The organism is Paramesorhizobium leguminum, from assembly GCF_003217235.1.
Classification (GTDB): domain Bacteria; phylum Pseudomonadota; class Alphaproteobacteria; order Rhizobiales; family Rhizobiaceae; genus Paramesorhizobium; species Paramesorhizobium leguminum.
The window spans coordinates 1-57671 of the sequence record NZ_QJTF01000020.1 but is presented as its reverse complement, the minus strand read 5'-3'; the positions used below and the strand labels follow the sequence as shown (position 1 = coordinate 57671).

Annotated in this window: 46 protein-coding genes, 2 tRNA genes and 2 pseudogenes (1 of these 50 running past the window's edge); 36 read left to right on the top strand and 14 right to left on the bottom strand. The window is 59.4% G+C overall.

What is annotated here, in order from left to right:
• The 3 genes from betC to C7477_RS15095 form a co-directional block, all read right to left on the bottom strand.
• Nucleotides 1-71: the beginning of a choline-sulfatase gene (gene betC / locus C7477_RS15105; RefSeq protein ID WP_110753649.1), read on the bottom strand. The gene continues 1444 nt to the left of window position 1, outside the view; only the first 71 of its 1515 coding nucleotides appear in the window; its start codon is at nt 69-71; its stop codon lies off the left edge, out of view.
• Nucleotides 72-197: 126 nt separating this feature from the next.
• Nucleotides 198-1145, bottom strand: a complete 948-nt coding sequence (gene choX / locus C7477_RS15100) for a choline ABC transporter substrate-binding protein (protein ID WP_110753647.1) — start codon at nt 1143-1145, stop codon at nt 198-200.
• 349 nt (nt 1146-1494) lie between these two features.
• Nucleotides 1495-1571 (bottom strand) — tRNA-Pro (locus C7477_RS15095).
• A gap of 208 nt (nt 1572-1779) precedes the next feature.
• Here C7477_RS15095 and infA point away from each other — a divergent pair.
• The 4 genes from infA to C7477_RS15075 all read left to right on the top strand — a co-directional run bounded on the left by infA (nt 1780) and on the right by C7477_RS15075 (nt 4240).
• A complete protein-coding gene (gene infA, locus C7477_RS15090; RefSeq protein WP_002965531.1) occupies nt 1780-1998 on the top strand; it encodes a translation initiation factor IF-1 in 219 nt (72 codons plus the stop codon).
• Between the two features lie 58 nt (nt 1999-2056).
• The gene (locus C7477_RS15085) at nt 2057-2683 is read left to right on the top strand and encodes a Maf-like protein (protein ID WP_110753645.1); all 627 of its coding nucleotides are present in this window, start codon (nt 2057-2059) and stop codon (nt 2681-2683) included.
• Nucleotides 2684-2766: 83 nt separating this feature from the next.
• Nucleotides 2767-2991 (top strand): DNA gyrase inhibitor YacG, encoded by a 225-nt coding sequence (gene yacG / locus C7477_RS15080; protein WP_110753643.1) that lies wholly within the window; start codon nt 2767-2769, stop codon nt 2989-2991.
• Between the two features lie 124 nt (nt 2992-3115).
• A complete protein-coding gene (locus tag C7477_RS15075) occupies nt 3116-4240 on the top strand; it encodes a Gfo/Idh/MocA family protein (RefSeq protein WP_110753674.1) in 1125 nt (374 codons plus the stop codon).
• Here the strand turns inward: C7477_RS15075 and C7477_RS15070 are convergent.
• Nucleotides 4212-5288, bottom strand: coding sequence for a Gfo/Idh/MocA family protein (locus C7477_RS15070; protein ID WP_245411857.1), 1077 nt, complete (start codon nt 5286-5288; stop codon nt 4212-4214). The genes C7477_RS15075 and C7477_RS15070 overlap by 29 nt on opposite strands.
• A 276-nt stretch (nt 5289-5564) precedes the next feature.
• Between C7477_RS15070 and C7477_RS15065 the strand changes: the two genes are divergently transcribed.
• Both C7477_RS15065 and C7477_RS15060 read left to right on the top strand, forming a co-directional pair.
• Nucleotides 5565-5640, top strand: a tRNA-Phe gene (locus C7477_RS15065).
• A 117-nt stretch (nt 5641-5757) separates the two neighbouring features.
• Nucleotides 5758-6132, top strand: coding sequence for a low affinity iron permease family protein (locus C7477_RS15060; protein ID WP_110753672.1), 375 nt, complete (start codon nt 5758-5760; stop codon nt 6130-6132).
• A gap of 1 nt (nt 6133) precedes the next feature.
• On the opposite strand, the gene C7477_RS15055 is transcribed toward C7477_RS15060, so the two are convergent.
• Complete coding sequence (locus tag C7477_RS15055) at nt 6134-6322, bottom strand: entericidin domain-containing protein (RefSeq protein WP_110753639.1); 189 nt, start codon at nt 6320-6322, stop codon at nt 6134-6136.
• A gap of 185 nt (nt 6323-6507) precedes the next feature.
• Between C7477_RS15055 and C7477_RS15050 the strand changes: the two genes are divergently transcribed.
• Nucleotides 6508-6912, top strand: a complete 405-nt coding sequence (locus C7477_RS15050; protein WP_110753637.1) for a DUF6766 family protein — start codon at nt 6508-6510, stop codon at nt 6910-6912.
• Between the two features lie 3 nt (nt 6913-6915).
• Here C7477_RS15050 and C7477_RS15045 read toward each other — a convergent pair whose 3' ends face one another.
• The 5 genes from C7477_RS15045 to C7477_RS15025 all read right to left on the bottom strand — a co-directional run bounded on the left by C7477_RS15045 (nt 6916) and on the right by C7477_RS15025 (nt 12497).
• The gene (locus C7477_RS15045; protein ID WP_110753635.1) at nt 6916-7635 is read right to left on the bottom strand and encodes a glutathione S-transferase; all 720 of its coding nucleotides are present in this window, start codon (nt 7633-7635) and stop codon (nt 6916-6918) included.
• A 49-nt stretch (nt 7636-7684) separates the two neighbouring features.
• Nucleotides 7685-8773 (bottom strand): ABC transporter ATP-binding protein, encoded by a 1089-nt coding sequence (locus C7477_RS15040; protein ID WP_110753633.1) that lies wholly within the window; start codon nt 8771-8773, stop codon nt 7685-7687.
• Nucleotides 8774-8810: 37 nt separating this feature from the next.
• Nucleotides 8811-9956: a carbohydrate ABC transporter permease gene (locus C7477_RS15035; protein WP_110753670.1), complete on the bottom strand. Its 1146-nt coding sequence runs from the start codon at nt 9954-9956 to the stop codon at nt 8811-8813.
• Nucleotides 9957-9960: 4 nt separating this feature from the next.
• On the bottom strand, nt 9961-10971 hold the full coding sequence (locus C7477_RS15030; RefSeq protein ID WP_110753631.1) for a carbohydrate ABC transporter permease: 1011 nt from the start codon (nt 10969-10971) through the stop codon (nt 9961-9963).
• 167 nt (nt 10972-11138) lie between these two features.
• The gene (locus tag C7477_RS15025; RefSeq protein ID WP_110753629.1) at nt 11139-12497 is read right to left on the bottom strand and encodes an ABC transporter substrate-binding protein; all 1359 of its coding nucleotides are present in this window, start codon (nt 12495-12497) and stop codon (nt 11139-11141) included.
• Between the two features lie 322 nt (nt 12498-12819).
• Here C7477_RS15025 and C7477_RS15020 point away from each other — a divergent pair, with 322 nt between their 5' ends.
• The 12 genes from C7477_RS15020 to C7477_RS14955 all read left to right on the top strand — a co-directional run bounded on the left by C7477_RS15020 (nt 12820) and on the right by C7477_RS14955 (nt 32701).
• Complete coding sequence (locus tag C7477_RS15020) at nt 12820-14061, top strand: ABC transporter substrate-binding protein (RefSeq protein ID WP_110753627.1); 1242 nt, start codon at nt 12820-12822, stop codon at nt 14059-14061.
• Nucleotides 14062-14338: 277 nt separating this feature from the next.
• Nucleotides 14339-15220, top strand: a complete 882-nt coding sequence (locus C7477_RS15010) for a carbohydrate ABC transporter permease (protein ID WP_110753625.1) — start codon at nt 14339-14341, stop codon at nt 15218-15220.
• Between the two features lie 11 nt (nt 15221-15231).
• Nucleotides 15232-16152: a carbohydrate ABC transporter permease gene (locus tag C7477_RS15005; RefSeq protein WP_110753623.1), complete on the top strand. Its 921-nt coding sequence runs from the start codon at nt 15232-15234 to the stop codon at nt 16150-16152.
• Nucleotides 16153-16157: 5 nt separating this feature from the next.
• Nucleotides 16158-17258 (top strand): ABC transporter ATP-binding protein, encoded by a 1101-nt coding sequence (locus C7477_RS15000; protein WP_110753666.1) that lies wholly within the window; start codon nt 16158-16160, stop codon nt 17256-17258.
• A gap of 198 nt (nt 17259-17456) precedes the next feature.
• Nucleotides 17457-19949 carry a beta-mannosidase gene (locus tag C7477_RS14990; RefSeq protein WP_110753620.1) on the top strand — a complete coding sequence of 831 codons (2493 nt, stop codon included), beginning with the start codon at nt 17457-17459 and terminating at the stop codon, nt 19947-19949.
• Entirely contained in the window at nt 19946-20704 is a 759-nt protein-coding gene (locus C7477_RS14985; protein ID WP_110753618.1) for a sugar phosphate isomerase/epimerase family protein, read from the top strand. The genes C7477_RS14990 and C7477_RS14985 overlap by 4 nt, the downstream gene beginning before the upstream one ends.
• Before the next feature lie 98 nt (nt 20705-20802).
• On the top strand, nt 20803-21942 hold the full coding sequence (locus C7477_RS14980; RefSeq protein ID WP_110753617.1) for a Gfo/Idh/MocA family protein: 1140 nt from the start codon (nt 20803-20805) through the stop codon (nt 21940-21942).
• 1573 nt (nt 21943-23515) lie between these two features.
• Nucleotides 23516-25984: an autotransporter family protein gene (locus C7477_RS14975; RefSeq protein ID WP_181418438.1), complete on the top strand. Its 2469-nt coding sequence runs from the start codon at nt 23516-23518 to the stop codon at nt 25982-25984.
• A gap of 113 nt (nt 25985-26097) precedes the next feature.
• Nucleotides 26098-27429, top strand: coding sequence for a UDP-glucose dehydrogenase family protein (locus C7477_RS14970; protein ID WP_110753613.1), 1332 nt, complete (start codon nt 26098-26100; stop codon nt 27427-27429).
• Between the two features lie 2 nt (nt 27430-27431).
• The gene (locus tag C7477_RS14965; protein WP_110753611.1) at nt 27432-28856 is read left to right on the top strand and encodes a phosphomannomutase; all 1425 of its coding nucleotides are present in this window, start codon (nt 27432-27434) and stop codon (nt 28854-28856) included.
• Nucleotides 28857-28956: 100 nt separating this feature from the next.
• On the top strand, nt 28957-30375 hold the full coding sequence (locus tag C7477_RS14960; RefSeq protein ID WP_110753609.1) for a mannose-1-phosphate guanylyltransferase/mannose-6-phosphate isomerase: 1419 nt from the start codon (nt 28957-28959) through the stop codon (nt 30373-30375).
• 352 nt (nt 30376-30727) lie between these two features.
• Nucleotides 30728-32701, top strand: a complete 1974-nt coding sequence (locus C7477_RS14955; RefSeq protein WP_110753607.1) for a polysaccharide biosynthesis protein — start codon at nt 30728-30730, stop codon at nt 32699-32701.
• 292 nt (nt 32702-32993) lie between these two features.
• On the opposite strand, the gene C7477_RS14950 is transcribed toward C7477_RS14955, so the two are convergent.
• Nucleotides 32994-33545, bottom strand: a complete 552-nt coding sequence (locus tag C7477_RS14950; RefSeq protein ID WP_110753605.1) for a MarR family winged helix-turn-helix transcriptional regulator — start codon at nt 33543-33545, stop codon at nt 32994-32996.
• Nucleotides 33546-33710: 165 nt separating this feature from the next.
• On the opposite strand from C7477_RS14950, the gene C7477_RS14945 reads away from it, so the two are divergent.
• A complete protein-coding gene (locus C7477_RS14945; RefSeq protein ID WP_110753603.1) occupies nt 33711-34046 on the top strand; it encodes a cupin domain-containing protein in 336 nt (111 codons plus the stop codon).
• A gap of 39 nt (nt 34047-34085) precedes the next feature.
• Complete coding sequence (locus C7477_RS14940) at nt 34086-34499, top strand: VOC family protein (protein ID WP_110753601.1); 414 nt, start codon at nt 34086-34088, stop codon at nt 34497-34499.
• A gap of 177 nt (nt 34500-34676) precedes the next feature.
• On the opposite strand, the gene C7477_RS14935 is transcribed toward C7477_RS14940, so the two are convergent.
• The gene (locus C7477_RS14935) at nt 34677-35657 is read right to left on the bottom strand and encodes a LacI family transcriptional regulator (RefSeq protein WP_245411855.1); all 981 of its coding nucleotides are present in this window, start codon (nt 35655-35657) and stop codon (nt 34677-34679) included.
• A 628-nt stretch (nt 35658-36285) separates the two neighbouring features.
• On the opposite strand from C7477_RS14935, the gene chvE reads away from it, so the two are divergent.
• The 12 genes and pseudogenes from chvE to C7477_RS19010 all read left to right on the top strand — a co-directional run.
• Entirely contained in the window at nt 36286-37302 is a 1017-nt protein-coding gene (chvE, locus tag C7477_RS14930; protein WP_281032550.1) for a multiple monosaccharide ABC transporter substrate-binding protein, read from the top strand.
• A gap of 109 nt (nt 37303-37411) precedes the next feature.
• Nucleotides 37412-38938 (top strand): multiple monosaccharide ABC transporter ATP-binding protein, encoded by a 1527-nt coding sequence (mmsA, locus tag C7477_RS14925; RefSeq protein ID WP_110753595.1) that lies wholly within the window; start codon nt 37412-37414, stop codon nt 38936-38938.
• Between the two features lie 5 nt (nt 38939-38943).
• Nucleotides 38944-40137, top strand: coding sequence for a multiple monosaccharide ABC transporter permease (gene mmsB / locus C7477_RS14920; protein ID WP_110753593.1), 1194 nt, complete (start codon nt 38944-38946; stop codon nt 40135-40137).
• 153 nt (nt 40138-40290) lie between these two features.
• Nucleotides 40291-40986 carry a fumarylacetoacetate hydrolase family protein gene (locus C7477_RS14915; protein ID WP_110753591.1) on the top strand — a complete coding sequence of 232 codons (696 nt, stop codon included), beginning with the start codon at nt 40291-40293 and terminating at the stop codon, nt 40984-40986.
• Nucleotides 40987-41045: 59 nt separating this feature from the next.
• Nucleotides 41046-42059, top strand: a complete 1014-nt coding sequence (locus C7477_RS14910) for an alpha/beta hydrolase (protein WP_110753664.1) — start codon at nt 41046-41048, stop codon at nt 42057-42059.
• 73 nt (nt 42060-42132) lie between these two features.
• On the top strand, nt 42133-42723 hold the full coding sequence (locus C7477_RS14905; RefSeq protein ID WP_110753663.1) for an ANTAR domain-containing response regulator: 591 nt from the start codon (nt 42133-42135) through the stop codon (nt 42721-42723).
• Nucleotides 42724-42921: 198 nt separating this feature from the next.
• Nucleotides 42922-44196, top strand: a complete 1275-nt coding sequence (locus C7477_RS14900) for a CmpA/NrtA family ABC transporter substrate-binding protein (protein ID WP_245411854.1) — start codon at nt 42922-42924, stop codon at nt 44194-44196.
• 623 nt (nt 44197-44819) lie between these two features.
• Nucleotides 44820-46061 (top strand): MFS transporter, encoded by a 1242-nt coding sequence (locus C7477_RS14890; RefSeq protein ID WP_110753587.1) that lies wholly within the window; start codon nt 44820-44822, stop codon nt 46059-46061.
• Between the two features lie 18 nt (nt 46062-46079).
• The gene (gene nirB / locus C7477_RS14885; RefSeq protein ID WP_110753585.1) at nt 46080-48521 is read left to right on the top strand and encodes a nitrite reductase large subunit NirB; all 2442 of its coding nucleotides are present in this window, start codon (nt 46080-46082) and stop codon (nt 48519-48521) included.
• 70 nt (nt 48522-48591) lie between these two features.
• Complete coding sequence (nirD, locus tag C7477_RS14880; RefSeq protein ID WP_110753661.1) at nt 48592-48930, top strand: nitrite reductase small subunit NirD; 339 nt, start codon at nt 48592-48594, stop codon at nt 48928-48930.
• Nucleotides 48930-49124, top strand: a pseudogene (locus C7477_RS19540) (hypothetical protein); the annotation flags it as partial. The gene nirD and the pseudogene C7477_RS19540, both read left to right, overlap by 1 nt.
• A 162-nt stretch (nt 49125-49286) precedes the next feature.
• Nucleotides 49287-51854, top strand: a pseudogene (locus C7477_RS19010) (nitrate reductase); the annotation flags it as partial.
• A 164-nt stretch (nt 51855-52018) separates the two neighbouring features.
• Here the strand turns inward: C7477_RS19010 and C7477_RS14865 are convergent.
• On the bottom strand, nt 52019-54013 hold the full coding sequence (locus C7477_RS14865; RefSeq protein WP_110753583.1) for a PhoX family protein: 1995 nt from the start codon (nt 54011-54013) through the stop codon (nt 52019-52021).
• A gap of 570 nt (nt 54014-54583) precedes the next feature.
• Here C7477_RS14865 and C7477_RS14860 point away from each other — a divergent pair.
• Complete coding sequence (locus tag C7477_RS14860; RefSeq protein WP_110753581.1) at nt 54584-55609, top strand: glycoside hydrolase family 25 protein; 1026 nt, start codon at nt 54584-54586, stop codon at nt 55607-55609.
• Nucleotides 55610-55658: 49 nt separating this feature from the next.
• Here C7477_RS14860 and C7477_RS14855 read toward each other — a convergent pair whose 3' ends face one another.
• On the bottom strand, nt 55659-55934 hold the full coding sequence (locus C7477_RS14855) for a hypothetical protein (RefSeq protein ID WP_110753579.1): 276 nt from the start codon (nt 55932-55934) through the stop codon (nt 55659-55661).
• 428 nt (nt 55935-56362) lie between these two features.
• Between C7477_RS14855 and C7477_RS14850 the strand changes: the two genes are divergently transcribed.
• Together C7477_RS14850 and C7477_RS14845 are read left to right on the top strand one after the other, a co-directional pair.
• Nucleotides 56363-56980 carry a LysE family translocator gene (locus C7477_RS14850; protein ID WP_110753577.1) on the top strand — a complete coding sequence of 206 codons (618 nt, stop codon included), beginning with the start codon at nt 56363-56365 and terminating at the stop codon, nt 56978-56980.
• Between the two features lie 106 nt (nt 56981-57086).
• Complete coding sequence (locus tag C7477_RS14845; protein WP_110753575.1) at nt 57087-57521, top strand: cupin domain-containing protein; 435 nt, start codon at nt 57087-57089, stop codon at nt 57519-57521.
• Nucleotides 57522-57671 lie beyond the last annotated feature (150 nt).

Below are 57671 nucleotides of genomic sequence, written 5' to 3'. Positions count from 1 at the left end.
GCGGGACCGTCAGGGAACAGGGTTCCGTTGAACTGGTCAGCCATGAGAATGAGGATATTCGGACGCGCCACGCGTATGCTTCCTTGCAGTTATATTAGAGCGGCATGCAATTAAGTTGGATCGGGCATCCCGCTCTAATTCTTTGTTTTAGCCGCATGATCTCATCCGAAAAGTCTGCAACTTTTCGGGATCATGCTCTAGAGGCCAAGCGCCGTTTTCGCCGCTTCCGCGCCGGGCTTGCCGTCCAGCGTCGTAACGCCCGCGAGCCAGCCGTCAAGGGCTTTCGGGTTGGCTTTAAGCCACGTCGTTGCCGCCGCCTTGGCGTCGCCGCCTTCGAGAATCGCACCCATCAGGTTGTTTTCCATGCTTATGTCGAACTTGAGGTTCTTGAAGAGCGTGGCGGCATTGGGGCATTGCGCGCTCCAGCCGGTGCGAGCCAGCGTATAGACTTCCGCTCCGCCGTAGTTCGGACCGAAATAATCGTCACCGCCCGAAAGATATTCGATGGAAAATTTCTCGTTCATCGGATGCGGTGCCCAGGCGAGGAAGACGACGCCGGTCTTGCTTTTGCCGGCGCGTTCGACATGCGCGAGCATCGCCTGCTCGCCGGATTCGACAAGCTGCCAGCCCGTCAGGCCGAACTTTTCCGAGGCGATGATCTTGCGGATGTTTTCATTGGCCGGCGCGCCGGGCTCGATGCCATATATCTTCTTGTCGAATTCATCCGCATGCTTCGCCAGATCGGCAATGTCCTTCACCCCCTCCACGTAGGACGGAACCGCGAGCGTGAACTTCGCGCCTTCCAGGTTCTTCGCCAGCACGTCGACTGCCTTCGCCGCGTTCAGATCGTCAATGAACGATTTTTGCGCCGGCATCCAATTGCCGAGAAAAACGTCGATCTCACCGCTCTTCATGGCCTGATAGCCAATCGGGACGGACAGGGTCTTGATGTCGGCCTCGTAACCCAGCGCGCCGAGCAGAACGGAGGCGATACCGTTCGTGGCCGCAATGTCTGTCCAGCCGGGAGCACTCATGCGGATTGTCTTGCAGGCAGCCTCATCCGCCGCCTGCGCGGCGGTTGAGAAAGCAGCCATGCCAAGGAAAAGGCCAATGGCGATCCGGCCCACGCGAGAAAGTGTTTTCATTTCCAGTTCCCCTCTTGTTCGAGCAGTTTATATATACCCACAGTCAACGTCATCGAGCCGATTTCGAGAACGGCATCCAGATGCATTCGAGCGGTTCTATGTTATCCTGCACAGCGCCGCGCGCAATGCCAAGCGTGGCTACCGGAAGAGGCTTTGGCGAACAAATCCGATCATGCGCGACACATGCCGCGCCATAAAATTTCAATCGTGCGTCAGGCCATTCCGGCTGTCAGATTCGCCTTACGCGTCATTAATACAGCAGCCAAAAAGACCAATCTTGTAGCGTCATTCTGTGGGGAAATCGGTGGGCGGGATATCCGCGGGGCGTGGAAGCACCCCTTGATTTCATTGGTCGGAGTGAGAGGATTCGAACCTCCGACCCCCTCGTCCCGAACGAGGTGCGCTACCAGGCTGCGCTACACTCCGTGACCAACGATGGCGGCTTATAACGCTGCAGTATTCTGGCTGCAAGACGTTTCGCCAAAAAAACCTGCCGGACAATAATTTGCAATCTCTGCATTGCAGCTGATAATTTTACGCCCGTTGTTCACAAATGAACTTTAATCATATAGGTTCCGCGCAATTCAGGCCGCCGGCAATGCGGCGGACAAAGAGATAGAGAAACAGGAAGCGTATGGCGAAAGAAGAAGTCCTCGAATTTCCCGGTGTCGTTACGGAGCTGTTGCCCAACGCGATGTTTCGGGTGAAGCTCGAAAATGAACATGAAATCATTGCCCACACCGCTGGCCGCATGCGCAAGAATCGCATTCGTGTTCTGGCGGGCGATAAGGTGCTCGTCGAGATGACACCTTACGATTTGACCAAGGGACGCATCACCTACCGTTTCAAATAATCCGTTTTCGGCTTGTTTAGGCTTGTTGTTTAGGCTTGGGCCTCGAAGGAATGCATTCATGAGCGCTGAGCAAAAGCTTGTTCTTGCTTCCGGTTCTCCGCGCCGGATCGAGCTTTTGGGACAGGCGGGCATCGAGCCGGATACTCTCTATCCGGCTGACATCGACGAAACGCCGTTGCGTGCCGAGCAACCTCGCTCGCTGGCGCGCCGGTTGTCGCGCGTCAAGGCGGAAGTGGCCGCGGAGAATATCCGCGGTGACGTGCGGTTCGCGGATGCTTATGTGCTGGGCGCCGATACCGTCGTCGCGGTCGGGCGTCGCATTCTGCCAAAGACCGAGTTCCAGGACGAGGCGCGGGAATGCCTGCGCCTGCTTTCCGGCCGTTCGCACAAGGTTTTTACCGGGGTTTGCCTTATCACGCCGAAAGGCCGTGTGCGGCAGACGCTGGTGGAAAGCCGTGTGCGCTTCGAGCGGCTGACCCGCGAACAACTCGATAGCTATCTTGCATCGGGCGAATGGCGTGGCAAAGCGGGCGGTTACGCCATCCAGGGCTTTGCCGGAAGCTTCGTCGTCAAGCTCGTCGGCTCATATACGAATGTCGTGGGACTCCCGCTTCATGAGACGGTCAGCCTTTTGACCGGCGAAGGCTACAAGGTTTATAATACCTGGACGACCGGCAAACACTGAGCATGATCTCAAGAAGTTACAGATCTTTGGGATAAGGTCATGTCTTTGGGATAAGGTCATGGGGCTGAAATAAAGTTTTCACAATGAGCAGCAAGAAAGACATATCGGCAGCTCCGGGGGCGAAGGTGACGCCCTTGCGCCCGACACGGCCCTGTCCGGAATGCGGCAAGCCTTCGAGCCGCGAGGACTACCCGTTCTGCTCGCCGCGCTGCCGTAGCATCGATCTCAACCGCTGGCTTTCAGGCGCTTATGTCATTCCCGCTGTCGAATCGGCCGATGACAGCGATGATATGGAAGGCGATGAATAGCGCATTCATATCCATGCTCTAGATTTCAACCTTGCGGAGTACGGCGGTGGTGGAAAAATCCCCTGAAGGGGACGATATCAGGAAGATCGCCATTATCGGCACAGGGTTTGTTGCCGATTATTACATGACAACCCTGCCGAACCATCCGTCGCTCAAGCTCGCCGGGGCTTATGACCGCGACCCTGATAGGCTAAAGCAGTTCTGCGCATTTTATGATGTTCGCGCCTATGCCGACATCGATGATATCCTTGCCGATCCGGAAGTGACTGTTGTCGTCAACCTGACGACGCCGGAAAGCCATTACGAAATTTCAAAGCGGGCGCTTGCAGTTGGCAAGCATGTCTATTGTGAAAAGCCGCTGGCGATGCATTTCGAGGAAGCACGTGAACTGGTAGCACTTGCAGCCGAGCGAGGCCTGACCCTTTGCGCCGCGCCCGCCAACGCACTGAGCGATGCCGGCAGACTGGTGAGGAAAGTCCTGAGCGAGCGGGTGATCGGCGCGCCGCTGCTCGTTTACGTGCAGATGGAGGATGGCCCCGCCTTCAGGGGAAAATGGCAGACATGGCGGTCCCGGTCCGGCGCGCCTTGGCCCGGACTGCACGAGCTTGAAATCGGCTGTACGCTGGAACATGCGGGCTATGCGCTTTCCTGGCTGGTTTCGCTGTTCGGCCCGGCGGAAAGCCTTACCGGATTTTCCGGCGTTACCTTCCCGGACAAGGGACCGGGTACGCAGGGGGTCACCATGGCACCGGACTTCTCGGTCGGCTGTATCAAGTTCCGCTCGGGCGTTGTCGCGCGGCTGACCTGCGGGCTTGCCGCGCCGCGTGACCGTTCCATGACGATTCTTGGGCGTGATGGGTCGCTGACCGTGCGCGACCTCTGGGACAACCGGTCCGCCGTCCATCTGGAAAGAGCAGCGGATGGCAAGCAATTGAAAATGCGCGTATCGGATTGGCTGGAAAATAAGATGCAGCACGCGTTGCCCTGGAAGCCAACGCCGGGACGGCGGCTGTCCTATGCGGGCTTCGCACCCGAAGGCGCATTGCCCGCCTTTCCCTCGCGCATCGATTTTGCTGCCGGCATAGCGGCCCAGGCGAAATCGATCGGCAGCGGTATTCCTGCTTTCTTTTCAGGCGATGTCGCCCTGCATGTAACCGAACTGGCGCTTGCGCTGAACAATGCCCACAGCCCGGCACAGCCTTATGTGCTGCGCAGCACGTTCACGCCGCCGGTTCCGCTTCCTGCGTAGGCGCGCGCGCAAGTACGATTCCGATGGCCCGCAGCACCGCGACGCTTTGACCAAGCGGCATGATGGAGGATTGCGTTTCATGGGAACGCAATGCATCCATGACCGCCATCGCCTGAAATTGCAGTCCATTGCCTTCGAAAGGATAGTGCTCGACCTGGCGCCCCAGAAGCCTTGTCAGAGGCGAGGGGAGGCGGGAAAGCAGCTTCGCCAAAGGGCCGTCACCCTCAGGCGACGGCCCGATGAGGGGCGATTCTTTCGCCGCCGGCGAATAGAGCGTCAGACGCTGCGTTTTAAGAAAAGGCGCGTCGAGCCGGAGCGCGCCGGATGTGCCTTCAATGAGAAAGTGATTCGCGCCATCGCGGTCGAAACCGCAGGAAAGTTCTGCTTCCGCCGCAGAATAGTGAAGGTTGATTTCGGTGCGCATATCGACACCGGTTTTTGCTTTGAACCAGCGGCCCGATACCTTGTCCGGTTCGCCGAGGAAGAACATTGCCAGCGATACGGGGTAGACCCCCAGGTCAAGCGCGGCGCCGCCGCCCAGCGCGCGTGAGAAGAACCGGCTTTCGGGATCGTACGCACGATAATAGGAAAGATCGGCGCTGATTTTGCGGATTTCGCCGATGGTGCCTGCTTCGAGCAGGATTTTCGCAGCCCTGACAGCCGGGAGAAACCGGGTCCACATCGCTTCCATCGCGAAGGTCTTCTGCCGTAGCGCCTCGCGCTCTATCACTTCCGCTTCGGGGTAGGAGGGGGCGAGGGGCTTTTCGGTCAGCACGGCTTTGCGCTGTCTTAGGACGCGCAAGGTTTGCGCCAGATGCAAGGAGTTAGGCGTGGCGATATAAACCGCCTGGACGCGCTGGTCCGCCAGGAAGGCGTCGAGATCGTGATAGCCCTTTTTGGCACCCGTTTCGTCGCGGAAAGCTTCGGCCTTTTCAGTATTGCGCGATAAAACAGCCTGCAATGACGCGCCGGGCGCCAAGGCCAGATCGGAGGCGAAGCGCCGCGCAATCTCGCCCGTCCCCACAATACCCCACCCGATTGTCTTCACCGCTGGCAACCCATCCGCATCCGCTCCTCGACTTTAGAAAAATGAGGGGAGAAATGCGGTGAAAATAGTATGATCTGAACAATTTTGCGGCGCTTTTCCACCGGATTTATCAGGAGATTTTTCTCATTTGGGCCAAATTTGCCGAAGTGAAAAAAGGTTTGAAAATTTCACGGTTCCCTGCTGGACAGCTCGAATTTTAGTGCTATAACCCACGCGCTTCCGGCGGATTGCCAACCCCGCCATTCTGTATCCTAAACGGGATCAGCGAAGCGCGATGCCCAGATAGCTCAGTTGGTAGAGCAGCGGATTGAAAATCCGCGTGTCCGTGGTTCGAATCCGCGTCTGGGCACCACTTCATTTTCATATGATTTTGATTCCATATCATTTTTGCGAAACCAATTCCCGCGCCAAGCATTTTCCGATTCCGATCAGGAATTGTTCGGATCGTTGGCAATTGAGGGAAATCAAGTTGGAAAAAGCGTTTGCAAAGATCGCAAATACGGTATCCGGCATCGTCGGCCAGCCGGGTTCCTTTCTTCTGTGTACTCTCATCGTCGTGCTATGGGCCGCAAGCGGGCCGTTCTTCGGATTTTCCGATACATGGCAATTGCTGGTCAACACCGGAACGACGATCGTCACCTTCTTGATGGTGTTCATTATCCAGAATACGCAGAACAGGGACGGTGCCGCGATCCAGGCCAAGCTGGATGAACTGATCCGCGTCAGCGCCGGGCACAACAGCTTCATAGGCATCGAGCACCTCCCCATATCGGAGGTGGAAGAGTTCCGCCGCAGATGCGAGGAAGCGGCAAAAAAATACCACGAAATACCGGTCGAGCGTTAGCTTACTTACGCTTGTGACGGACAGGCTTGGTGGTGGGGGTGGAAGCAGCCTGGCTTACATTCTGTCCGGCGCTCTGCGTCGCGTTCACGGCATTCGCGGTATCCTGTCCCACACCGCGAATGGTGTTGGCGCAGCCGGGAAGGGTCAGTGCAAAGGCGGCAAGAGCTATCAGGGATTTTGAGGCTTTCATCGTTTCGATCCATTCGTTGTAATAACTTTCCGTTAACGATGGTGCCGCTGAAAATGTTCCCGGAATTGCGGAAAAGACGATATCAGCGGTTGTAGTGTTCTTACGTGTCCGGCATTAAACTATTGGGAACAAAGCGGGATTTGCCAGCGTTACGCTTGAGCTATTCAAAAGTGCGAGGTTGCACGATGGCGTTGAGGCCCCTTTGGCGCAGCTATAGCTATGCTTGGATAACGCTCGGATTTTTCATTCTGACGATCATCGGGCACTGGCTGTTCGGCTGGTTTGCTTTTGTGCACGAACAACAAAGCAATGGTCAGCCGGCTACCTTCGGTCCTTATGCCATGGAGATGATGCGCGATACGCTGGAGAACTGGCAGTCGGAGTTCCTGCAGCTTCTCTGGCAGGTCGGCGGGTTGGCCTTTCTGCTTTTCCTGGGCTCACCGCAATCGAAAGAGGGCAACGATCGCCTGGAAGCGAAGGTGGATGAATTGCTCAAGCATCTCGACCCCAAACACGGCGAGACGATTATCCGCGAAATCGATGAGCGTTATTCCGGAAGGCATACGGACAGACCGCATGCGCATCGGTGAAGATCAGCCTTCATCGAGTTCCGGATAGTGGCGGAAGAGACCGGTTTCATTGAAGGCGAGCCGCCCGTCGGAAGCGAGATAGCGCTTTATGTTCGGTCGCTCCCGGACCGCGGCATGAATGGCGGCGAGGCCAGGATATTTTTTGTCGTAGCCCTTCATGGCGCGGGGAAAGCCATAAAGCAGCCCCTCGATCACCTGGAACAGGGAAAGATCGACATAGCTCAACCGGTCACCGACGATCTGCTTGTCGCCATGCGGATTCTGCTGCAGTACCCGCTCGAAATAGCCAAGGAATTTGGGCAGGCGCTCTGTCAAAAAAAGGGCCGTATATGCCTTGGCCGCGTCCTTCTGATCCTCATAATAAAGCGAGGCTGCGATGGGATGATGGGTGTTGTGGATCTCCGCCAGAAAATCGGTGATCGTCAGCTGCAGGCCGTTTGCGAAATAGCGCAGCGCCTCGTTTGCCGGGGCGAGGCCGAGCTTTGGACCGAGATAAAACAAGATGTTCGCCACGTGTGAGACGATCACATCGCCATCTTTCAGAAAAGGCGGAGCGAAGGGAATGCAGGCTTCGTCGCGGCTTTCCATAATGTTCATCATCGCCGCCATGCCGCCCGGCTCACGAACGACGTCGACATAATCGGCGCCCGCCTCTTCCAGCGCCAGCCGTATGAATTCGCCCCGCCCTTGCAGGCCATCCCAATAATAAAGCTGGTATGTCATGCGAATGTCTCCATTCTGTCGCGCAGGCGCTGATGCTTCAAATCACTACTCATCGCATCGCCTTTCCGTCCGCGTCGAAGAGGTGCAGCCTTGCCGGATCGGTGGTGAGGCGCAGCGTGTCGCCGCGCTTGAACGGCTGGTTGCCGGGAAGCTTGGCTATCAGCGGCTCAGTACTGCCTGCTACATCGGCATAGAGAAGGGTTACCTCACCCAGCGCCTCTATGATCGAGATCGTACCTTCGATGATAAACTGCGTCGCGCCGGTCGTGACCGTCAAATCCTCGGGGCGTACGCCGAAATGAACGCTTGAACCTTTTGCCGATTCCGGTGTGGGTATGGGGAGCGTTGCTTCGGCGCCCGCGGACAGGGCGACGGTGGTCTTCGCGCCGGTGACGACAATCTTCGCCGGCAGGATGTTCATCGCCGGCGAGCCGATGAACTTGGCAACGAAGAGATTGGCGGGGCGCTCGTAGAGTTCCAGCGGGGCGCCGACCTGTTCGATGCGGCCCTGACACAAAACCACGATGCGGTCGGCGAGTGTCATCGCCTCCACCTGATCGTGCGTCACATAGATCATCGTGGTGCCGGGCATCGATTCGCCGAGTTTCGCGATCTCGATGCGAGTGGCGGCGCGCAGTGCGGCGTCGAGGTTCGATAGCGGCTCGTCGAAGAGGAATACTTTCGGGTCGCGGCAGATTGCCCGGCCGATGGCGACGCGCTGGCGCTGGCCGCCGGAGAGCGCTTTCGGCAGGCGATGAAGATAATCGGTCAGTTGCAGGATATCCGCCGCCTCGCGCACCCGGCGGTCGATCTCCTGCTTCGGCTCCTTGGCGATGCGCATTCCAAAGGCCATGTTGTCGTAGACCGTCATGTGGGGATAGAGCGCGTAGGATTGGAACACCATGGCGATGCCGCGTTTCGACGGCGGAACGTCGTTGACCACCTCGCCGCCGATCTCCAGCGTGCCGCCCGAAATATCCTCAAGCCCCGCGATCATGCGCAAGAGAGTCGACTTGCCGCATCCGGAAGGGCCGACGAAGACGATGAATTCTCCATCCTCGATCTCAAGGTCTATCCCGTGGATCACCTTGACGGTGCCGTAAGACTTCTCGATGCTCTTCAGCCGGACCGCCGTCATGCGCCATTCCCTCCCATGCTTTTAATTTTTTGCATCGTCATCCGCCTTTCACCGATCCGGCCAGAAGGCCGCGAACCAGGAAGCGCTGCAGGCTGAAGAAGACGATCAGCGGAACGACGATGGTGACGAAGGCGGCGGCGGTGAGAATTTCCCAATCGCTGCCGCGCGAGCCCAGAAGATTGACGAGACGTCCTGTCAGCACGAGCTGATCATTGCCGGAACCCAGGAAGACGAGGGCGACGAGCAGATCATTCCAGGTCCACAGGAACTGGAAGATCGCGAAGGAGGCGAGCGCTGGAAACGACAACGGCAGAACGATCTTGACGAAAATGTCGAAATCGCTGGCGCCGTCGACGCGCGCGGATTCGATGATTTCCTTCGGCAGGCCTGCCATGTAGTTGCGCAGGAGGTAGATGGCGAGCGGCAGGCCGAAGCCCGTATGCGCGAGCCAGATGCCGAGATAGCCTTTCGGCGATACGCCGAACTGCGAGCCGATATCGTTATAAAATCTCAAAAGCGGGATGAGCGACATCTGCAGCGGCACGACGAGCAGCCCCACCACCAGCGCAATGAGAAGCGCGCGACCGGGAAATTTCATCCACGCCAGAGCGTAAGCCGCGAAGGCGGCGATGAGGATCGGGATGATGGTCGAGGGAATGGCCACCGTCAGCGAATTGATGAAGGAGCGGCCGAGGCCTTGGGCGCTTAGAACCTCGCGGTAATTGTCGAGCGTAAACTGCGGCGGCACCGACCGGGTGTAGAAAATGCGCTCGCCGCGTCCCTCCGGTATCGGCTGCGGCGAGGAGATGGTGAAATCGCCATTTTCGGCCACACTCATCGTGGCGCCTGTTGGCAGCGTGGCGGTCTCGCCGGCCTTGAATTCGGTGGGGGTCTGCACCGAATCGCCGAAGGCCGACACGGTGCCGGTCCCGCCGTCGAAAACATTGCCGCGGATGACATAGCGGCCATTTTCCTCAACCTGCGCTTCCGCCCCCGGCGCGCGGAAGACGGCATTTTCGCGGGAGGCTACAAGCGCGGTCCACCAGCCGGAAACCGAGATCTGGTCCTTGTCACGGAGCGATGAGATCAGAAGGCCCGCCGTCGGCAGCGTCCACAGGAGGACGAGGGCGAGGACGGTGAGATGCACGACGAAAGTAAGAGGCGAACGACGGCTCGCAGCGATCATGTCAGCGCCCCTCCATCTCTTTGGCGGCGTTGCGGATATTCCAGATCATGATCGGCACGACGAGAACCATGATGACGATGGCGATTGCCGCTCCCCGCCCGAAATCGCCGCCGCCACGGAACATCCAATCGAACATCAGGTTTGCGAGCACCTGCGTGCTCCATTGGCCGTTCGTCATCGCCAGCACGATGTCGAACACCTTGAGGACGACGATGGTGATCGTGGTCCAGACCACGGCGATGGTGCTCCATATCTGCGGCACCATGATCTTGAAGAATATCTGCAGCGGACTTGCGCCGTCGAGGACGGCGGCCTCGATGGTTTCTTCGGGGACGCCACGCAGCGCCGCTCCAAGGATGACCATGGCGAAGCCGGTCTGGATCCAGATGAGGATGACCATGAGAAAGATGTTGTTCCAGAAGGGCAGGGTGATCCACGCTTCCGGAGCGCCGCCGAAAAAGGTGACGATGGCGTTGAGAATGCCGATCTGCTGCGCGCCTTCCGGGCGGTAGTCATAGACGAATTTCCAGATCACCGACGCGCCGACGAAGGAAATCGCCATCGGCATGAAGATCAGCGACCTCGCGATATTGCCCCACCATAGCCGGTCGGTCAGCGCGGCGATGATCAGGCCGAGAAAGGTGGCGGTGGCCGGCACGATGAGGAGCCAGAGAAAATTATTGAAGATCGACTGGCGGAACTCGCCGTCGTCGATCATCCAGCGATAATTGTTAAGCCCGACGAACTGCTGGCCATCCCTGCCGTGGAGGCTGAGCCAGACCGATTCGATGACGGGATAGACGAGATATAGCGTCAGCGCGATAAGGGCAGGGGTGAGGAACAGCCAGGGCCTGACCATATTGGCGATGCGCAAATTGCGCGAGGCAATGGCGCCCGCGCGGCCTTTCGAGGGAAAAATCCGGTCGAGCAGCCAATTGCTGGCGACGAAATAGGCGACGCAGCCGATAACCCCGGCGATTATGGTGACGAGGGCGAAGAGAAGCTGCTGCATTCGGGTTCCTCCTCCCGGAAATTTTAGCGCCCTCCCTCCCCCTTGCGGGGAGGGTGGCCCGTAGGGCCGGGTGGGGGTGGTGAAGCGTAGAGCACAATCGTCTCCACCCCCATCCGCCCGCTCCGCGGGCACCTTCCCCGCAAGGGGGAAGGAGGAAGGCGCTTCCCCTACTTGATCGCGTCCCAAGCCTTCTGGATGTCCTTGGCCGAATCCTCCGCCGACTCGCCGCCGACGAAATCGACCATGCCCTTCCAGAACGCGCCGGCGCCGATCTTGCCCGGCATCATGTCCGAGGCATCGAAACGGAAGGTGGTCGCATCCAGCAGGATATGGCCCTGTTTCCTCAGGGTGTCGTTGGCGTAGGCATCGGGATTGACGGTCTTCAACGGCGTGAGGAAGCCCGATTGCGCCATCCATACCTCGTGCGCGATCGGCGTTTCCAGGAAGTCGATGAAGGCCTTGGCGGCGGGGCTGTCCTTGGTGATCATGGCGAGCGTGCCGGCGCCTTCGACGGGCTTTCCAAGCTCAGGCTTGCTGGCATAGGGCGGGAAATAGAAGAAATCCGCGTCCGTGCCGAGTTTCACATCCTTCGGGAAGAAGGAGGAAATGAACTGTGCCTGATGCATCATGTAGCATTTGGGCGGCAGCGTGAAGAGGCCCTTCGCGCCCTCCCGGAAATCCGTCGTCAGCACGCCGGAAATACCTCCGGCGACGAATTTCGGGTTTTTGGCAAACCAGCCGAACTCGCTGATGGCATTGACCACGGCGGGATCGGTGAAAGGCACCGCGTTGGTGATCCATTTGTCATAGGTTTCCGGCGGTGCGGTGCGCAGCATGATATCCTCCACCCAATCGGTGGCAGGCCAGCCGGTGGCGCCGCCCGAACCCAGCGCGATACACCAGGGCGTCCCGCCATCGGCGGCGATCTTCTCGGTCAGCGCTTTCATTTCCTCCATGGTCTGGGGGATTTTGTAGCCGGCATCCTCGAAATTTTCGGGGGAATACCAGACCAGCGATTTCAGGTCCGCCTTATACGGGAAGGCATAGAATTGCTCCTTGCCATCCTTGCCCTTGTACCGGCCGAGCTTTGCCCAGGAATCGCCGGCCGCGTAATTGTCGCGGACGAATTTTTCCGTCTTCTCGCCGAGCGGGGTAAGCAGTCCCTTCGAGGCCAGATCGGCGATGAGGCCGGGCTGGGGCAGGATGGCGACGTTTGGCGGGCTGCCCGCCTGCGTGTCGATGACGATCTGCTGCTCGTAATTTTCGGATGATGAATAGTTGAGCTTGGCGCCGGTCGCCTCTTCGAAATAGGCGGCAACGGATTTGAACAGCGTCTCGTCCTCACCGCGCCATGGGCCGAACACCGTCAGGGTCTGCCCCTTCAGATCATGGCCGGCCTTGAACGCCTCATAGCTCTTCCAGTCGAAGCGTTGATCCTCGCCGGGCTTGAACTTCAAGTCCGCAGCGTGGGCGGAAACGGCGCCTAATAGGGCTGCCGCAATTCCTAAAAGCAATGTCCTTCGCATCGAATTTCCTCCCTTCGATCGAGCTCCCATCACATTGAAGACATATTGTCCGCAACGCATTGTCAATGCAACGGCGAATGAAAGGGTTCCGAAAAGCGCTCGGGCGAGCCGGTCAATTTTGTGGCAGTGCAATAATCTGTAACGTTACAGATTTGCGAATAGCACAACACCGCAACGGTGAGCCTTCGAAAAATACATAACAATATCAATGCATGACCCAAAAAATATGCTGTAAATTCCGTTTTGCTCAGATTCAGCCCTTGCATACGCGGCTGGTTTCAATACGATAATTTGTAACGTTTCAGATTAGGGAGGATATCGGATGCGTTACGGTTTGATCGCGGCTCTGTCCGCTTCGGTTGCATTTACCACCATTTCTTTTGCGAGGGCTGCCGACCTTGAGGTCACCCATTGGTGGACTTCGGGCGGCGAAGCTGCCGCGGTGAAGACCCTTGCCGAGCAGTTCAACAAAGCGGGCGGCGACAAATGGGTCGACGGGGCCATCGGCGGCAGCGGCAGCGGCGCGCGCCCGATCATCGTCAGCCGTATCCTTGGCGGCAACCCTATGGGCGCCACGCAGCTCAATCACGGGCGTCAGGCGGAGGAGCTGGTGCAGGCCGGGCTGATGACCGACCTGACCGAGCTTGCGGAAAAAGAAGGCTGGAAGGATTTCATCCGCCCCGCAAGCCTGCTTGAATCCTGCACCTTCGAGGGCAAGCTCTATTGCGTGCCGCTCAACATCCATTCCTGGGACTGGATGTGGACCAACCCCGATGTGTTCAAGCAGGCGGGTGTCGAAGCTCCGAAGAATTGGCAAGAGTTCGTCGCCGCTGCTCCGAAGCTCAAGGAAAAAGGCATAATTCCGCTGGCGACCGGCGATGGCTGGCAGGTGAGCGGCATGTTCAACGTGCTGACCGCGTCCCTTGGCGGCAAGGACCTTTATCTGAAGGTCAACAAGGACAAGGATAGCGCAGCCTTGAACGGTCCGGAATTCAAGAAGGTGATCCAGGCCCTTGCCGATGCGCGTTCGATGGCCGATCCCGGTTATGTCGGCCGCTCGTGGAACGAAGCGACCAACATGGTAATGACCGGCAAGGCCGGTGGGCAGATCATGGGCGATTGGGCGCAGGGCGAATTCACCACCGCCGGCAAGGTCGCGGGCAAGGACTATGACTGCCTGCCGGGCCTCGGCGATCATCCGGTGGTGGAGTCCGGCGGAGACGCCATCTATTTCCCCAAGAACAAGGACCCGGAAGTCACCAAGGCGCAGCTGAAGCTCGCCAGCATGCTGGTGTCCAAGCAGACACAGGTGGCCTTCAATCTCGCCAAGGGGTCGATTCCGATCCGCGGCGATATCGATATGGCAACCGCCAGCTCCTGCATGAAGAAGGGTATCGAGCTTCTTAAAAACCCCGACAATATCATTCCTTCCGGTGATCAATTGCGCGCGCCGGACACGCAGGGGCAGATTGAGAGCCTCATGGGGGAATTCTTCTCCGGGCCAGAAATGACTGTCGACGATATGCAGAAGCGTTTCGCCGAGATCATGGAATCGGCGCATTGAGGAATGGCGACTGCGACCGGCAACGCTGGTCGCGGTTGGCGCTAGAGCATCCAATGCATATCCATTTCGCACTCACCCCCCTCTGCCCTGCCGGGCATCTCCCCCTCAAGGGGGGAGATTACGCGTCGATAGATGTCCGGCACCAATCGCAGGCCTTGCAGAATGGGGGCAGGGGGAAGTGTCAGCCAATCTCCCCCCTTGAGGGGGAGATGCCCGGCAGGGCAGAGGGGGGTGTCGATGACAGGCACTTCCTCCTAAACACGGAGGGAAACCGTCCATGACGGCGCGACGCCTGCTTTTCCGCAATCTCAACGCCAAGATCGCCGCGCTGCCGATGATTGCGACCGTGCTTGTCGTCTTTATAGGCTGCACGGTGTGGACCGTGGTTTATTCCTTCACGTCCTCGCGCTCGCTGCCGATGCTGAACTTCGTCGGCTTCGACCAGTATACGCGGCTGTTCGGCGCATCACGCTGGGACGTTTCGATAAAGAACCTTGCGATTTACGGTATCCTGTCGCTGATATTTTCCCTTGTCGTCGGCTTCATCCTCGCCGTTTTCATGGATCAGAAGATCCGTTTCGAAAACGCCTTCCGTACCATTTTTCTCTATCCCTTTGCGCTTTCCCACATCGTCACCGGCCTCGTATGGCAATGGATATTGAACCCGTTCGGCATCGAGAAGGTGGTGCGGGATCTGGGCTTCGAGAGCTTCAGCTTCGCCCTCCTCTCCAATCGCAGCATGGCGATCTATGCCATCGTCATTGCCGGGCTATGGCAGGGGACCGGCCTCGTCATGGCGCTGATGCTGGCGGGCCTGCGCAATATCGATGAGGAAATCTGGAAGGCCGCGCGGGTGGATGGAATCCCAACGTGGAAGACCTATGTCTTCGTCATCATCCCGATGATGCGCCCGGTCTTCATCACCACGCTCGTGCTGATCGCGACCGGCATCGTCAAGCTCTACGATCTCGTCGTCGCCATGACCAATGGCGGCCCGGGCATTTCCACGGAAGTTCCGGCCAAATACGTCTACGACTTCATGTTCGGCTGGGCCAATCTAGGCCAGGGCCTCGCCGCCTCGACCGTCATGCTCGCCACCGTCCTCATCATCCTCATTCCATGGGCGATGCTGGAGTTCGGTGGCCGAAAAGCTAAGTGAGGAGCCTGCAAATGGCGGAAGCAACAATAATTCATGCTGCACCGCACGCAAAAGCGGAGCCATGGGGTGCCCGGCCAAGACGTATGTTCGCGCCGGCTACCGTGATGGTTTACGGCGTGCTGATCGTAGCGGCGCTCTACTATCTCCTGCCGCTTTATGTGATGGTGATGACTTCGCTGAAGGGGATGCCGGAAATCCGCCTCGGCAACATCTTCGCGCCGCCCGTCGAAATCACCTTCGAGCCATGGGTGAAGGCATGGAGCCAGGCCTGCACCGGGCTTTATTGCGAGGGCATCAGGACCGGCTTCTGGAATTCGGTGAAGATCACCATTCCAAGCGCGATCATCTCGATTTTCATCGCCTCGGTGAATGGCTATGCGCTTTCAAACTGGAAGTTCAGGGGATCGGAAGTCTTCTTCACCATCCTGCTCTTCGGCGCGTTCATTCCCTATCAGGTGATGCTCTATCCGCTCGTGATCATCACCCGCGAGCTTGGCATCTTTGGAAGCCTGCCCGGTATTGTCCTCATCCATACCATTTTCGGCATGCCGATCCTGACCTTGCTCTTCCGCAATTATTTCGCCTCGCTGCCGCCTGAGCTTTTCAAGGCCGCGCGGGTGGATGGGGCCGGGTTCTGGCGGATTTTCCTGCAGATCATGCTGCCGATGTCGCTGCCGATCTTTGTCGTCGGGATTATTCTTCAAGTAACCGGCATCTGGAACGACTTCCTGTTCGGCGTGATCTTCGCCGGAACCCAGAATTTCCCCATGACCGTTCAGCTTAACAACGTCGTGAATTCGGTTCAGGGCGTCAAGGAATACAATGTCAACATGGCCGCGACGATCCTCACCGGCGCGGTGCCGCTCCTCATCTATTTCTTCTCCGGCCGCTATTTCGTCCGGGGCATCGCCGCGGGAGCGGTGAAGGGATAATGCTTATGAACGTGAACACAAATGCCGGTACAAGCGTCTCGATCAAGGATTTGTCGCTGAGCTTCGGTACCGTGAATGTCCTTAAAAAGCTCGATCTCGATATCCGGGAAGGGGAGTTTCTGGTGCTTCTCGGGCCATCCGGTTGCGGCAAGTCCACGCTGCTCAACTGCATTGCCGGGCTGCTGGATATCTCCGAGGGCCAGATCAACATCAAGGGCAAGAACGTCACTTGGGAAGAGCCGAAGAATCGCGGCATCGGCATGGTGTTCCAGTCCTATGCACTTTATCCGCAGATGACGGTGGAAAAGAACCTCTCCTTCGGCCTGCGCGTCGCAGGCGTGCCGAAGCCGGAGATAACCAAGCGCATCGCACGCGCCGCCGAAATTCTGCAGATCGAACCCTTGTTGCAGCGCAAGCCATCCGCTCTTTCCGGCGGCCAGCGGCAGCGCGTGGCGATAGGGCGGGCGCTGGTGCGCGATGTCGATGTGTTTCTCTTCGACGAGCCGCTTTCGAACCTGGACGCAAAGCTGCGCTCGGAACTGCGCGTCGAGATCAAGCGGCTGCATCACAAGCTCGGCAACACCATGATCTATGTCACGCATGACCAGATCGAGGCGCTGACGCTCGCCGACCGCATCGCGGTGATGAAGGGCGGCGTCGTGCAGCAACTTGATGACCCAATGACCATCTACAACAAGCCGCGCAATCGTTTCGTCGCCGGTTTCATCGGCTCGCCGTCGATGAATTTCATTTCCGGCCAGCTTGCCGAAAAGGACGGAAAAACGGTCTTCCGGGCCAGCGATTTCGATATCGCGCTCGATCGCTACGAGGCCGACGGCGCGCTGACGCCGGGGCGCGAAGTCGTGCTCGGCGTGAGGCCGGAACATATCCGTATCGGTGGGGAAGGCGGCGACGGTCATGACGCAATTGTCGATCTCGATGAGCCAATGGGCGCCGACAGCCTTGTCTGGCTGAAGGTGGCAAGCAAACCGCTTTCGGTACGCGTGGAATCCGGCAAGCGCTATCGCCCCGGCGAGCAGGTCAAGGTGAGTTTCAACCTGAGCATGGCCTCGCTGTTTGATGCCAAGAGCGAGGAACGTATCTAGCGTTTTCTGGATGAAATGATGCATCGCCTTCTCACCCCCCTCTGCCCTGCCGGGCATCTCCCCCTCAAGGGGGGAGATTACGCCTTCATGGACGTTCGGCATCAGTCGCTGATACTGCAGGATGAGAGCCGTGGGAACTATCAGCCAATCTCCCCCCTTGAGGGGGAGATGCCCGGCAGGGCAGAGGGGGGGTAGAACATGAACGCTACGTCTCTGCTTGCGGCCAACGAAAGCATCAACCTCGCAGGCGAATGGCGCCTTTGCGATGCGGGCGAACGCCACGACGTGCCGATGGCACTCCCCGGCGATGCCATCTCCGCGCTACACGCTGCGGGTGCGATTCCCGATCCGTATTACGGTCGCAACGAATATGATCTGCGCTGGATCGCGGAAGAAGACTGGATAGCCCGCCGAACCTTCGTCCTTCCAGCGGACGCGCCGCTTGATGGCTGGCATCTGGACGTCGATTATCTCGATACGGTCGCCGCAATCAGCATCAATGGCAAAACCGTGATCGAGGCAGCCAACAGCTTCCGCCGGTTCCGCGTGGATGTCTCCCATGCGCTGCAACCGGGCGAGAACCGCATCGAGATTCTTTTCCGCTCGAACGTGAAGGCCGGGCGCGCTTGCCAAGAGGCGCAGCCGTTCTACGTGCCTTACCACGCCGGCAATTCGCCGATTCCCAACGGCAACATGCTGCGCAAGGCCCAATGTCATTTCGGCTGGGACTGGAACATCGCCATCGCGCCCTTCGGGCTTTACGGACGTATCGTATTGGAGCGTGTGGACAACATTCACGTCGCGCAAGTGTTGGTCCATCAGGCGCATGAAGATGGCGCGGTCCGGTTGACGCTCGAGATCGAGGTGGATGCCCGGCATGGGGAGACTGTACCCTATGTCATCACGTTCGATGGGCAGGTCATATCAGGACATGCGGATGTTTCCGCTGGAACGAACTGGCTGACCGAAACCTTCACCATCGACGAGCCTAAGCTCTGGTGGCCGGCAGGCAGTGGCGAGCAGCATCTCTATCCGCTCAAAATTCATCTGGGAGGTTTGACCGAAACACGCCAGATCGGCCTTCGCCACATCGAATTGGTGACGGAGCCGGATGAGGCAGGAAACCGCTTCTTCTTCCGCGTCAACGGGCGCGAAATCTTCTGCCGCGGCGCGAACTGGATTCCGCAGGATGCGTTGCCCTCGCGGATCACGCCGGAGGCAACCGCTGGTCTTCTGCAATCAGCCGTCGATGCCAACATGAACATGATCCGCGTCTGGGGCGGCGGGTTCTATGAGCCGGACTGGTTCTACGATCTATGCGACCGGCTGGGACTGATGGTCTGGCAGGATTTCATGTTCGCCTGCAACCTCTACCCCTCGACGCCGGAATTTCTGGCGGAGGTTGACGAGGAGGTGCGCTATCAGGCGACCCGGCTTTCGCACCACGCCTCGATTGCGCTCTGGTGCGGCGACAATGAGCTGATCGGCGCGCTGGGTTGGTTCGAGGAATCGCGTGAGAATCGCGACCGCTATCTCGTCAGCTACGACCGGCTCAACCGCACCATCGAAACGGCGCTTAAGGAAACGCTTCCCGATGCCAACTGGTGGCCGTCGAGTCCATCGCCGGGGCCGATGAGTTTCGGCGATGCGTGGCATGACGATTCCTCCGGCGACATGCATTTCTGGAGTGTTTGGCACGAGGGAAAATCGTTTCACGAATATCGCAGCGTCAACCCGCGCTTCTGCTCGGAGTTCGGCTTTCAGTCCTTCCCGTCGATGTCCGTCATCCGCACCTTCGCCGAGGCAGGGGATATGAACATCGCCTCGCCCGTCATGGAGGCGCATCAGAAGAACGCCGGCGGCAATGCGCGTATCGCGGAGACGATGTTCCGCTATTTCCGTTTCCCCGAAGGTTTCGAGAACTTCGTCTACTTGAGCCAGATCCAGCAGGGCCTGGCGATCCGCACCGCGGTGGAATACTGGCGCTCGCTGAAACCGCATTGCATGGGCGCGCTTTATTGGCAGCTCAACGACACATGGCCGGTGGCCTCCTGGTCGAGCCTCGATTATGGCGGCGGCTGGAAGGCGCTGCATTATATGGCGAGGCGCTTCTTCGCGCCGGTGGCTGTCAGCGCTATTCCGGACAAAAACGGGCTGGATATTGCCTTCCATGCCGCCAATGATACGTCGCAGCCGGTCGATATCGATCTGGAGATCATCGCGCTCGATATGGCGGGCAACGCGACGCCATTGCAGCGGGCAAGCCGGACCGTGCCGACGGATCGGGCGATACCCATTGCCGGCGTCGCGCTCAATGACATCCCCGAAGGCGCGATCCTGCTCTACCGCTGGTCCGCCTCGGATGGCAGCACGGGTAGCGATCATTTCTCGCCGGTTCCCTATAAGGCACTGCCTCTCAAGGATGCCCGCATCAAGACTTCGGTGACCACGACCGCCCAAGGGCTTTCCATTTCGCTAGAAGCCTCGGCGCTGGCGCTGTTCGTCACGCTTGAATGCGAGGCGCAGGGCCGGTTTTCCGACAATGCGCTCACCCTTCATCCCGGTGAGGCCGCGACGATCATTTTCACCGCCAGCCCGCAAGAGGCGGCAAAGGCCGCCGTAACATTGCTGGTGCGCGATCTTTATTCCAGTTCCCGGACCCCCGGTCATCCAGAAGGACGTGACACATGACAGAATTTTCCTATCAGCTTTATAGCTCGCGCAATTTTCCGCTGGCTGAGACCTTCTCCATGCTGGCCAAGGCCGGCTATCGCAATGTCGAGGGCTACGGCGGGGTTTATGGCGATCTGGCCGGCTTGAAGAAAAGCCTCGCCGACAATGGCTTGGCCATGCCGACCGGTCATTTCGGCATCGACATGCTGGAAAACGAGCAGGAGCGCGCGCTCGAAATCGCGGGCACACTCGGCATGAAAGCGATCTATTGCCCCTATCTGTTGCCGGATTTTCGCCCCACGGATGCCGCAGGCTGGAGCGCCTTCGGCGAGCGTTTGCGGAAGGCCGGGGAGCCGTTCCGCAAGGCGGGCTATATCTTCGGCTGGCACAATCATGAGTTCGAGTTCGTGCCGCTTGCCGATGGTTCCGTGCCGCAACAGCGCATCTTCGATGCCGCGCCGGACCTTTCGTGGGAGGCGGACATTGCCTGGATCATTCGCGGTGGCGCGAACGCGCTCGAATGGATCGCCGCCTATGGCGACCGGATCTCCGCGGTGCATGTCAAGGATATCGCGCCGGCGGGCGAGAACCTTGACGAGGATGGCTGGGCCGATGTCGGCTACGGCACCGTCGATTGGGCTGATATCATGAAGGCGCTGCACAACACGCAGGTAGAGTATCTCGTCATGGAACATGACAACCCTGCCGACGCCACGCGCTTCGCCACCCGTTCGCTCGAGACGGCAAAGCGCCTCTGGGCGGCGCCTCAATGAAACCAGGCCCGGAAAACTAGGCCAGGAGCGGTTCGCACAAAAGGGCAGGCCGCTCTATAATTTATAAAATCTGGAATTTATGAAATCTGGAGACCCACATGGGAAAGACCCTCGGTGTCGGCATTATCGGCTGCGGCAATATCTCGACCACCTATTTGAAACTGGCGCCGCTGTTCAAGCGCATCGAAATGCGCGCCTGCGCCGATGCCAACCCCGCCGCCGCCAAATTGCGGGCGGAGGAATATGGCATCAAGGCGCAGAGCGTCGACGAGCTTCTGGCGAATGACGACATCGACATCGTCGTCAATCTCACGATCCCCGATGCGCATTTCGCGGTGACGAAACGCATCCTCGAAGCCGGCAAACATGCCTATTCGGAAAAGCCGCTGGTGCTTTCGCTGGAGCAGGGCCAGGAGCTGAAGAAGCTGGCGGACGAGAAGGGCCTCAAGGTCGGCTGCGCGCCGGATACCTTCCTCGGCGGCGCGCATCAGCTTGCCCGCAAGGCGATCGATGAGGGCAAAGTCGGCACGATCACGTCAGGCACATGCCATGTCATGAGCCATGGCATGGAGCATTGGCACCCCAATCCGGACTTCTTCTTCAAGCCCGGCGGCGGCCCGATCCTCGATCTCGGACCCTATTACATCGCCAACCTGATCAACCTCATCGGGCCGGTGAAGCGCGTGGCGGCGATCACCTCGATGGCGACGCCGACGCGCACCATCAGTTCCGAACCGCGCAAGGGCGAAACCATCCCCGTCGAGACGCCGACCACCATCCATGCGGTGCTGGAATTCGTGGAAGGCGCGACGATCACGCTTTCGGCGAGCTGGGATGTATGGGCGCACCGCCACGAGAATATGGAGCTTTACGGCACGGATGGGTCGATTTTCCTGCCTGACCCGAATTTCTTCGGCGGCGACGTAAAGGTTGGCCTCCCGGACAAGAAGAAGGCCAAGCGGCTGAAAGGCTGGAAGCATCCCTTCGGCATTCCCAATCAGGAACACCCGCAAGGGGCGATGGCCAATTACCGCACGGCGGGCCTTGCCGACATGGCCGCCGCGATCGTCGAAAAGCGCGACATGCGCTGTTCCCTCGAACGCGCCCTGCATGGGGTGGACGTGATGATGTCGATCCTGCGCTCCGGCGAGGAAAAACGCTTCATCGATCTTGAGACGACCTGCACACGGCCCGAGGCGCTGGGCGTGGCAGAGGCCAAGGCGCTGCTGCGCCATTGAGAAACCGGGCGCGCCGGAAGACGCCGGCGCGCCCGTTTTTCACTAATGCGGTTCATATTTTTACGGAATCACCAAGCGCCCCCGTGGTTCGAGGCTCATTGCGCTTCGCTCCATTCACACCTCACCATGAGGACTACTGCAGCGTTGCAACCCTTCACCCTCATGGTGAGGTGCGAGCGTAGCGAGCCTCGAACCACGGGGGTGAAGGGCGCACAGTTGTTTCCGTGTAAATATGAAATGCTCTAGAGCATTTCATTTTTAGGTTGAAACGGTGATATTCTTTTATCGGTGCGGACGGTTTCACCGTTGAGGCATGGATTCCTGTGACAAGCACAGGATGACGGCAATATGACTTTTGACACCAGCCCAAACATTTCTGCCTGCAAGACGATGAAGTTTCAGGCGAAGAACCCTCTCTTGCGTCATTCCTGTGCTTGTCACAGGAATCCATGCCTCAACCTATCCATTGACGACAACGGCGCAAAAGGACACCAAGCGATTCCATCAAAAGAGGGAGCGCTCTAGGGTCTGTCAGGCCTCAACTGAACCGCTGATAAGAGAATGACGGCGAGAGCAGCGCTGTTTCGATCCAGTTCTGACAAACTCTAAACGAAAGTATATATTGAGAAATTACAATTATACGCACTATTATTTCTTTTTTATTCTTTTTTTATTCTTTCCATTCACCATGCATCCCGCACCGAAAGCTTCCGGTGAGCTGTTCTCACCCATGAGGCAATCCATTGCATCCAATGGCGCCCGTCAATGAAGACGGACGTTGGTGTGTGAGGGCGATTGTCATGGGCCGGCCTGTTTCTCGTTCCGTTGCTGCGCTAACGGGTATTGTCGGGGTGGCGCTCCTGCAATTGCGGGGGGGGGGGGGCGCGCACTCATTCGCTTCCAGGCGTCAATTATCGTTGCAGGGACGCTCGTTGTTCCGATGACAGGCGCAACAGCGCAGTCTACCTGGACTGGAGCAGGAGCAGATGACAATTGGTATACAGCACAAAACTGGAATGGCGGCATACCCCAGACAATAGGCACTACCGCTACCTTTGGAAATGTGACGAACACGACCGCCAAAATAGACGACTATACAGAAATAGGCACAATGATTTTTGCAGTGGATGCGCCGCAATACACGTTTAATATTCTCCAAACCGCCGCCACTGGCTATCATACAATGATGAGTTTTGGAGGAGGCAATGGCATCGAGAATTTGTCATCATACACTCCTATTTTTAATGTGACCGGTGAAACTGGAGCTGCTGGTGGTGCTGACATTTATTTCACCGACACGACATCTGCCGGTAATGCCGTTTTTAGCGGCGTCAATGCGGAATTCATATTCTTCGATAATTCCAGTGGCGGCCTAGCCCGCTTCATTCTTAACCCATCCATTTTTGATATTTCAGGAACACCCGGGACCAAGGTCGGCTCCTTGGAAGGAAGCGGTGGTGTTTATCTTGGAGGCGTGAATCTGGAGGTCGGCGGCAACAATTTGTCGACAGCGTTAAACGCAGTCATTCAAAATGATAGTTGGTTTGGTACTGGAACCGGAGGAGCAGGATCCTTGACGAAGGTCGGCACCGGAACGCTGAGCTTAACGGGTACCAATATTTACACCGGCAACACAAAGATCGAAGGTGGCGCGATTCTCCTTGGCGATGGTGGCGCGTCGGGCAGCATCATGGGCGATGTGGCGCTATTTAATGGCGCCACGTTTGGCTTCAACCGCTCGGATACCGCGCTTCAATTCACAGGGCTCATTAGCGGTGACGGCAAGGTCGCGCAAATGGGATCCGGCGAGACCACGCTCACCAACATGAACAACAGCTACACCGATGGCACATTTTTCGATGCCGGGAAACTCTCTGTCTCATCGGATGGAAATCTCGGCGCTGCGTCTGGTGCGCTTGATTTCAACGGCGGTACGCTCAAGGTCACCGGCGCGACCTATACCGGCACAAACCGCGCCATCAATTGGGGCGCGCAGGGCGGCGGTTTCGAGATTGCGGAAGCCGCAAACACATTCAAGGTGACAAAAGACATCGCCGGCGGCGGCCCGCTCTCGCTGACCGGCCCCGGCACGCTCGTTCTCACCGGCGCGAACAGCTATGCAGGCACGACAATCAACAGCGGCACGCTGCAAATAGGCGACGGCGGTTCTACGGGCACGCTTGGCACTGGGTCCGTTCTCAACAACAGCGCGCTCGTATTTGATCGCGATGCCACGGCGCCGCTAATTGTTCCGGGCGCGATTTCGGGAACGGGCAGCGTCACGCAACAGGGCGCGGGAACGACGATCCTCACCGGCAACAGCAATTACAGCGGCGGCACACTGATTTCAGGCGGCGCGCTGCAATTGGGCGACGGCGGCAATGCGGGCAGCATCACAGGCGATGTCACTGTTTCAAAAGGTGCGACGCTTGCCATCAATCGCTCGGATGATCTTGATTTCACGGCGGCCATCACAGGCGAAGGGGGCGTGCGCCAGATCGGGCCTGGAACCACCATCTTCGATACCGCGCAGGATTATAGCGGGCCGACGCTGATCAGCGGCGGCGCGTTGCAGGTGAACGGCGCGCTGGCCTCGAACGTCACCGTCGCTCCGCTTGGAACGCTGAGTGGCGTTGGCAGGATCAACAACCACGTCAGCAATTCCGGCATTGTCGAGCCGGGGACGGGCGGCCTCGATCAGGCGCTCATTATCGCCGGCAATTATACCGGCAATGGCGGAACGCTCGCGCTGCATGGCGTATTAGGCGCCGATAATTCTCCGATGAGCCATCTGGTCATTGCAGGCGCGGGTCACACCGCCGGCGGCAATACCGGCATCATCATAACCAATGCCGGCGGCGACGGAGATTTGACCACAGGCAACGGTATTCCTGTTGTCGTGGCAAAGGATGGTGCCGGCATCACGACCGGTAGCTTTCATCTCGCGCGGCAAGTCTCGGCTGGCCCGTTTGAATATCTCTTGTTTCAGGGCACGCAAAAGGGCGGCGGCACGGCGGAGGAGGAGCAGAGCTATTATCTGCGCAATGAACTGAACGACAATACGCCGGTCTATAGTCCGACAGTGTCGATCCACTCCGCGCTCACCAGCCTGGGGCGCCAGCAGGACGTGACTGCGCTCGGCACGTTCCACGAGCGCAACGGCGATCAGAAACTGATCGGCCCGGCAGCCAATCGCGCGGCCTGGGGGCGGACCTTCGGACAGCGCATGGACCAAAGCTTTTCCGGCACGGTCAGCGCCAAATTCGACGGCGAAACCTATGGCCTGCAGAGCGGATTCGACGTGATGCGATGGGCGCAGCCTTCCGGCCATCAGGACCGCGTTGGTATGTTCATGGCCTATGCGCGATCCTCCGGCGAGGTCAGGGGATTCGCCTTCGGCAAGCATGATCAAATCGCCGGCGACGCCACGCTGGAGGGCATGAGCGGCGGCGTCTATTGGACGCATCTGGCGCCAAACGGCTGGTATACCGACCTGGTGGTGATGGGCACGCGCTTTGAAGGCAGCGGGCGTTCGGTTGCCGATAGCAGCATCGCCACAAAAGGCTCGGGCAGCCATATTGCTACAAAAGGCTATGGCATCACCGTGTCGATCGAAGGCGGCTATCCGATCGCGCTATCGGACGATGTGAAAATCGAGCCGCAAGCGCAACTGGTCTATACGCATACCGACATCAACCGCGTGAGTGATGCCTTCTCGCAGGTCGATTACAACACGCCCGACGCCATGATGGGCCGCATCGGCTTCCGCCTGTCGGCCGATAGCCTGTCATCCACATTACTGCGCCCTTATGCCAAGGCAAATATCTGGCAGGACTTTACACCGACCGATACGATCTATTTCGATCATGACGAGGCGGTGAAGTCACGCGCCCGCGCCACGACGCTGGAAGTAGGCGGCGGCGTTGTCTGGCAATTCGCGGCGAATATGGGTCTGTGGGTAGACGCCGCCTATACCCGCGATGTCGGCGGCGACAATCGCAAGGGCGTGCGCGGCGATGCAGGATTGCGCGTGACATGGTGACTTTCCGCGCTGATGCGCCCCTGCAGATCCCGGCGGTCTAAAATTCGGCTTTGACCCACACGGCGATTTTCCATAAACACGAATTTCCAAAGAAAATATGCGGATTTGAATAAATGAATATATCGATGATCGGGACGGGATATGTCGGGCTCGTCTCCGGTGTCTGCTTCGCTGAATTTGGCTTCCCGGTGAGCTGCGTCGATTTGAACGCGGGGCTGATCGCGCGGTTGAATGCTGGCGAAGTGACGATCTTCGAACCAGGCCTGGACGAGCTGATGGCGCGCAATATTCGCGATGGCCGGCTGTCCTTCACCACCGACCTCGCAGCCAGCGTAGCGGAAGCTGATGTCATCTTCATCGCAGTCGGCACACCGTCGCGGCGCGGCGATGGCGAGGCTGACCTGCAATATATCGAGGCGGCGGCCGATGCGGTGGCCGCGGCGATGAAGCCGGGCGCGGTGATCGTCATCAAATCGACGGTGGTGGTCGGCACCAATGCGCGCATTCGCGACCGCATCCGCGCGGCCCGTCCGGACGTCGCGTTCTCCATGGTGTCCAATCCGGAATTTTTACGCGAAGGCTCGGCAATCGAGGATTTCATGCGGCCTGATCGCGTGGTCGTCGGCGTCGAGGATGCGCGTGGACGTGAGGCCATGCGCCGCGTCTACCGGCCGCTCTATCTGCGCGAGACGCCGATGGTTGTGACGACGCTGGAAAACGCCGAAATCATCAAATATGCAGCTAATGCGTTTCTGGCGATGAAGGTGACCTTCATCAATCAGGTTGCCGATCTTTGCGAGCAGGCAGGCGGAAATGTCCAGGAGGTGGCGCATGCCATCGGCATGGACAAGCGCATCGGAGCGAAGTTTCTGCACGCGGGACCCGGCTTCGGCGGCTCATGCTTTCCCAAGGACACACGCGCCTTCGCGGCGACAGGGCGGCGTTTCGATGCGCCACAGACCTTGATCGAAGAGGTCGTGGCGGTCAATGAGGCCCGCAAGCAGGCCATGGCCGCACGCATCGTCGAAGCCGCGAGGAAGACCGGAGCGCAGAGCGTCGCTGTTCTCGGCATCGCCTTCAAGCCCAACACCGACGATATCCGCGAATCACCGGCGCTCGATATCGTACGCGCCATCCAGAAGGCGGGGCTCACGGTGCGCGCCCACGATCCGGAGGCGATGAATGCCGCTCGCACCGTATTGCCGGACGTGATCTGGTGCGCTTCCGCCTATGAGGCGGTGGAAGGCGCGGGCGTCGTGGCGCTGCTGACTGAATGGAACGCTTACCGCGCACTCGATCTCAAGAAGATCGCCGATCTGATGGCTGGAAATGTATTGTTCGACATGCGCAACGTCTATAAGCTGGAAGATGTTGCGGATACCGGTCTCGATTACAGATCGGTGGGCAATGGCGCTGTCTCCATAACTCCGAAATCGATCACGTGACTATGAGCGGTTTGAAATTTGGAACAAGCGGCCTGCGCGGGCTTGTCACAGAGCTCGGCGATGAGGTCTGCGGGGCCTATACGGTTGCTTTTCTGAAACATGTGCAAAAGCGTCATGCCGTTGCGCATGACGGTGTTTTGCTGGTCGGTTACGATCTTCGCTCCAGCAGTCCGCGTATGGCCGCTGCCGGCATGAGCGCGGCGAGAAGCTTCGGAATGCGCGTGGAAAACTGCGGGCCGCTACCAACGCCCGCATTGGCTCTTCGGGCTATGATATTGGGCGCCCCGGCCATCATGGTGACGGGCAGCCACATCCCCGCCGACCGCAACGGCCTGAAATTCTACCGCCCCGATGGCGAAATCGACAAAGCGGACGAGGCGGGAATTCTGGCGTTTCTTGATTCGCAAAAGCCCCCCGCCGCGAACAGCGATGTCGCCGTCTCCGATGAGGCATTGCGAGCCTATGCCGGGCGCTGCGCATCGCTCCTGTCGCCGGGCGCACTTGCCGGCAAGCGGATCGGTGTCTACCAGCATAGCTCCGTCGCGCGCGATCTCATGGTTGAAATCTTGCAAGGCACGGGGGCGGAAGCGATCGGTGTCGGCCGTTCCGACATCTTCGTTCCCGTCGATACGGAGGCGCTTCGCCCCGAAGATATTATCTTTGCCGAACAGACCTGCCGGGCGTTGAAACTCGACGCGCTCGTCTCGACCGACGGCGACGCGGACCGGCCGTTGATCGCCGATGAAAACGGCAATTTCCTTCGCGGCGATATGGTCGGATTGTTGACCGCCCGCTTCCTTGAAGCCGATGCCGTAGTCACGCCGGTTACGTCCAACACGTCCATCGAGCAGTGTGGCTTTTTCGATCGTGTCTACCGTACGCGCGTCGGCTCACCCTACGTCATCGAGGGCATGGAGAAGGCGCTTGGCGATGGCTGTAAACGTATCATCGGCTTCGAGGCCAATGGCGGCGTGCTGCTTGGCGCACCGGCGGCGGTCGACGGGCGTGTGATCGACGCCCTGCCGACCAGGGATGCCATGTTGCCGATCCTCTGCGTGCTAGGCATGGCCGCGAGGGAAGGCACATCCTTGTCGAGGCTGGTCGAGCGGCTACCGGCGCGCCATACCGGCAGTGGCCGGCTGGAACATGTGCCGGCGGAAAAGAGCGGCGCATTCCTGAAAAGTCTGGAGAACGCGCAAGCTCTGCGCGCATTCTTCGCCGATGCGGGAACGGTACGCGATAGCGACCGCATCGATGGCATGCGCGTCGTTCTCACGAACGGCGACCTGATACACTACCGCTCTTCCGGCAATGCGCCTGAATTACGATGCTATACGGAAGCAGGATCCCGGGAACGCGCCGCGGAGCTCCTGGTCTGGGGACTGGAGCGAGCAGCGCGCGCATTAGAGCACGATTCGAAAAAATAGTAGACTTTCCGAATAAAATTGTACGGTTTAAATAATAGGTTGGATTGGAATAGCCGGCCCGGTTTAATCCCATCCCGTCTAATGGCAAGGAGCTCTCGCAATGACTAAGATCATACCGGCGATCATGGGCGGAGGCGTGGGCGCGCGGCTATGGCCCCTTTCGCGGGAAACGCACCCCAAACCATTCATCAGGCTTGCCGATGGAAAAAGCCTTTTGCAGCATACTTTCCTCAATGCCGCCGCGCTTCCAGGTGTCGAGCGGGTGCTGACGATTACCAATCGTGAGCTCTTCTTCAAGACGGAAGATGAGTATCGCGGACTGAATGTTTCCGGCATCGAATCCACCTATCTTCTGGAGCCCGTGGGCCGTGATACGGCCGCCGCCGGCGCCATCGTCACTCTGCATGTGCAACAGGTTTTTGGCGACGACGCGGTCATCATGCTTCTTCCGGCGGATCACATGATCCGGGAGGGGGATGCCTTCCGCGCGGCGGCTGCAAAAGCTATCGCATTGGCCGGGACCGGACGGCTGGTGACGTTCGGAATCGAGCCGGAGTATCCGGAAACCGGCTATGGCTATATCGAGGCTGATGGGGAGAACGTGGTCCGCTTCGTCGAGAAACCCGATCTGGAGCGCGCCAGGGAATATCTCGCCTCGGGGCGCTTCTATTGGAATTCGGGCATGTTCTGTTTCACAGCGGGCACCATGGCGCGGTTGATGGAAGAACATTGTCCCGATATCCTGGCCAAAAGCCGGGAAGCCCTGCTTGCAGCCCGGCATTCATCGGTGGCGAGCGGCCTCAGGATCGAGCTGGACGCGACCGATTTTTCGCAGGTACCGAAGAAATCAATAGACTACGCAATCCTGGAAAAGGCCGGCAACATCGCGGTCGTCGGCTGCGATATCGGCTGGAGCGATATAGGTTCGTGGAAAGCGCTTGCCGATCTGACGCAGCCCGACGACAAGGGCAACCGGATTAATGGCGATACGGTGCTCCATGATACCGAGGGCTGCTATATCAACAGTTCGGAACGTCTTATTGGTGTCGTCGGCGTGAAAGACCTGATCATTGTCGATTCGGCGGACGCCATATTGGTCGCGCACAAGGATGAGGTGCAGAACGTCAAGCAGCTCGTCACGCAGTTGAAGGAACGCGGCCACGAAGCGCACAATGTGCATAGGACCGTGCATCGGCCCTGGGGCACCTACACGGTGCTCGAGGAGGGCGAGCGCTTCAAGATAAAGCGCATCGAGGTAAAGCCAGGTGCAAGCCTCAGTTTGCAGATGCATCATCACCGTTCCGAGCACTGGGTGGTGGTGAGCGGCACGGCAAAAGTTGTGAACGGCGATCGCGAGATTATCCTGACAACCAATGAATCCACCTATATTCCCTGCGGCACAAGGCACCGCCTTGAAAACCCCGGGATCATGCAGCTCGTGATGATCGAGGTTCAGAGCGGGGATTATCTGGGCGAGGACGATATCGTGCGCTTCGAGGACGTCTATGGGCGCCGTTAAAGGATCAAGTACGGGTGAAGTTTCAGTGCCTGCGATACATGATTTCGACGATAAGACCTGAAGCACCTCAAGTATAGGTTAATGTATTATAAAGCGTTACTTCTCAATGGGGTAAAAGGGTGTTGAAGCGTTTGCGGCAGCGTTCCGCCCTGGTCGACGCTCGCATGTTATTTCTTCCTTTATCAAAATTGTGAGGCACGATGGTGCGGTGCATGGATGTGTTTCAAGCCCCTCTCTGGCATGATAGCTATGATTTCCCACGGCGGATGCATTTTACCGCTTTGGAACGGGATGGTCTTCATTGTAGACGAGAGATGGCGGGATATCATTGGCACGAACGGAGCGAATTTTGATGCCGAGACAAGCCCTTGTGGTTTCGTTGCTAGCCCTCCCGCGTTTGACGAAACGCCTGATTGCCATGATGGTCGACGCCAGCCTGTGCGTGCTTACTGTTTGGTTGTCCTACTGTTTCCGTCTGAACGAGTGGGTCGTATTCGAAGGCGTGCGTTGGCTGCCGGTCATTGTTTCGCTCAGCCTTGCTCTTCCGATTTTTATCGTCACAGGACTTTATCGAGCGATCTTTCGCTATGTAGGCCTATCGGCGTTCATAGCGGTCTTGAAGGCCGTCGCCATTTACGGTCTGGCTTTCATGACGGTGTTCACCGCCATCAGCGTTCCCGGCGTTCCTCGAACGATCGGTATTATGCAGCCGCTGCTTTTGTTGACAGCCGTCGGGCTTTCGCGTCTGGGCATTCGCTACTGGCTGGGAGATGCCTACCGGCGTAATCTTAGCAAGCACACGCTCACCAAGGTGCTGATCTATGGCGCCGGCCCGGCCGGCCGCCAATTGGCGGGTGCTCTTTCAAGCAGCGCAAAGCTCAAGGCTGTCGGCTATCTCGACGACGATCCGCGGCTGAAAGGCGGCATCATGGGTGGGCTGCCGATCTACGATCCCGCCGACCTGCCCGTACTTGCAGCGACCAGTGGCATTCGCGATGTTCTGCTCGCGTTGCCGTCGGTCAGCCGGCAGCGACGCAATGAGATACTCGATGAGATGCGCAAGGCGAGGGTCACCGTGCGGACATTGCCGGATTTGACGGCGCTGGCCCAGGGACACGTGACGGTTTCCGATATTCGCGAACTGGAGATCGAAGACCTTCTGGGGCGCAACGCTATCGGGCCGCATCAGGCGTTGCTCGAGAAAAAGAGCCGCGGCAAGGTGGTGATGGTGACGGGAGCCGGGGGATCGATCGGCAGCGAGCTGTGCCGCCAGATACTCAAAAGCGGACCGTCGCATCTCATTCTCGTCGAGCACAGCGAATTTGCGCTTTATACGATCGATGCCGAATTGACGAAGCTCGCGGAAGCGTACGAGCTGGCGGATGTGCTGGTATTACCGATCCTCTGCTCGGTGCGTGACGGTCATCGCATGACGCAAATCATGCGCAGTTGGCGCCCGCATACCGTTTATCATGCGGCCGCTTACAAGCACGTTCCGCTCGTCGAGCATAATCCCGCCGAAGGGGTCCGCAACAATATCATGGGAACGCTGGAAACTGCGCTGGCAGCACGAGAGTGTGGCGTTTCCGATTTCGTTTTGATCAGCACCGACAAGGCCGTCCGGCCGACGAATGTCATGGGCGCAAGCAAGCGGATAGCGGAAATGGTGCTGCAGGCGCTCTCGGCGGAGCAGCTCGCCGGCCGGCCACGCACCAATTTCTGCATGGTTCGGTTCGGCAATGTCCTTGGGTCATCCGGGTCCGTAGTGCCGTTGTTTCGTCAGCAGATACGCGATGGCGGCCCGATCACGCTTACGCACGCGGAAGTCACGCGCTATTTCATGACGATCCCGGAAGCGGCCCAGCTTGTCATTCAGGCTGGCGCCATGGCCGAAGGCGTCGACGTATTCCTGCTCGACATGGGCGATCCGGTACGCATTGCGGATCTGGCGCGGCGCATGGTCGAACTCTCCGGCCTGACGGTACGGGATGAGGACCACCCGGATGGGGACATCGAACTCGCCATTACCGGCCTGCGGCCTGGTGAAAAGCTCTACGAGGAATTGCTGATAGGCAATAATCCCGAACCGACAGAACATCCGAGGATCATCAAGGCCAAGGAGGATTTCCTGCCCTGGCCAGAATTGTCAAAGCGGCTGAAACTGCTGGACGCCGCGCTCGACCGCAACGATATGGTAACGGTCCGCGCTGTGTTGGCGGAACTCGTATCGGGTTACACCCCCGCCGCCATTATCAACGACTACGCACTTTCCGAGTACCAAGCCGACGCCCCACGACAGTTCGACACCAGGCGAATAGTGGCATGAATTCTTCCGTATTTGAGTCTCACATCCGGAGCGGTTTCCGTTTGATTGAATCGGGGAACCGTTCCCACTGTTTGTCTTACGAAATTCCGCCTAGAGGTTGCCAGAACTAGCTTGAAACAGCGCCCTCTCTCTCGCCGTCATTCTCGGGCTTGTCCCGAGAATCTACCGTGGCCTAATCTGTCAGGACGGTTATCGCTTATCTTTTCCTGATGGCAGATTCTCGGGACAAGCCCGAGAATGACGGCAGGACCAAGCGCCTTCTCTTATCAGCGCTTCAGAGGCCTGACAGACCCTAGGTTTCCCGCCTCGCGGGCGCCAATTCAATCTCAATTCCTGCTATCAATTTTCCCAGAAGCCCGGCGAGCGCTTCGCGCTCTTGTCCGTCCAGCGCTTGCAGGAAACGGGCCTCACTTGCCATGTCCGCGCGGAAAGCCTCTTCCGCAAGCGTCTTGCCGGCTTCGGTCAAAGCCACCAGAACGCTGCGTCCGTCATGCAATGCCTTCTCGCGGCGGATCAGCCCGGCTTTCTCCAACCGGTCAAGCCGGTGAGTGAGTCCGCCGGAGGAAATCATCAGCGAGGAATACATCTCCGTCGGCGTCAGGCGATATGGCGGCCCGGAACGCCGCAAGGTCGCGATCACGTCGAATTCGCCGCGATCGAGTCCGAAGCCGGCGAAGGTTTCCTCGATACTGGGGCGCACAAGGTTCGTTAGCCTAAAGGCCCGCCCCAGGATCGTCATCGGTTCGGTATCGAGATCGGGCAGTTCGCGTGCCCATTGCCGGCGCAGCCGGTCGACATGGTCGCCATCGGTGCGATCTTTGTTCTCGTCGGTCCCGTTCGTCATTCTTTTCCTCAAGCAATCGATTTGCCACGCGAAACATACACGTCACGGTTCGGTTCGGAAAGATATCTCGACGCGAAGAGATATATCTTGACGAGAAGAGAATTTTCAGCGATATATCTTCTCGTCGAGATAGTTCAAGCCCGCAGCGCGAAAAGGAGGTTCAGCATGTTCAAGATCCATCGTCATCAGAAGCCGCATCCCGGCCAAGGTCGCACGGTTCGTTTCGAAGGGCGCGATCTCGGCGGGCCGGTGTCATTTTTCCTGGTCGATGCCGAGCCGGGCCGAGGATCGTCCCTGCATATGCATCCCTATTCAGAGACCTGGATCGTCAGGAAAGGCGAGGCCGAGTTTACCGTGGGCGGCGACAAAACGCGCGCTTATGCGGGAGATATCGTTGTTGCCGTCGCCAATGTTCCGCATCGCTTCGAGAATATCGGTGCTGAGCGGCTCGAACTCGTGTGCATTCATCCATGCGACACGATCATGCAGCAGAACCTGTAAAATCCATCAACTATACCTAAACCCAAAAGGAGAACCGCAATGCCCAAGATGATCTTCTTGAATCTGCCCGTGAAGGATGTCGCCGCGGCAACCCACTTCTACGAGGCGATCGGTTGCGCGAAGAACGAACAGTTCAGCGATGAGAAAGCATCGTCGATGGTCTGGTCGGATACGATCACTTTTATGCTCTTGAGGCAGGATTACTTCGAGACATTCGTCACCAAGCCGATCGCCAATTCACACGAGACGGTCGCCATGCTGATCGCTCTTTCATGCGACAGCCGTGAAGCGGTGGACAGCATCACCGAGGCGGCGGCGGCGGGCGGCGGCAAGATAGACCTTCGTGAGCCGCAGGAATTAGGTTTCATGTATGGCCGCACATTCGCGGACCCCGACGGCCATGTCTTCGAGCCGGTCTGGATGGATATGGGGGCGGCTTCGGGGAGCGAGTAGGACCGGATTTTGGTTTTCCTATTCAATGGATTGCCGCCAAGCGCCCTCGTGGTTCGAGGCTCATTCCGCTGCGCTCCATTCGCACCTCACCATGAGGGCTACTGGAGCGCTGTTGCCTTCACCCTCATCCTGAGGTGCGAGCGCAGCGAGCCTCGAAGGGCGGAGGGTGAAGGCTAATCAGCCGATGCTCTGCAGCTTGCCCGGATCGACGCCGGCGATTCGGGCAAGCACGGCCTCGGCCAGCTTGCGGCCGGCCAGCTGGAAGCTTTCATTGACGACGATGAGTTCCGGCCGGAACCAGGGCAGGATATCGAAAGACTGTTTCGAGGCAACATCGACATCTAGCCCCAAGCGAAGCCCCGCCGATTCCAGCCCGGTCACGGTTGCGATCGTGGCCGCGCTGGAACCACATATGATCCCATCAGGATGGTCGGCATGTCGCATGACCGCTTCCACCTGCCGTCGCAACAGTTCGAGCGGCGTATCGATATCGACCCCCGGCAATATGGTTCCGGTGCCGCCGCTTGTCCGCACACCATCGAAAAAGCCTTTCACCATGTGCCGGTAATAGGTCAGGTGGGCGGGTGGCGTCACGATCGCCAGCCGCTTGCGCCCGCGCTCCGCCAATCGCATGGCGACATCCCGCGCGAAACTGTAATTATCGAAATCATGAAACGGATGCTCGATGCCCATGTCGGTTCGGCCATGGGTAGCGAAGGGTACATTGTGCTCGGTCAGATAGCGCACGCGGGCGTCATCCGGCTCCATGCGGGAAAAGATGATGCCGTCCGCCGACCCCGTCTCGACGATATAGCGGATCGGCTCCATGGGGTCCCGGGAATGAGAATAGGGCGTGACGATCAAATGATACTGGGTTTCCGCCAGCACCTCGGAAACGCCATGCACGACATGGGAGGTGAAGCCCATGATCTCGTCCTGCGTGTTGAGGACGAGGGCGATGACATTGGTCTTGCCGGTGCGCAACCGAACCCCGGCGCGGTTGGGCCGATACCCCACCTGCCGCGCGATCAACTGGACACGCTTGCGGGTCTCTATGCCGATTTCCGGCGCATCTTTCAGCGCGCGGGAAACGGTTGTGACGCCAAGCCCCGCCATGAAGGCGATGGTTTTCAGTGTCGGGCGGTCATTCTCTTGCATTATCTGGCCTTCCGGCCTGCGGCTATCTGTTTCACTCTTCATATGCAAGGGCCTTCCACCTTTTCCCGCAGAATGGCGGTTTAACGCCTTCGGCACATGCTCGCTTTGTCTCACCCGACAAGTTTTCCCCAGCTTCGTTGAAAGGCAAGAGCGGGAAGGCTCGTTTGAGTAACGGCCTTTCATTTTTGCGTCATTGTTCACGAGAGGCGTTTTCTCCACGGCAAATGTGCCGTAAGAACCTTGAAAAATCTTAGCGAAAACCAGTATCGATGTGGCGGGAAAATAGGTTGAGGAATGTCTGTCATTGCCAGTTTTGGTGGAATGAACATACCGGCATCTCCATTTCAGTTGACAAACGAGCCGTTTTAAAAAATCATATCATATAATTTAAATCCGGGAGGCGGCGACATTTTCCCTGAGCGCTTATCGCGTTCGGTCCTGTATTCAGGGCCGAAGGGAAGGGATTTGCCAATAACCGGATTTGGGTGGGATCGGTCGTCCCTGTTCTCCAGCTAAAACCATCCGGTTGCGGCTTGAGGCGGGTGCGGCTGAAATGCGATCATCAACTGGGAGGATACCCGTGAAAATACTCAAGACTGCTTTGGTGGCGCTTCTTTCTGTCGCCTGGATGGGGGCTACCCCCGTTCTTGCGCAGGAGAAGGGGACGATCGGCATCTCGATGCCGACCAAATCGTCGGCGCGCTGGATCGCCGATGGCGACAACATGGTGAAGGTGCTGCAGGACCGCGGTTACAAGACCGACCTGCAATATGCCGAGGATGATATCCCGAACCAGCTGTCGCAGATCGAGAACATGATCACCAAGGGTGTGAAGGTTCTCGTCGTCGCCGCGATCGACGGCACCACGCTCTCCTCCGCCCTGCAGCAGGCCCATGACGCCGGCATCAAGGTCATCGCTTACGATCGCCTGATCCGCGACACGCCGAATGTCGATTATTACACGACGTTCGACAATTTCCAGGTCGGCGTGCTCCAGGCGAAGTCGCTGGTCGACGCGCTCGGTCTGCCGGATGCGAAGGGCCCGTTCAACATCGAGCTGTTCGGCGGCTCGCCTGACGACAACAACGCCTTCTTCTTCTATGACGGCGCAATGTCGGTTCTCCAGCCCTACATCGACAGCGGCAAGCTCGTCGTCCAGTCCGGCCAAACCGGCATGGACAAGGTCGGCACGCTGCGCTGGGATGGCGCGACCGCGCAGGCCCGCATGGATAACCTGCTTTCGGCCTATTACACCGACAAGAAGGTCAATGCCGTGCTGTCGCCTTATGACGGCATCTCCATCGGCATCCTCTCCTCGCTGCGTGGCGTAGGCTACGGCACCAAGGACCAGCCGTTCCCGTTCGTCTCGGGCCAGGATGCGGAAGTTCCGTCCGTCAAGTCGATCATCGCAGGCGAGCAGTACTCGACCGTGTTCAAGGATACGCGTGAGTTGGCCAAGGTTACGGCCAACATGATCGACGCGATCGAGACCGGCAAGCAGCCTGAGATCAACGACACCAAGACCTACAACAATGGCGTCAAGGTGGTTCCGGCCTATCTGCTGAAGCCTGTTCTGGTGACCAAGCAGAACTGGAAAGACGTTCTGATCGGTTCCGGTTACTACAAGGAAGACCAGATCCAGTAAGGATCAGGATGCTGGGCCTCGGATTTGATCCGGGGCCCTTCCTGCCGCTTCATCGCCCGCCTGAACGGCCGGTGTGAAGGCGGCTGATTACATGCGGGTGTGGGTCAGGATGGACACGATCCTTGAAATGCGGAATATCTCCAAGAGCTTTCCCGGTGTGAAGGCTCTGGATAACGTCAATCTTGCCGTAGCCAGGGGCGAGATTCATGCCGTGGTTGGAGAAAACGGCGCCGGCAAATCGACCCTGATGAAGGTGTTGAGCGGCGTCTATCCCCATGGCAGCTATGAAGGCCAGATCGTCTATAATGGCGAGGAACAGCGGTTTCGCGGCATTCAGGACAGCGAACGCCTCGGCATCATCATCATTCACCAGGAGCTGGCGCTCGTTCCGCTGCTTTCGATTACCGAGAATCTTTTTCTCGGCAATGAGCAGGCGAAATACGGCATCATCGATTGGCACGTCGCTGAGAAGCGGACGCGCGAGCTTCTGAAGAAGGTCGGGCTCAATGAAGACCCGCAGACGCTGATCACCAATCTGGGTGTCGGCAAGCAGCAGATGATCGAGATCGCCAAGGCGCTCTCCAAGGAAGTGAAGCTGCTCATCCTCGATGAGCCGACGGCGAGCCTGAACGAGAAGGACAGCGACGCGCTGCTGGAGCTGCTCCTGGAGTTCAAGGCGCAGGGCATTTCCTCGATTCTGATTTCCCACAAGCTCAACGAGGTGGAGAAAGTCGCCGACCGCATCACCGTGTTGCGCGACGGCACGACGGTCGAGACGCTCGAAAAGGACGACATCAGCGACGAACGCATCGTTACCGCCATGGTTGGCCGCGAATTGTCGGACCGCTATCCGAAGCGGACGCCAAAGATCGGCGAGAACCTGTTCGAGGTGAAGGACTGGGTCGTCTATAACCAGCACCATCCCGACCGCCAGATGATCAAGGGCATCAATCTCAATGTCCGCGCGGGCGAGATTGTCGGCATTGCCGGGCTGATGGGCGCGGGGCGCACCGAATTTGCCATGAGCGTCTTCGGCAAATCTTACGGGCGCAAGATCAGCGGCGAGGTCTTTCTCCATGGCCGCAAGGTCGATGTGTCCACGGTCAGCAAGGCTGTCCAGAACGGCATCGCCTATGCGACGGAGGACCGCAAGACCTACGGTCTCAACCTGATCGACCACATCAAGCACAATGTGACGCTTGCCAATCTCAAAGGCGTGTCGAACGGTGGCGTCATCGATGATTTCGCCGAATTGAAGGTCGCCAACGATTATCGCAACATGACCAAGATCCGTTCGTCGAACGTCTATCAGGTAACCGGCAATCTCTCCGGCGGGAACCAGCAGAAGGTCGTGCTCTCGAAATGGCTGTTCGCGGGGCCTGAGCTTCTCATCCTCGACGAGCCGACGCGCGGCATCGATGTCGGCGCGAAATATGAGATTTATGAAATCATCAACAAACTGGCGAACGAAGGGAAGGGCATTCTGGTGATATCGTCGGAAATGCCGGAACTTCTCGGCATATGCGACCGCATTTACGTGATGAATGAGGGCCGCCTCGTCGGAGAAATGCCAGCCAGCGAAGCCAGCCAGGAAAAGATCATGCGAACGATCATCCGCGCTGAGGGAAGGGTCTAAGAACTATGAGTGATATCGCATCTGCCGAAACGAAACCGGCGCAGCCCAAGCAGTCGCTGTCCGCATACGCCAATTTCCGCGACTTCGGGCTGGTTGCGGCACTGATCCTGATCATGCTGTTCTTCCAGTACACGACGGATGGCACGCTATTCCGCCCGCTGAACCTCACCAATCTGGTGCTGCAGAACAGCTATATCATCATCATGGCGCTCGGCATGCTCCTGGTGATCGTGGCGGGGCATATCGACCTGTCGGTCGGGTCGGTCGCCGGCTTCATCGGCGCTCTGTCGGCGATGATGATGGTGCAATGGGGTGTCCCCGTCGTCCCGGCGATTATCGTCTGCCTCATCATGGGCGGCGTCATCGGCGCGGCGCAGGGCTATTGGGTCGCCTATCACAAGATACCATCCTTCATCGTCACGCTCGCGGGCATGCTGGTATTCAGGGGCCTCATGCAGGCGCTTCTGGGCAACCGGTCGATCGGCCCGCTTCCGCCGCAGTTCCAGTTGCTTTCCAACGGCTTCATTCCGGACTTCTTTCCCGGCTACGGCATTCACATGACGACCATGCTGATCGGCATCGCGCTTGTCGGCTGCGTAGTCTGGTCGAGCGCGCGCAACCGTATCAAGCGCGAGCAGAACGGCTATGATTCCGAGCCTTTTGCGCTCTTCGCGGCCAAGAATATCATCATGGGCGGCATTGCCCTGTGGCTGTGCTATCTGCTGGCGACCTACAAGGGCTTGCCCAACGTGCTCATTGTCATGGCGGTGCTGATCGGGCTTTTCGCGTTCGTCACCAAGCACACCATTATCGGCCGCAGGATTTATGCCATGGGCGGTAATGAGAAAGCGGCGAAACTCTCCGGCATCCGCACCGACCGGCTAACCTTCCTCACCTTCGTCAATATGGGCGTTCTGGCCGCGCTGGCGGGCTTGATTATCGCTTCGCGCCTCACCACGGCGACGCCGAAGGCGGGCCTGGGCGCCGAACTCGACGTTATCGCGGCGGTGTTCGTCGGCGGCGCGTCCGCCATGGGCGGCGTCGGACAGGTACTGGGAGCCGTCATCGGCGCCGCCATCATGGGCGTCATGAACAACGGCATGTCGATCATGGGCATCAATGTCGACTGGCAGCAGGTGATCAAGGGACTGGTGCTGCTGTTCGCCGTGGTGTTCGACGTCTACAACAAGAACAAATAATTCCGGTCTTTGGAGTTTATGATTATGCATCGGCCCGGAACCTCTGGTTCTCGGGCCGATTGCATTTGAGCCGGTCTCTTCCAAGAATGCTTCCATCCGGTCATTTATGGTTCTAAAGATTGCCCGACATTCGCAAGTAAAGAGGCCAGACCCGTGCATCACCGAGAATATCTCTTCGCGCCGCTGCTGCGGCCCACGCTGCCTGTCGTGGGCAGCGACGCGCTGTTTCCGATCCACCGCATTTATTGCGTCGGGCGCAATTTCGCCGACCACGCCATCGAGATGGGCCATGATCCGAACCGCGAGCCGCCATTCTTTTTCCAGAAGAACCCGGATACGATCGTGCTTTCAGGGGAGGATTTTCCCTATCCGTCCGAGACCAATGACGTGCATCATGAGATCGAGCTCGTTGTGGCGCTGGACAAGGGCGGCATAAATATCCCGGTCGAAAACGCGCTGGAGCATGTCTATGGCTATGCCGTCGGCCTCGATATGACGCGGCGCGATTTGCAGGGCGAGGCCAAGAAGCTGGGCCGCCCATGGGAAACCGGCAAGGCATTCGAGGCGTCGGCGCCTTGCACGCCGCTCATCCCCGCCGCGCAAGTCGGCCATCCGGCAAAAGGCGCGATCTGGGCCAAGGTGAACGGCGAGCCGCGCCAGAGCGGCGACCTGGCGCAAATGATCTGGAAGGTGCCGGAAATGATCGCCTATCTCTCCCGGCTCTTCACGCTTCAGCCGGGCGACCTGATTTTTGCCGGCACGCCGGCCGGCGTCGGCGCGGTCAAGCGCGGCGACATCATCGATGGCGGCATCGATGGACTAGGCGAAATCCGCACCCGCGTGGTTTAATGAACCGGTAACCGCCGCCGCGCATCATGGCCTATTCGGCAATGGCGGCAGGTGCTGACATGACACGGTTCCTCTGGGCAGGCGGCATTGCCATCCTCTTTGCAGGAATCGTCTATGCCGCCTTTCAGCTCAGCCCATGGCCGGGGGCCTTGCTTCTGCGCTATATGCTCAATGCGCAGGATGCGCGCTTGTCGCGTGCGATGGAAAAACATGTTCCTCCCGGCGTCGCCGTTCAGCACAACCTGCAATATGAGCCCCACGACAGCGATGCATTGCTGGACGTGTATTATCCCACTTCCATTGAAGGCACGGACAAGGAGCTGACGACCGTCGTCTGGGTGCATGGCGGCGGGTGGATATCGGGGAGCAAGGAGACCGTCGCGCCCTATGCGCGCATTCTCGCCGCCAAGGGCTATACCGTGATCTCCGTGGGATATTCCATAGCGCCCGGCAAGACCTATCCCGTTCCCGTGCGCCAGGTGAATGCGGCCCTTGGCTATCTCGTGAAAAACGCTAGAAAATTCCATATCGATCCATCGCGCTTCGTGCTGGCCGGCGATTCCGCCGGGGCGCAGATCGCGGCGCAAGTCGCCAATATCGTCAGCGTACCCGATTACGCCGCCACCACGGGCATCAAGCCCGCGCTGGAACGTTCGCAATTGCGCGCCGTGATGCTGTTTTGCGGCGCCTACGATCTTTCGCTCGTCCACATGAACGGCCCATTCCGCTTCTTCCTGAAGTCGGTGCTTTGGTCGTATACCGGCGTCAGGGACTACGCTGGGGATCCACGCTTTGCCCCGGCTTCGGTCGTCCATTATGTGACCTCCGATTTCCCGCCGGCCTTCATTTCCGCCGGCAATGCCGACCCGCTGCTGCCGCAATCGGTCGAACTCGTAAAGGCGCTCACCGCCAAGCATGTTCCGGTCGACAGCCTGTTCTTCCCCGAGAATTACAAGCCGCCCTTGCAGCACGAACACCAGTTCGATCTCGATAACGATGCCGGCAAGCTTGTCCTGTCGCGGGCCCTGGAATTCCTGGCACGTCTACAAACGAGCATATTGCCTGCGAAATAGGCATACGGAAAATTGCAATTTGTTTTGGCGATATTGCGTTGCGAAAACATATGCGCTGCGGCATGAATGCGCCATGATGCATCGTGACCTGACCATTCTGGTGATCGACGAAAACGCCATCCGGGCCTCGATTATCGAGGAAGGATTGCGCGAGGCCGGGCATGCGCAAGTGACGGTCATCCACGAAGTGCAGGGGGTGGCGCGCATCATCGAGACGCTGCAGCCGGATGTCATCGTCATCGATATCGAAAATCCGAATCGCGACATGATGGAGCATCTCTTCCAGCTGACCCGCACGGTGAGCCGCCCCATCGCCATGTTCGTCGACCGCGCCGATTCGGCCTCGATCGAGGCAGCGATGGACGCGGGGGTTTCGGCCTACATTGTCGATGGGCTGAAGAAGGAGCGCGTCAAGCCTATCCTCGACGTCGCTGTCAGCCGCTTCAATGCCTTCAGCCGCCTCCAGCGTGAGCTGGCCGATGCGAAATCGGCGCTGGAGGAGCGAAAGATCGTCGAGCGCGCCAAGGGCATCTTGATGCGGATGCGCGGGCTTTCGGAGGAGGAGGCTTTCGCGCTGCTGCGCCAGACCGCCATGAACGAAAAGAAGAAGCTCGCCGAAATCGCCCAAAGCGTCGTCACCGCCGCCGGATTGCTTGTGCGATGAGCGGATATGGAGTGGATTGCCCCTCACCCTTACCCTCTCCCCGTGAAATACGGGGAGAGGGGGACATAGATGGTTTCGCTTTCTCTTCTGCCAGGCGCAGGGGGTAAGGATAAATGCGACGCCTAACGCCCCCCTCTCCCCGTATTTCACGGGGAGAGGGTAAGGGTGAGGGGCTTTCAGCGCTGGGAAAGTATCGGGATGAATGACATGACTTTGCCGGAGACGAATAAGGCCTTGTCCACACCAAGCCGGATCGCCAGCGAGGGTGCGCGGACGGTACGCGCCGGCTTCATCCCGCTGGTAGACAGCGCGGTGCTGGTCGCGGCGGCTGAATTCGGGTTTGCCCGCAAGGAGGGCATAACGCTCGATCTGGTCAAGGATGTTTCCTGGGCCAATGTCCGCGACAGGCTCGCCTTTCGCCAATTCGACGTCGCGCATATGCTCGCGCCGATGCCGGTTGCGTCCATGCTCGGGCTCGGGTCCAACCCGTCCCCGACCATCGCGCCATTTTCGCTCGGTCGCGGCGGCAACGCCATCACGCTTTCAACGAAGCTCTATGGCCGGATGCGGGAGGAGGGCGGTCTCGCCGATCCGGAAGACGCGCTGGAAAATGCGCGCGCCCTGGCGCGGGTCATCCACCTGATGAAGGAAAACGGCGAGCCGCTGCCGACCTTCGGCATGACCTATCCCTTTTCCTCCCACAATTACGAATTCCGCTACTGGCTCGCCGCCGGTGGCATCAATCCGGACAGCGATGTCCGGCTCGTCGTGGTGCCGCCGCCCATGACATCAGATGCGCTGGCGGCAGGGGCAATCGACGGCTTCTGCGTCGGCGCGCCGTGGAACATGGTAGCCTCGGAGCGCGGCGTCGGCCAGATCGTCGCCACCAAGCAGGACATATGGCCCTCCGCGCCGGAAAAGGTGCTGGGCATGCGGCCGCAATGGGCGGAGGCCCATCCGGAAACCGTGGCGCGACTGCTCGTCGCGCTCGATGCCGCCGCGCGCTGGTGCGACCAGCCGGAAAATCGCGCGGCGCTTGCGGAGGCGCTCGCCGACGCCCGCTATGTGGCGGTGCCGGTCGATATCATCCGCCGCGTCCTTGCCGGCGCGTTCACCATTGATCCGCAAGGCAGGCAGCGGGTCGTTAAAGACTATTTCGTCTTCCATTCAGGATACGCCAATTATCCGCGCCCAAGCCATGCCTTGTGGACCTATAGCCAGATGATCCGCTGGGGGCAGGCCACGTTCTCCAGGTCTGGCATCGAGGCCGCGGCATCGGCCTACCGGCCCGATCTTTACCGCCAGGTATTGGGCGGCCCGGAAGAGGCCGAGGATTTCCGCGTCGAGGGCGCGGAGCCGGGCGATGGCTTCATCGACGGGCATGTCTTCGACCGGTCGATGATCGAGGAATATGTCGAGGGCTTTGCGGTTAAGGCGGTGCCGCCGACCGGTGCGCAATATCAAGAAATCTAGGTTCGTTGGAGATGCCCGGCAGGGCAAAGGGGGGCGCCTGGAACGGTTCATGGTTTAATGGAATCGCGAGACATACCCCCCTCTGGCTTGCCAGCCATCTCCCCCTCACGGGGGGAGATTATGCCTTCATCAACGTTCGGCACCAATCGCATATGTCTGATGATGAGGGCCGAGCGTCGTGCCAGCCAATCTCCCCCCTTGAGGGGGAGATGCCCGGCAGGGCAGAGGGGGGTATGCTGGCCCGCCAGCGTTGGCGGCAAAACGCTCATGCTGCACCTGCTCAATGAATCGGCAGCAAACAGCGTCCCGGAACCATCTGCCTAAAAATAAGCCGATAAATTCACCGCATATTTTATAAGCAAAATCACCTTTCCTTAGAACCTTTCCAGAAAAATCAAGCACTTATCAAGCCGCTCTCGAATTGGCACGCGGCTTGCTTCTCTTATCAATGCCCCGATCAATGGCGATCAGGGCGAAACCGGACGCGGATGGTGCGTTCGGGCCAAGGACAATGACGTCGCAAGGTTTTTCAAGTCCGTGCGGGAATCCTCCCATTCCCCGGACGCGAACTCCTTAGCGACGTTTTTTTATGCCCAAATTCCGCCAACAGAGGGGAACCACGCATGACCAATTTTGAGACAAGAGAGCCGGTATCAGCCGGCGAACCGGCCAAGGCATTGTGGATTTCGACGTTCGCCTTCACGGTCTGCTTCGCGGTCTGGACGATTTTCGCGATCATCGGTGTTCGCATCAAACAGGATCTCGGCCTGACCGAAGCGCAATTCGGCTTGCTGGTGGGCACGCCGATATTGACCGGGTCGGTGATCCGGATCGTGCTTGGCATATGGACGAACCGCTACGGCGGCCGTCTGCTCTACACGCTCACCATGCTGACCGCGGCGGTGGCGACCTTCCTGCTTTCCTATGCCACGACCTACACCCAGATGCTGATTGCCGGGCTCGGAGTCGGCCTCGCGGGCGGGTCCTTTGCCGTCGGCGTTGCCTATGTCGCGCCGTTCTTCCCGCCCTCGAAGCAGGGAACCGCGCTCGGCATTTTCGGCGCGGGCAATGTCGGCGCCGCCGTGACGAAATTCGTCGCCCCCTTTGTGCTGATCGCATGGGGATGGCAGGCCGTCGCGGAAATCTGGGCGCTCGCGCTCGCGGCAACGGGTATCATCTTCTGGTTCACGACATCAGACGATCCGGCGTTTCGCGAGCGCCGCTCCAGCCGCGTCGCGCCAAAGACGCTCCGCCAAGAATTCGCGCCGCTCAAGAATGTTCAGGTCTGGCGCTTCTCGCTCTATTATTTCTTCGCCTTCGGCGGCTTCGTCGCCCTGTCGCTCTGGCTGCCGCGCTATCTGGTCGGCGTCTACGGCTTCGACCTCGGAGTGGCAGGCATGATCGCCGCCGCCTATTCGATTCCGGGCAGCATCTTCCGCGCCTTCGGCGGCATGCTGTCGGATAAAAAGGGCGCGCGCAGCGTCATGTACGCCATGTTCGCCGTGTCGGCGGTGGCGACTCTCATCCTGTCGCTTCCGGCGGCCAGCATTTCGCCCGTTGTCTTCATTGCCGTCATCTTCGTGCTCGGCTTCGTCATGAGCCTGGGCAAGGCTGCGGTCTACAAGCACATCCCGGCCTATTATCCTGACAGCATCGGCGCGGTCGGCGGCATTGTCGGCATGATGGGCGGCCTCGGCGGCTTCATCCTGCCGATCGTCTTCGGCCTTCTCAAGGACATGACCGGCCTTTGGTCCAGCTGCTTCATGCTGCTGTTCGCAATCGTCGCGGCGTCCCTCATCTGGATGCATTTGTCGGTCAAGCAACTGCAACGCCAACAACACACCGGTTCAGCGGTGGCGGCTTAATTCTCGAGGAAACAGAATATGGCTCAAAAACTCGTCATCATCGGTGCAGGCATGGCTTCGGGCCGCATGCTCGAACATCTCTTCGAGGCGTCCCCCGGCGCCTTCGACGTCACGCTCTTCGGATCCGAGCCGCGCGGCAATTACAACCGCATCATGCTGTCGCCGGTGCTGGCGGGTGAAAAGACCTACGAGCAGATCGTCACCCACGATGCCGATTGGTATGCCTCGCACGGGGTCACCTGCCGCTTTGGCGAGACGGTGACGAAGATCGACCGCAAGGAGAAGGTGATCTTCACCGCCAAGGGCGCGACGCCCTACGACAAGCTGGTGGTGGCGACCGGCTCCGCGCCGTTCATCATCCCCATCGCGGGCAAGGACCTGCCCGGCGTGCGCGCCTTCCGCGACCTTGATGACGTCGATGCCATGGTGGCGGCGGCTGGCAAGCCAAACGCCAAGGCGGTGGTGATCGGCGGTGGCCTGCTGGGCCTTGAGGCGGCGGCGGCGCTGCGCCTGCGCGGCATGGAGGTGGTCGTTCTCCATCTCATGGGCCATCTGATGGAGCGCCAGCTCGACCCGGCGGCGGGCTACCTGCTGCAGAAGGAACTGGAGAGCCGCGGCATCAAAGTCCACTGCAAGGCGCAGACCACGGCGATCCTTGGCAAGGATCGCGTGGAAGCGGTGGGGCTTGATGACGGCACCGTCTACCCGGCGGATATCGTCGTCATGGCCGTGGGCATTCGCCCGGAGGTGCGCGTCGCCACCGATGCCGGGCTCTATGTGGAGCGCGGCATCGTCGTCAACGACCAGATGGTCTCCTCCGACCCTGATATTCTTGCGGTTGGCGAGTGCGTCGAGCACGAGCGCATCTGCTACGGCCTCGTCGCGCCGCTCTACGACATGGCCAAGGTGGCGGCGAAGACGCTGCTCAAGCAGGACGCCGCCTTCCGCCCCGTCGAGACGGCGACGCAGCTGAAAGTGACCGGCGTCAGCCTCTATTCCGCCGGCGATTTCGCCGATGGCGAGGACCGGCAGGAGATCGTGCTGCGCGATGCCAGCGCCGGCATCTACAAGCGGCTGGTGCTGAAGGAGAACCGCATCCTCGGCGCCGTGCTTTACGGCGAGACCGGCGATGGCGCCTGGTTCTTCGACATGCTGCGCAAGGGGACCGATGTCTCGGACATGCGCGAAACGCTTATCTTCGGCCAGGCCTATCAGGGGGGCTCCCCCCTGGACCCTATGGCGGCCGTTGCAGCCTTGCCGGATGATGCGGAAATCTGCGGCTGCAACGGCGTATGCAAGAGCAAGATCGTCGGCACGATCACCGAAAAGGGCCTGACCTCGCTCGATGACGTGCGGGCGCATACCAAGGCATCGGCGTCGTGCGGCTCGTGCACGGGCCTCGTCGAGCAGCTGATGAAGCTGACGCTGGGCGACAGCTACAACCCCGCCGCCGTCACGCCGATGTGCACCTGCACCGATTTGGGCCATGACGATGTGCGCCGGCTGATCAAGGCAAAGGGGCTGAAGACCATTCCTGCTGTCATGCAGGAGCTGGAATGGAAGACCTCCTGCGGCTGCGCAAAGTGCCGCCCGGCGCTCAATTATTATCTCGTCTGCGACTGGCCGGATGAATATGCCGATGATTACCAGTCGCGCTACATCAACGAGCGCGTCCATGCCAACATCCAGAAGGACGGCACCTATTCGGTCGTGCCGCGCATGTGGGGTGGTGTAACGAACGCTAAAGAACTGCGCGCCATTGCCGATGTGGTCGACAAGTTCAACGTGCCGCTGGTCAAGGTGACGGGCGGGCAGCGCATCGATCTGCTCGGCATCGAGAAGGAGGATTTGCCCGCCGTCTGGGCCGATCTGGGGCAGGCCGGCTTCGTCTCAGGGCAGGCCTATGCCAAGGGCCTGCGCACGGTGAAGACCTGCGTCGGCTCCGACTGGTGCCGCTTCGGCACGCAGGATTCCACCGGCCTAGGCATCCGCATCGAGAAGTTCATGTGGGGTTCGTGGACACCGGCAAAGCTGAAGCTCGCAGTCTCCGGCTGCCCGCGCAATTGCGCGGAGGCGACCTGCAAGGACATCGGCGTCATCTGCGTCGATTCCGGTTTCGAGATCCATTTCGCAGGCGCGGCGGGGCTAGATATCAAGGGCACCGACAAGCTTGGGCTGGTCGGGACGGAAGATGAGGCGCTGGAGGTGATCGTCGCGCTCACCCAGATGTATCGCGAGCAGGCCCGGTATCTGGAGCGCATCTACAAATGGGCCAAGCGCGTCGGCCACGACGAAATCCGCCGCCAGGTTCTGGACGACAAGGAGCGGCGCAAGGCCTTCTACGACCGCTTCGTCTTCTCCCAGAAATTCGCCCAGGTAGACCCTTGGTCCGAGCGCGTCTCTGGCAAGGACAAGCACGAGTTCAAGCCGATGGCGACGGTGGAGTATGCTGGAGCATGATCCCGAAAAGTGGATGCCGGTTTTCGGACAAGATCATGCGGCTAAGAAAACAAGCCGCGGAGTGAGGGATATGGATATGAACTGGATCGAAATCGGCGATCTCTCGGATATTCCGCTGCGCGGCGCGCGCTGCGTGAAGACGCCGCAAGGCAAGATCGCGGTGTTTCGCACGGCGGAAAACGATGTCTTCGCCATCGAGGACCACTGCCCGCACAAGGGCGGCCCGCTCAGCCAGGGCATCGTCCACGGCCGCGCCGTCACCTGCCCGCTGCACAATTGGGTGATCTCGCTGGAAACCGGCAAGGCTCTGGGCGCGGACGAGGGCGCGGTGCGGACGATTCCCGTGCGCAACGAGGGCGGCAAGCTCTCCATCGCGCTCGAAAACCTGATGCTTGCGGCGGCGGAATGATGGCGGCAGAGACCAAGACCACCTGCCCCTATTGCGGCGTCGGCTGCGGCGTTATTGCCTCGGTGGCGGATGACGGCGGCGTGAGTGTCAGGGGCGACCCGGACCATCCGGCCAATTTCGGGCGGCTCTGTTCCAAGGGATCGGCGCTGGCGGAGACCATTGACCTCGACGGGCGGTTGCTTTTTCCGGAAATTCGCCCCTCACCCTTACCCTCTCCCCGTAAAGAACGGGGAGAGGGGTACAGCGGCGTTACTACCCATATCTCCAGCCTCGCTCCTGGCTCAAAAGAGGTGGCAGCAACATTTAGGCCCCCCTCTCCCCGCGTGCGGGGAGAGGGTAAGGGTGAGGGGCAAGTCAGCTGGGATGAGGCGCTCGATCTCGTGGCGCGGAAATTCTCCGAGACGATTGCCGAGCACGGACCGGATTCTGTCGCCTTCTATGTCTCCGGCCAGCTTCTGACCGAGGATTATTACGTCGCCAACAAGCTGATGAAAGGCTTCATCGGCTCGGCCAATATCGACACCAATTCGCGGCTCTGCATGGCTTCCTCGGTGGCCGGTCACCGGCGCGCCTTCGGCTCTGATACGGTGCCGGGCGTCTATGAGGATCTGGAAGAGGCCGATCTGATCATCCTGACCGGCTCCAATCTCGCCTGGTGCCATCCGGTTCTCTATCAGCGGATCGCGAGCGCCAAGGAGAAGCGGCCCGCGATGAAGATCGTGGTCATCGATCCGCGCCGAACCATGACCTGTGATATCGCCGATATGCATCTGGCTGTCCGGCCGGATGGGGATGTGGCGCTGTTCAACGGGCTGCTGGCGCATCTGGCAAAAAGCCCGGCGCTGGATGATGATTTTATCCGCGAGCACACCAACGGATTTGCGGAGGCTCTCGCGGCAGCGCGCACGAGCGAGGCGGATATTATATCCCTGACCGGGCTTTCGCAGGGGGATATCGAGGCATTTTACAGGGTGTTCGAGGGCACGCAGAGGGTGGTAACCTGCTATAGCCAAGGGGTAAACCAGTCCTCTTCGGGCACGGACAAAGTCAACGCCATCATCAATTGCCATCTGGCGACCGGGCGCATCGGACGTCCCGGCATGGGGCCGTTTTCGCTCACCGGCCAGCCGAATGCCATGGGCGGGCGCGAGGTGGGGGGCCTCGCCAATATGCTCGCCGCCCATATGGAAATCGAGAACCCGACGCATCGCGAGCGGGTGCAGCGCTTCTGGAATGCGCCGGTGATTGCTGCAAAGCCCGGCCTCAAGGCGGTCGACATGTTCAAGGCCGTGGCCGATGGGCGGATCAAGGCGCTCTGGATCATGGGCACCAATCCGGTGGTCTCCATGCCCGATGCCGATAGCGTGGCCGATGCGATCCGCAACTGCCCGTTCGTCGTCGTTTCCGATATCATGCGCGAGACGGACACCACCCAATATGCGCATGTGCTGTTGCCGGCGGCGGGCTGGGGGGAAAAGGACGGCACGGTCACCAATTCCGAACGCCGGATTTCGCGCCAACGGCAGTTCTTGGCCCACCCCGGCGAGGCACGCGCCGACTGGCGCATTATCTGCGATGTGGCGAGGCGTATGGGGTTTGGGGCGGCGTTTGCGTTTGAGAACCCGGCGGAGATTTTTGCCGAACATGCGGCGTTGTCGGCTTTCGAGAATGGGGGCGACCGCGATTTCGATATTGGGGGGTATGCGGGGATTTCTCCTACGGATTATGACGTGCTGAAACCATTCCAATGGCCAGCGCCCTCCTTCCCCCTTGCGGGAAAGGTGCCCGCGGAGCGGGCGGATGGGGGTGGTGACGATTGTGCTCTATCCTTCACCACCCCCACCCGTCCGCTAGCGCGGACACCCTCCCCGCAAGGGGGAGGGAAAGCGAGCGCCATCCGCTTCTTCGCCAACGGCAACTTCTACCACCCCGACCGCAAGGCCCGTTTCATCGCGGTAGAATCCATGGCGACGGAGCGCGTCAACCTGGCGTACCCGTCGGTACTCAATACTGGACGGATTCGCGACCAGTGGCACACCATGACCCGCACCGGCAAAAGCGCCCGGCTCTCAAGCCATCTCGCCGAACCATTCGCCGAGATCAACCCTGATGATGCCGCAGCGCTGGGCATTGCCGATGCCACGCTTGTCCAGATAACCAGTCCCCATGGCAAGGTGCTCGTCCGGGCGCTGATCACCTCACGGCAACCGCGCGGTTCGGTTTTCGTGCCGATACACTGGACGGACCAATACGCGTCCAATGGGCGGGTGGATGCGCTGGTGCCCCCGGTGACTGACCCGGTTTCCGGTCAGCCGGCATTGAAAAATGTGGCGGTATCGGTGGAGCCTTACAAGGCGGAATATTATGGCTTCGCGGTTTCGGCGAACCGGCCCTTGCCACAACATGCGGAGTATTTCGCCTTGGCGAAGGTCGAGCATGGATTCCGCATGGAATGCGCCTTTGCGGCAAAGCCGGCAAACTGGGAAGCATGGTGCCGGGAGACATGGCAACTCCCGGACACGCTTTCGGCGCTTGCCTATTTCGACCGGGAGAGCGGCAACAGCCGCATCGCCTTTTTTGATGGGGAACGGCTTGTGCTCGCCTTTTACGCCGCGCGCGGGCCCGTGGCCGTCTCGCGGACATGGGCGGTTTCCCAGCTCGGCATCGTCCACGCGCAACCGCGCAGCCGCATCGCGATCATGGCCGGGCGGCCCGGGGCGGATCAGCCGGATATCGGCGCGATCGTCTGCTCGTGCTTTTCGGTCGGCGTCAACCAGATCGTGGCGGTCATCGATGGCGGCTGCGGCTCGGTTGAGGAGGTTGGCGTTCGCCTCAAGGCCGGAACCAATTGCGGCTCATGCCGGGCTGAGATCCGGGCGGTACTGGATGCGCGGCAAAAGCCTGCGGCTCAGGCGGCGGAGTAGTAGCGCCCCTTTCCCTCCCCCTTGCGGGGAGGGTGGCCCGAAGGGCCGGGTGGGGGTGGTGACGGTTGAACTCCAACATGCAATCGCAGCGCGCGGCCTTTACCACCCCCATCCGCCCGCTCCGCGGGCACCTTCCCCGCAAGGGGGAAGGAGGGAGCTAAGCCTTAAACCGCGATCTTCCCGCCGCCCTGCTTCGTAATCGCAACCACCGACGGGCGTGTCGGCATGTCGTTGCGGAAGTCCGGCCAGCGGGTGGAGAGGTCCTCGTAATAGGACGGGCGGCCGTGGCCATCCCAATCCTCGCCACCATCGGCGGGATGCTGCACGGCGACGAAGGCCGTCTCGTCATCGGGCGTAAACAGCGGGCCGCACATCTCGGCTCCAACCGGCACGCGGAAGAACAGTTTTGACGTCGCGCGGGCTTCGCCTTGCGTGTCAACGGCCCAGAGGCCGTCGGTGCGCCCGGTCGCCTTGTTGCTGTTGCCGTCGGTGGAAACCCAGAGACGCCCGGCGGAATCGACCGCGCAATTGTCCGGCATGCCGAACCAGCCGTTCTTGGTCGTCTCGGTCGAGAAGGTCGCGCCGACATCGGCAACGGAGGGATCGCCGCATTTCAGCAGCACTTCCCACGTGCCCTTGGTCGCCGCGAAATCGCCATCGGCCTCCGCGATCTCGATGATATGGCCGAAGGCATTCTTGGCGCGCGGGTTGGCGGCGTCGACCTGCTCGTCGGTGCGTTTGGTGTTGTTGGTCAGCATGACATAGACCTTGCCGGTCACGCCGTTGGGCTGCACGTCTTCCGGACGGTCCATCTTGGTCGCGCCGAGAAGGTCGGCGGAACGGCGGGTTTCGATCAGCACGTCCGCCTGGCTCTGGAAGCCGTTTGCGGCGGTCAGCGGTCCCTGGCCAAAGACGAGCGGCATCCACTCGACGGTGCCGTCCTCGGAGAACTTGGCGACATAGAGCGTGCCCTCATCGAGCAGGTCCATATTGGCCGCGCGATCGTCGGCGTTAAACTTGCCCGCCGTGACGAACTTGTAGACATAGTCGAAACGCTCGTCGTCACCGAGATAGAAGACGACGCGGCCGTCCTTGTTGACGATCGATTCCGCGCCCTCATGCTTGACGCGTCCGAGCGCGGTGCGCTTCTTCGGCACCGAATTGGGATCGAGCGCATCGACCTCGACCACCCAGCCAAAACGATTGGGCTCGTTCGGCTCCTTGGAGATGTCGAAGCGGTCGTAATAGTTCGCCCATTCGTAAGAGCTTTCGGGAATGCCCAAGCGCTTGTAATTGGCGGCTTCGGGGTGGTCAGCCGGCAGCTCGCCGCTGAAATAGCCGTGAATGTTCTCCTCGGCCATGATGTAGGTGTGCCATGGCGTGACGCCGCCGGCGCAATTGTTGATGGTGCCGAACACCTTGGTGCCCGTCGCGTCGGCCTTGGTCTTGAGACGGTCGTGACCGGCGGCGGGGCCGGACAGTTTCATCTCGGTATTGGAGGTGATGCGGCGATTGTAGCGGCCATCGAGTACCGGCTTCCACTTGCCGTCCACCTTGTTGATCTCGACGATGGTGCCGCCATGAGCGGCCATCTCGACATCGACCTGCTCTTTCGAAAGCGGGTTCTGCTTGATCTTGCCGTCGGCGACGGTGACGAGGCCGGGGAACATCAGGTGCGGGTTGGTGTATTCGTGGTTGACCACGAGCAGGCCGTGGGTCGGGGAGCCCTCGAGCGGGATATAGCCGACATAATCATTGTTGTAGCCGAACTGCTTTGCCTGCCCCTCGGCGGTCTGCCTGGTGGGGTCGAAGGCAGGCGCATCGGGGAAAAGCGGATCGCCCCAGCGCAGCAGCACATCGGCATCGTAGCCTTCCGCGACATGGTGCTTGGCATCGACGCCCGCTTCCACTTCCTTGAAGGAGAAGGCGGAACCGTTGCCGGCGGCCTTGGCATCATCCGCCGCGATGAGCGCCAGCGGGCTCACCGTCATGGCAATGGCCGACACCGCAAGCGAGCCCTGGAGAAAGCCGCGGCGCGAAAAGCGCTTGGTTATGATCTCTCCCATGGTCGGATTGTCGGTCGGGTTGCGCGGCGCGCTATCCGCTTCCTCCAGCTGGCTTGTCTTGAACAGGGCTTGCTGTGAAACGAGTTCGTTCATCTGGCTATCCTCAACTTAAAAAATGCCCCCACTCCATCGTGGCGCATTGTGCGACGCCAGGCTCCCCTTGGCTGCACATGCTTTAGAGCGTTTCCAAGTCTTAGAAGTCGGATGTAACACGCAGATGAAACGGATGTGGTTTCATGCGGGGGGGAGGGGAATGAATGTGGACGCGCCGGATTGCCCCTTACCCTTACCCTCTTCCCGCAAGCGGGGCGAGGGGGCATAGAGCATTTCATATTTACGGAAACAACTGTACGCCCTTCACCCCCGTGGTTCGAGGCTCTGCTTCGCTCCGCACCTCACCATGAGGATGACGGGACCGTAACGCCGCAGTAGCCTCATGGTGAGGTGTGAATGGAGCGAAGCGGAATGAGCCTCGAACCACGGAGGCGCTTGGCGATTCCCCGCGTGCGGGGAAAAGGTGCCGGCAGGCGGGTGAGGGGCAATCCAAAAAGTTAAAATTCGATTCAATCTTTATTGGGAATTTGCCTTTAGCAATGACTGATGAAGGGGCCAGCGTTTCGGCCTCTCCCGTGGGTCTCATTTGTTATTTGCGTAAAGGTAACCATGCGTTTCTCGAAGACGTCGGTCGTTGTGCTCCTCTGCATGGGTTTGGCAGGTTGCACATCCACGGGTTCGGATGTCGACGAGCTTCTGGCGCGGCCTTCGCTCGAGACGACAAGCTCCATCACCCCGCCGATGAACGTGGCGCCGCCCGCGGAAGTTCGTCCGTCCACGCCAGTCGAAGCACCGCCGCAAGAAATGGCGTTGGTGACGCCGGTTGCCGCTCCCGTCATGCCCGCGCCTCCGGTCAGGATGCCCCCGCGCAAGCTCAAGGCGGAGCCTGCATCCTTTGTTGTGCCGGCAAAGCCGTCGGGGACGGCATCCGAGCGCAGCCGTATCTATAGCCGTCGCTTCCGCGATGCAAAGCCGATCAATTTCGGCCGGGCATCGTCGCCCAAGGCGCTCGCCGTGCACGGCGTCGATGTCTCGCGCTGGCAGGGCGACATCGACTGGGAAAAGCTGCGTTCGCAGGGCGCGAATTTCGCCTATATCAAGGCGACCGATGGCGGCGACCATCTCGATCCGATGTTCAAGACGAACTGGCGCAAGGCGCACGAGGCGGGGTTGAAGCGCGGCGCCTATCACTTCTTCTATTGGTGCCGCACCGCCGGCGAGCAGGCCGACTGGTTCATCCGCAACGTGCCGAAGGTCGAGGGCGCGCTGCCGCCAGTTATCGATGTCGAATGGAACGGCGAATCCCGCTGCAGCCAGCGCATATCGCGCAAGCGGGTGCTTGAGAAGATGCAGGTCTTCATGGACAGGCTGGAGCGCCATTACGGCCAGCGTCCTGTTATCTACACCGCGCCGGATTTCTACCGCGACAATCTGAGAGGCGAGTTCCCCAATCATCCGTTCTGGCTTCGCGCCGTGGCCGAGCACCCCTCCAAGGTCTATCCGGGCCGGAAATGGCTATTCTGGCAATATTCCGGCTCGGGCCTGTCGCATGGCGTGGATGGCCGGATCGACCTCAACGCCTTCCACGGCAGCGCCGATGAGTGGCATCGGTGGGTGGCGACAAGCGCGAGCTAAACGGAACCTTGGCCCGTGTTTACACCATCGATCAGGGATCGAGCGAAAATCAGCCGTCCTGTGTGATGGCATTCACGTCTCTCTTCAAAATGACGATCCCGGAACGATAGATCGCATCAAGGCGCCTCTCGATCAGATTGTAGAGACCGCCGGTTGCCGTTTCTATTTCACCTTCTGTAAAGCCTAGCGTCGTTAACGCCATAAAGAACTGCAAATAAGTATTATCAACAATACTCCGGCGCTGCTTTGGGAAATCCGCTTGGAACGGTAAATTGTCGGTCCACTGGTCAACTATACTACTAATTTGCTTATATACTGCTATCATTTTACACTCCCTTTTTCGGGAAACTATGAATTTATATTATATTTTACTAGCGCTTCTATTATTTTAACTACGCTTTAAAGCCCGAATATGGGGCCGATTGTGCGTCCATGGTGAAAATTGTATAGTTATGTACCCCCAAAGCCACAAGGTTGCGGGGTGGCTGGCCCCATGCCCGTCCCGCGAAGCCGTGCGTGGGGTCAGCTCTTCCCGGCTATTGCTGGATGCTAACACATCGTATGGCTGCGGCCAAACCGTCACTCTCCCAATTTTCGAAAGAAGAGCCGCTGGTTGCGCCGCCGCGCTAGCCGGCCAAAGTTTTGCTTCGCATCGACAGCGGGTTTTGGTAGAGGGAGGAGTATCCATACAAGCCGTTTCGATCAGGCTCCTGTGGTCCAGCGAAGCTGTAAGATGCAGTGGGGGAATGAAGGATGAACCTTGCAGGTTTTGTTGCCTATAGCGGCGCGCTGGCTGTTGCCGCCGCTATACCGGGGCCTGGCGTGACAGCCCTCGTTGCGCGCGCCCTCGGCTCCGGCTTTCGCTCATCTCTTTTCATGGCATTCGGCCTGGTTATCGGCGACCTCACCTATTTGACCGCCACGGTTTCAGGGCTTGCCTTGCTTGCGCAAGCCTTTGGCACCGCTTTTCTCATTCTCAAATGGATGGGCGTAGCTTATCTCGCATGGCTTGCATGGACGTTCTGGACATCGGGAATTACAGCTGAAAAGATCGAGGCGAAAAAGGCGAGTGGCGGGGCATTTTCCAGCTTTCTTGCCGGCTTGCTGGTGACGCTTGGCAACCCGAAGACCATGATTTTTTATCTCGCGCTCACGCCGACGCTCGTCGACCTGCAGCACATAACCTTGTTCGATTACGGCGTTCTGGCGGTTTGCACGATCATTGTCCTGCTGGTGGTGCTGGTGCCTTATCTCATGCTGGCGGCAAAGGCGCGCCTGTTGCTGCAAGCGCCCCGCGCTTTGAAAAGGCTGAACCGGACCGCCGCCGCTTTCATGGCCGGCGCGGCAGCCACCATCGCGATGCGGCATTGAAGCCTGCCGGCTGAACAGCCCATCAATACCGTATGATTGGCAGCTTAAGGGCGCTAACCGAGGCCGGGGCGGCTACTCTAAAAACAAGTTTGACAGGTCAATAACCATGAAAACTTCAGCAAATGAAATCGTCCGTGCACTTGGTCTCCAGCCGCATCCGGAAGGTGGCCATTTTCTCGAAACTTACCGCGATGCACCCGCTGCCGGGCGCGCTGCATCGACAGGGATCTATTATTTGCTCGCGCGCGGCGAACGCTCACATTGGCATCGCGTCGATGCGGTCGAGGTTTGGCATTATTATGCAGGAAGCCCGCTCAGGCTGGAGATCGCTCGCAGCGACAACGGGCCTGTGGAACGCATCATGCTGGGACCGAATATTCCGGAAGGAGAGCGTCCGCAAGCTTTGGTGCCGGCCCATGCATGGCAGGCGGCCGAGAGTCTGGGAGACTGGACGCTGGTAGGCTGCACCGTCGCACCCGGCTTCGAATTCTCGGGGTTTGAGCTCGCTGCAAAAGGCTGGGCGCCGGGCCTGCCTGCCTGACGGGATGCCGACCCGCGACCGAACAGTTCCATAAGATAGATTACGTGACTATGGCATGTAGCCGCAAAGTTGAAGTGTCCTGTTTCTGCAAAGTAAGGATGTCACACTCCCCGCGCGTTTGATCGGCCGGGAGATGAGCAGATGGGACTG

Excerpts from the sequence above, each read along its gene's own strand:
- C7477_RS14940 (WP_110753601.1), top strand. The coding sequence starts at position 34,086 with ATGCCCAAGATGATCTTCTTGAATCTGCCCGTGAAGGATGTCGCCGCG.
- C7477_RS14950 (WP_110753605.1), bottom strand. The coding sequence starts at position 33,545 with ATGACGAACGGGACCGACGAGAACAAAGATCGCACCGATGGCGACCAT.
- C7477_RS14955 (WP_110753607.1), top strand. The coding sequence starts at position 30,728 with ATGCCGAGACAAGCCCTTGTGGTTTCGTTGCTAGCCCTCCCGCGTTTG.
- C7477_RS15055 (WP_110753639.1), bottom strand. The coding sequence starts at position 6,322 with ATGAAAGCCTCAAAATCCCTGATAGCTCTTGCCGCCTTTGCACTGACC.
- C7477_RS15045 (WP_110753635.1), bottom strand. The coding sequence starts at position 7,635 with ATGACATACCAGCTTTATTATTGGGATGGCCTGCAAGGGCGGGGCGAA.
- C7477_RS15085 (WP_110753645.1), top strand. The coding sequence starts at position 2,057 with ATGAGCGCTGAGCAAAAGCTTGTTCTTGCTTCCGGTTCTCCGCGCCGG.
- C7477_RS14890 (WP_110753587.1), top strand. The coding sequence starts at position 44,820 with ATGACCAATTTTGAGACAAGAGAGCCGGTATCAGCCGGCGAACCGGCC.
- C7477_RS14990 (WP_110753620.1), top strand. The coding sequence starts at position 17,457 with ATGAACGCTACGTCTCTGCTTGCGGCCAACGAAAGCATCAACCTCGCA.
- C7477_RS14980 (WP_110753617.1), top strand. The coding sequence starts at position 20,803 with ATGGGAAAGACCCTCGGTGTCGGCATTATCGGCTGCGGCAATATCTCG.
- mmsA (WP_110753595.1), top strand. The coding sequence starts at position 37,412 with ATGGACACGATCCTTGAAATGCGGAATATCTCCAAGAGCTTTCCCGGT.
- infA (WP_002965531.1), top strand. The coding sequence starts at position 1,780 with ATGGCGAAAGAAGAAGTCCTCGAATTTCCCGGTGTCGTTACGGAGCTG.
- C7477_RS14985 (WP_110753618.1), top strand. The coding sequence starts at position 19,946 with ATGACAGAATTTTCCTATCAGCTTTATAGCTCGCGCAATTTTCCGCTG.
- C7477_RS14855 (WP_110753579.1), bottom strand. The coding sequence starts at position 55,934 with ATGATAGCAGTATATAAGCAAATTAGTAGTATAGTTGACCAGTGGACC.
- C7477_RS15075 (WP_110753674.1), top strand. The coding sequence starts at position 3,116 with ATGACAACCCTGCCGAACCATCCGTCGCTCAAGCTCGCCGGGGCTTAT.
- C7477_RS15050 (WP_110753637.1), top strand. The coding sequence starts at position 6,508 with ATGGCGTTGAGGCCCCTTTGGCGCAGCTATAGCTATGCTTGGATAACG.
- C7477_RS15030 (WP_110753631.1), bottom strand. The coding sequence starts at position 10,971 with ATGCAGCAGCTTCTCTTCGCCCTCGTCACCATAATCGCCGGGGTTATC.
- C7477_RS14965 (WP_110753611.1), top strand. The coding sequence starts at position 27,432 with ATGAGCGGTTTGAAATTTGGAACAAGCGGCCTGCGCGGGCTTGTCACA.
- C7477_RS14905 (WP_110753663.1), top strand. The coding sequence starts at position 42,133 with ATGATGCATCGTGACCTGACCATTCTGGTGATCGACGAAAACGCCATC.
- C7477_RS14970 (WP_110753613.1), top strand. The coding sequence starts at position 26,098 with ATGAATATATCGATGATCGGGACGGGATATGTCGGGCTCGTCTCCGGT.
- C7477_RS15020 (WP_110753627.1), top strand. The coding sequence starts at position 12,820 with ATGCGTTACGGTTTGATCGCGGCTCTGTCCGCTTCGGTTGCATTTACC.
- C7477_RS15010 (WP_110753625.1), top strand. The coding sequence starts at position 14,339 with ATGACGGCGCGACGCCTGCTTTTCCGCAATCTCAACGCCAAGATCGCC.
- chvE (WP_281032550.1), top strand. The coding sequence starts at position 36,286 with ATGGGGGCTACCCCCGTTCTTGCGCAGGAGAAGGGGACGATCGGCATC.
- C7477_RS15025 (WP_110753629.1), bottom strand. The coding sequence starts at position 12,497 with ATGCGAAGGACATTGCTTTTAGGAATTGCGGCAGCCCTATTAGGCGCC.
- nirD (WP_110753661.1), top strand. The coding sequence starts at position 48,592 with ATGGATATGAACTGGATCGAAATCGGCGATCTCTCGGATATTCCGCTG.
- nirB (WP_110753585.1), top strand. The coding sequence starts at position 46,080 with ATGGCTCAAAAACTCGTCATCATCGGTGCAGGCATGGCTTCGGGCCGC.
- C7477_RS15005 (WP_110753623.1), top strand. The coding sequence starts at position 15,232 with ATGGCGGAAGCAACAATAATTCATGCTGCACCGCACGCAAAAGCGGAG.
- C7477_RS15000 (WP_110753666.1), top strand. The coding sequence starts at position 16,158 with ATGAACGTGAACACAAATGCCGGTACAAGCGTCTCGATCAAGGATTTG.
- C7477_RS14910 (WP_110753664.1), top strand. The coding sequence starts at position 41,046 with ATGACACGGTTCCTCTGGGCAGGCGGCATTGCCATCCTCTTTGCAGGA.
- C7477_RS14850 (WP_110753577.1), top strand. The coding sequence starts at position 56,363 with ATGAACCTTGCAGGTTTTGTTGCCTATAGCGGCGCGCTGGCTGTTGCC.
- C7477_RS14945 (WP_110753603.1), top strand. The coding sequence starts at position 33,711 with ATGTTCAAGATCCATCGTCATCAGAAGCCGCATCCCGGCCAAGGTCGC.
- C7477_RS14960 (WP_110753609.1), top strand. The coding sequence starts at position 28,957 with ATGACTAAGATCATACCGGCGATCATGGGCGGAGGCGTGGGCGCGCGG.
- C7477_RS14845 (WP_110753575.1), top strand. The coding sequence starts at position 57,087 with ATGAAAACTTCAGCAAATGAAATCGTCCGTGCACTTGGTCTCCAGCCG.
- C7477_RS15040 (WP_110753633.1), bottom strand. The coding sequence starts at position 8,773 with ATGACGGCGGTCCGGCTGAAGAGCATCGAGAAGTCTTACGGCACCGTC.
- C7477_RS14865 (WP_110753583.1), bottom strand. The coding sequence starts at position 54,013 with ATGAACGAACTCGTTTCACAGCAAGCCCTGTTCAAGACAAGCCAGCTG.
- C7477_RS14900 (WP_245411854.1), top strand. The coding sequence starts at position 42,922 with ATGAATGACATGACTTTGCCGGAGACGAATAAGGCCTTGTCCACACCA.
- C7477_RS14860 (WP_110753581.1), top strand. The coding sequence starts at position 54,584 with ATGCGTTTCTCGAAGACGTCGGTCGTTGTGCTCCTCTGCATGGGTTTG.
- C7477_RS14935 (WP_245411855.1), bottom strand. The coding sequence starts at position 35,657 with ATGCAAGAGAATGACCGCCCGACACTGAAAACCATCGCCTTCATGGCG.
- yacG (WP_110753643.1), top strand. The coding sequence starts at position 2,767 with ATGAGCAGCAAGAAAGACATATCGGCAGCTCCGGGGGCGAAGGTGACG.
- choX (WP_110753647.1), bottom strand. The coding sequence starts at position 1,145 with ATGAAAACACTTTCTCGCGTGGGCCGGATCGCCATTGGCCTTTTCCTT.
- mmsB (WP_110753593.1), top strand. The coding sequence starts at position 38,944 with ATGAGTGATATCGCATCTGCCGAAACGAAACCGGCGCAGCCCAAGCAG.